The sequence below is a fragment of the Glutamicibacter sp. BW77 genome, from assembly GCF_002332285.1.
GTDB lineage: Bacteria > Actinomycetota > Actinomycetes > Actinomycetales > Micrococcaceae > Glutamicibacter > Glutamicibacter bergerei.
The window spans coordinates 1-44,145 of record NZ_NRGT01000010.1 but is presented as its reverse complement, the minus strand read 5'-3'; the positions used below and the strand labels follow the sequence as shown (position 1 = coordinate 44,145).

Here is a 44,145-nt window from a genome sequence, read left to right as displayed (position 1 = left end):
GGTGTCTTGAGACATCACAGAATTCATTTTTCTTCCGGCATTCCGCCGGTTTTTCCTAATCTTTTCGCATCACCGAATCGATTTCCCGGCCGAATGATTCGATTATGTTTCGGCAGCTTCACTAGGCCGCTGGTCCACGGTGGAGAGAATTGCTCCGGCCGAAACACGGGTGTAATTGCGGCGCAAAACGTACTTTCTACAGTGGACTCATCAGCCTGAAACTCACCGTTTCCCAGCGAAAGTCGAAATAGATCATGGGTACACCACGCACTGCACGCAATGTCCTGGTTATCGGCGGCGGCCCCGCAGCTCACCGTTTCACCGAAGCGCTGGCCAGCCGCGCACCGCAGGACTTGAGCATCACAGTTTTAACCGAAGAAACCCACCTTCCCTACGACCGCGTGGCACTCTCCCAGGCGCTGACCAACCCCGGGGTCGATCTCACCCTCGGCGACCCGAAGCTCTGGGAAGCAGCACATGTCACCTTGGAAACCAATGCCAAGGCCATCGCTATCGACAGCGTGAAGCGCACGGTGTCGACCGCGGATGGACGCACCTTCGACTATGACGACTTGGTGCTTGCCACCGGATCCAATGCAGCCACGTTGCCAATCACCGGCAACGAGCACACCTTCGTGTACCGCACGCTGGAAGATGTCTGGTCCATCGCCGAAAAGGTCAAGGAACTGAAGACCACGTTGGGCCGCACCCCGGTGGTCGCTACCATCGGTGGCGGCCTGCTCGGGTTGGAAGCCGCCGCAGGCGCCCAAGCGCTGGGGGCAGAAGCGGTAGTCATTGACGGCGGCAAATGGTTGATGGGCACCCAGTTGGATGAAGGTGCTGGCCAGGCCATGGGCCGGTTGATCGAGCAGACCGGATTCACGGTGCACAACGGAGTCTTCCCGAAGGAAATCATCACCCTCCAGGAGCTTGGCGGCACGGCTGTCACCGGCGTGCTGATGGCCGATGAACGCCTGATCGATGCCGACATGGTGGTTGTTTCCATCGGCGTGCGTCCGCGCGATGAGCTGATCCGCAACTACAACGCGGCCCTAGATGAGGCCGGCAGTCAGGCGCCGCGCTTCGGCATGGGTCCACGCGGCGGCGTGGTTATCGACTCGCATTGCGCCACCGACATCGAGCACATCTGGGCTATCGGTGAGGTCGCGAACTACGACGGGTTCTGCATCGGCCTGGTCGCTCCGGCCAATGCCATGGCGGAAATCGTCGCCGAGCAGCTGTCCGGCGGAGACGCGCAATTCGCCGGTTTCGACACCGCGACCAAGCTCAAGCTTTCCGGCGTGGATGTAGCCAGCTTCGGCGATGGCTTTGCCCGCGCCGAGGGCGCGCTGGAAGTGGTCTACGCGGATGCCCCGCGCGGTCTGTACCAGAAGCTGGTGGTTTCGGCCGATGCCAAGACGTTGCTGGGAGGCATTTTTGTTGGCGATGCCAGCCCTTACCAGTCGCTGCGTCCGTTGCTCGGCCGGGAACTTCCTGGCGAGCCAGGTGCCTACCTGAGTGCCCCGGGCGGCGAGGCTCCGGAGGGCGAGCTGCCCGATGATGCGGTGCTGTGTTCCTGCAATTCGGTCACCGCCGGCACCATCCGCGATGCCGTCTCCGGTTGCGGTTGCTTCGAGGGCGCGGCTCCCGTGACCACCGTCTCCGGGCTGAAGGGCTGCACGCGGGCCGGAACCCAGTGCGGCTCATGCGTGCCCATGCTCAAAAAGCTCATGGAAGCGCAGATGCTCAAGGACGGCGCGGAAGTTTCCTCCGCGTTGTGCGAGCATATCGCCTTCTCACGCCCGGAGCTCTATGAAGCGATTCGCGTTGGCCGGTTGCAGACCTTCAGCGAGGTGATGGATCGTTTCGGCACCGGCACCGGATGCGATATCTGCAAGCCGGTCATCGCCAATATCCTCTCCTCGCAGACCAGCGTGCACCCGATGGATGCCGGCCTTGCCGGCGCGCAGGACACCAACGACCGGGTGATGGCCAATATGCAGAAGGACGGCACCTATTCGGTGGTGCCGCGCATCCCCGGTGGCGAAATCACCCCGCAGAAACTTGGCGTGATCGCCGCGGTGGCGCAGAAGTACGGCCTGTACACCAAGCTCACCGGCGGCCTGCGCATCGACATGTTCGGTGCCCGCCTGGAGCAGCTGCCCGAGATCTGGCGCGAGCTGGTGGACGCCGGGTTCGAATCCGGCCAGGCGTACGGCAAGTCGCTGCGCAATGTGAAGACCTGCGTGGGTTCGTCCTGGTGCCGCTACGGCATGCTCGATTCCACCGCGTTGGGCATCGAGATGGAGTTGCGCTACCGCGGCCTGCGCGCACCGCACAAGCTGAAGATGGGTGTTTCGGGATGTGCCCGCGAGTGCGCCGAGGCTCGCGCCAAGGATATTGGCGTGATCGCCACAACCGATGGCTGGAACCTGTATGTGGGTGGCAATGGCGGCGCCAACCCGGCTCACGCCCAGCTGCTCGCCAGCGGCCTGGACGAGCAGACACTGTTCAAATACATCGACCGCTACCTGATGTACTACATCCGCACCGCGGACAAGTTGCAGCGCACCGCGCATTGGCTCCAGGATCTGCAAGGCGGCCTGGAACGGGCCAAGCAGGTGGTCATCGACGATTCCCTGGGCCTGGCCGAAGAGCTGGAGGCAGCCATGGAAACGCACGTGGCCAACTACGAGGATGAATGGGCCGCAACCTTGGCCGATCCGGACAAGCTGCGCCGTTTCCGCTCCTTCGTCAATGCGCCGGAGGTGGCGGACACCGAGCTGGAGTATGTGGCCGAGCGTGGCCAGCATCGCCCGGTTGGCCCGGTGCCGTTGGGGACAACCATTCGTGTCGGCGCGCCGCACTAGGAAGTGAAAAAGCCCGTGCGGCCGGCCCTCAGGGACCGGCCGCACGGGCCGTTTAAACGTCGATTACCAGCGTGGGTGGATGGCCGCGCGAAGCTTCGTGTCATAGAGCTCGCGTACCGAGGCGTTAAAGCCGCCGGAAATTCGCAGCGATCCGGCGGCGGCATTGGCTCGCGCCTGATCGGCGGTGCGCGCCCCGGGAATGATCGAGCTAATCCCCTCCTGGGCGGCCAACCAGGCCAAGGCCACCTGGGCGCTGGTTGCCTCGGGCGCCTCAGCGGCGGCCAGCTGGGCGAAGTTTTTGGCCGCGTCTAACCCGGTGGCGTAGTCCACGCCGGAGAAGGTCTCGCCCACGTCGAAAGCCGAACCGTCGCGGTTAAAGTTGCGGTGATCGTTATCCGCGAACGTGGTGTTTAGCGTATAACGGTTGGTCAGCAGGCCACTGGCCAGCGGTACGCGGGCGATAATTCCCACTCCGGCCGCGCGGGCTGCGGGCAAAACTTCTTCCAGCGGCTTGTGCCTAAACGCGTTGATGATGATCTGCACGGTGGCGATATTCGGGCGGGCGATCGCGGCCAACGCCTCGTCCACGGTTTCCACCGAGACACCGTAGTTAGCCATCCGGCCCTCGTCGACCATCGTATCTAGCGCGTCATAAACCGCATCGGTGGAGTACACCGGGGTCGGTGGGCAGTGCAGCTGCACCAAATCTAGGGTGTCCACGCCCAGGTTGGTGCGCGAACGATCGTTCCAGGCGCGGAAGGCGTCCAGGTTGTAGGCCTCGGGAAGCTGCTCCACGCGGCGGCCCATTTTGGTGGCCACGGTGAGATGCGCCTGCGGATTGGCCTTCAACCAGCGGCCGATCAGCGCCTCGCTGCGTCCGTCGCCGTAAACATCGGCGGTGTCAAAAAAGCTGACGCCCGCGCCGTAGGCGGCGTCGAGCACCGAGAAAGCGTCGGCTTCATCCACCTCTCCCCAGTCGGCGCCCAGCTGCCAGGTGCCGAGGCCTATGACGGAAACGGTTTTATTGGTTCGTCCAAGTAGTCGTTGTTGCATAATTTCGAGCATACCGCCTAGCGCCGCGCTGACTTGTAGGTACCCCGGCGATTATGCGCCGAATGGTGCTGGAAATCAGCTGGTTGGCTCGGCTCCACCGCCCTAGTTATTGGCCGCGATGACGTAGAACTCGGCGCCGGTGGGATCGGCGATGACGGCCACCCGGCCAAAGTCTGAATCCATCGGCGCACTGATCTCGGCGCCCCCAGCGGCCACCGCCGTGGCGACCGTCTGGTCTACGTCGGCCACGTTAAAGTAGATCTTCCAACCTGCCAGGCTGGGATCATCAAAGTGCGAGATGTCCATAATTCCGGCCCGCGCCTGCTCACCGGAACCCAGCGTCTGGTAGCGGAACTGATCATTATCGCTGAGCACCTCTAGCTCCCAGCCAAGTGCCTGGCTATAAAACTTCGTCGAGCTTTCAAACTTTCTGGTGTGCAGTTCATGCCAGGCGGGAGTGCCCGGCTCGCCCTGGCTCTGATAGCCGGTGTGCCCGGCGAACTGCCAGAGCCCCACCCCCAGTCCCGAGGGATCTCCGATCATCGCCATCCGCCCCTGCTCGGGGACTTCGACCGGCGGCAGGTAGACCTGACCACCATGAAATTCGGCCTTGTCGGCGAGCGCTCCGATGTCATCGGCGCGCAGGTAGGTGCTCCAAACGTCCGGGTAGTCGTTGTCTGGATCGTTGCTCATGAGGCCCGCGACGGCCAGCCCATCCTTGGTCGCGGTCAGGTATCCACCGTCATTCTCCTCGTCGCCCACCTCGTAGTTCCAGCCGAAGAGCTGGGAGTAGAAGGATTTGGCGGCATCAAGATCTCTGGTGAGTAAATCGATCCAGCACGGTGCGCCGGGCGGAAAATCGGGTATGGACATTTTGTCCCCTTGGTTTGCGAGTTGATTAGTGATGACAGGCTGAGTCTAAGTCTGTCCCGCGGGGTATTCAATGGGCTCTGAGCAGAATAATGATACTCAGTACCTTGATTTGGAACAAAGTGTCAGTACGCTGTTAAGGTGACCTACCTCACGCACTTGCTTGTTTTGCTTTAGGAGCCCCCAGTGATTCGTTCGAACTCAAACCTGACCATGTCCGTGGCCGCGCTATTGGCCGAGAGCGCGGTGCGCCATCGTGAGCTCAAAGCAATCACCGTCAATGGGCAGAGCACCAGCTACGGGCAGCTTTGGGATGAAACGCGCGCCTACGCCGGTGCCTTGCGCGAGGCGGGCATCGAAGCCGAGGATCGGGTGGCGGTACTCATTCCCAACGTCACCGATTTTGCGCGCGTTTACTATGCGATCCTTTCGCTGGGTGCGATTGTGGTCCCGGTGCATGCGTTGCTGAAGAAGCAAGAAATCGCCTATGTGCTTGATGATGCCTCGGCAAAAATGCTCATCTGCGCGGCGCCGCTGCTCGGTGAAGGCGCCGCCGGGGCGGAGCTTGCCGGGGTCCAGCTGCTCAGCGTCTTGGCACCGGAGGAGTTGAAGACCGACCGGCTCGAAGATCGGGCGGCCAAAGCCAGCCCGATCACCACCTACGTTCCGCAGCACCCAGAAAATATCGCCACCATCCTTTACACCTCCGGCACCACCGGAACACCCAAGGGTGCGTTAGGCACACACCTGGCGCTGGTAGAACAAACCAGCACGATGCTGCTGGACACCATCGATATGCGAGTGGGTGACAAGATTTTTGGTGGGCTGCCGCTGTTCCACACCTTCGGGCAAACCGCGGTGCTCAACACCGGGATACGTGCGGGTGCCGAGATCGTGCTGTTGCCAAAATTCACCGCGAAGGGCGCCCTAGATCTGGTGCTCGACGAAAATATCGACATCTTTTTCGGTGTGCCGACGATGTATGTGGCGCTGCTCGAGGCCGGAAAGACGCGGACCGATAATCCCACCAAGCTTCGTTATGCGGTCTCCGGTGGGGCCGCGCTGCCGGTGGCGATACTCACCGCTTTCCAGGACCGCTTTGGTGCGCCAATCCATGAGGGCTACGGGCTGACCGAAACCTCGCCGGTGGCAGCCTTTAATCAGCTCGGACGCGAACCTCGGCCCGGAACCATCGGCACCGCTGTCTGGGGCGTGGACGTGGAGATCGCAGATCCGGGATACCCGCAGGAAATCCGGTTGTTACCCACCGGGGAGCTGGGCGAACTGGTGGTCCGCGGACATAACCTTTTCTCCGGGTATTTGAACCGTCCGGAAGCTACCGCCGAGGCAGTGGTAGACGGCTGGTTCCGCACCGGGGACCTGGGCACCAAAGACGAAGACGGTTACCTGCGCATTATGGACCGCACCAAGGATATGATCCTGCGCAACGGCTACAACGTGTACCCACGCGAGGTCGAAGAGGTGCTGGTCGGGCATCCGGAAATTTCTAACGCCGCCGTGTACGGGATCCCGCACGAGGTGCACGGCCAGGAGATCGCCGCGTCGATCACCTTGGAACCCGGCTCAACGTTGACGGCGGAAAGTATTCGCGCCTGGATCAGCGAGCAGATCGCCGCATACAAGTATCCGCGGCATATTGAGATCGTCAGCGAATTCCCGCTGGGTCCCAGCGGGAAGATCCTCAAGCGTGAGCTGGTGGCTAAGCACGGCGCCTAGTTGGTGCCTTTTAGTTCTCCGGTGAGACCCAGGTAAATTCTGGACGACGTTTCGCAGCGAAGGCGGCACGGCCCTCGGCCAGGTCTTCGCTGCGAGCGTTGTGTTCCCAAAGCTGCGCCCAATAGGAGTCGGACAACGAGTCCGGGGTGCTCGCGGTACTCATGGTGATGGCCTGTTTGGTGTGCACTATGGAGAACGCGGAATTTGCGTCCATTTGGAAGATTAGCGTCGCCAGTTGGCTTTCGAGTTTCTCCTTGGGGACCACCTGCGTAAACAGGCCCCAGGCTGCGGCTTGCTCCATGGAGATTTCCGCGCCGCTAAAGAGTAGGTATTTGGCGCGGCTTGGCCCCACGGTTTGCACCAAACGCTCCACACCCGGACGCGGGAAAACCAACCCAACCTTGGCCGGGGTGATCGCCAGCCGGGTAGTGTCCGCCGCTAACTGGATATCGCAGGCCGAAGCCAGCTGCCAGGCCCCGCCAAAACAGTTTCCCCGCACCACCGCGATGGTCGGCTTCGGACAGCTAGTGATCGCCCGATCCACCAGATCAAAATGGTTGACCAGTTCCCCGTCCACCGGCTCGTCAAAGAGCACCAGATCCATTTGGTCAATGGCGATGCCCGCGCTGAAGTTTGCCCCGGCCCCGGTGATGAGGATCGCGCGCACCTGCGGGTCAACGGATAATCCGGAAAACGCGCCGACCAGTTCAAGACACATGTCCTTGGTCAGTGCGTTGTACTGGGTGGGGTTATTCAGGGTAAGCGTGGCTACGTGGTTAGTGATCTGCACACCGATGGTGCCGTGTTGCTGCTGACTCATCAAACACCTCAAGATTTTGCTCGTGCCCAAAAGTTATTCTTGAGCCCACCGTGCCACACTAAGGGGGTGGATGCACAGATTATTTACACCGTTATTGCCGGATTGCTGCTGATCGTTTCCGCCTTAGGCACGATTATCCCGGTCCTTCCCGGATCGCTGCTGACCATTGTGACCCTCTTGGGGTGGGGTTGGCTGCTTGGTTCGGGAGCTTCCTGGTGGGCGGCGGGGCTCGGCATGCTGATCGCCGCCTTGGGCTGGTCCGCCTCCGCGGTGCTGACCGGGCGCAAGCTCAAACAACATCAGATCCCTAAGGGCTCGATCTTCTGGGGGCTGATCGGTGCAATTGCTGGGGCGTTTATCATCCCAGTAGTGGGGTTGTTTATTGGTTTTGCGCTGGGACTGTTTATCGGCGAGGCCGCCCGGCACCGCAAATTTGACGGGGCGCTGGCCTCCTCCTGGGCGACGCTGAAGGCCATGGGTTTGGGCATCATCGTCGAATTTGGCTGCGTGTTGCTGGCCACCTCGGTGTGGGTCATCGGGCTGATCACCCACTTCGCGACGCGTTAGATCCAGCCCTGGTCAGCGGCGATACGGGCCGCCTCAATGCGGTTGGTTGTATTGGTTTTGCCGATCGCGTTAGACAGGTGATTGCGCACGGTTCCGGCGCTCAGGTGGACCGTGGAGGCGATCTTTGACACCGGGGCACCGGTGGCGGCTAAGCCCAAAATTTCTCTTTCCCGCTCGGTCAGCGGGTTGTTCTGTGTTTCGACGCTGAGCATGGCGCGCTGCGGGTCGACCACCTTGTCCCCAGAGTAGACCCGGCGGATTGCCGCCATCAGCTCGGCAGGCGGCGAATCTTTGACGAGGAATCCGTGGGCTCCCGCTTCAAAGGCTTGGCGGAAATAGCCTGGCCGGTCGAAGGTGGTCAGGATCAGCACTTTAACCTCAGGGTGGCTGGTTTTCAGTTCGGCGGCGGTACGCAATCCGTCCTGGCGCGGCATCTGCACATCGAGTAGCGCAATATCTGCCGGCTGGGTGTCCAAGGCCGGGGCCACTTCATCTCCGTCGGCGCATTCGGCAACCACGGTGATGTCTGCTTCCAGATTTAACAGGGCAGCCAAAGCCCCGCGGACCAGGTGCTGGTCATCGGCGATGAGTACTCGAATCACCGGGCCTCCTTGGCATCAAAGACTACTTGCACGCTGGTTCCGCCCAGCCGTGATGCCCCCACTGTACAGCTGGCACCGAACTGTCGGGCGCGTTCTTGCATTCCCCTGATGCCATGTCCGGGGCTATTTCCTTGGCACCCATCCCCGTCATCGTCGATACTGACTTGGCCCGGTTCGATATGCAGCACCACCGTGCTTGCGTGCGCGTGACGCAGCACGTTGGTCACCGCTTCACGCAGGATCCACGCCACGTGCGAGCGATGCTGCAACGGGATCTGCTCGGCGGTTCCGACTACCGTAAATTCGAGGTTGTTGTCATTGCACGCATGTTGTAGCTCGGCCAATTCAATGTCCAGATCTTGACGGTTAAGTCCTTGGACGGTGGTGCGCACCGAGTCCAAGGCATCGACCGCCAACTCGCTAAGCTGCACCAACTCGCCACGAGCCTGCAGGTACTGCTTTTCATCCATGAGCCGCAAAGCCAATTGCGCTTTCAAATTCAGCGCCGTCAACGAGTGCCCGATGCCGTCGTGAACATCCCTGGCCACGCGTTCTTGCTCGGCCACCACAAGAAAATCGGCCCGGATCCGCTCGGCATCCGAGGAACGGGTGATGGCGGCGACGGTAATGACGTAAACCACCATCAAGACGATGTTCAAGCCAATCAGGAAGATCGCGTCCATGAATTTCCCGAAGAACACCGGTAGCGCAAAGCAGGCCACCAGCACCGTGGCATAGGTGGCAATAGTCCATTTTTTGGTCAGCAGGAATGCGGCATAGGAGGTGATGAACGGGAACAACCCCATGACGGTTAAACCTGTCACGGGGACGCCAATGATGATGATGGCGCACAGCATCAGGAAATACACGTGTGCTCGGCGTTGATCGGTTCCGCCGTGACCGACGAACCACGAATACTTCGCATACGCCCGCAGGTAGATGGCCGCGAACAACACCACCAGGCTCAGCCCAATAACTCTGGTGGCCAGTGAGTAGTCTTCGACGAGCAGGTCAAGTATGGGGAAGACCAGGAAGATGATCCATACTCCGGCCACCATCCAACCCCAGCGGTCCCAGAACTTCTGCTCATCGCCGAAGTCGCAAGCCTCTTCTGGGGCTTGGTTGGTACCTTGTGCGTTTAGCTTCACTGGCGCGCCTTGGCTTTCCTGGTTGCTACTACCGCGAAGAGCGCGAAAATGATTGCCCATGCCACAAGGTTAGCCGTTGGCATCCACAATGGATCCGGCGCCATCTCTACTCCTGACGGCATATCCTTGAGCAGCGGGTAGCGTGCCAACGCGACATAGCCGAACATTGGGGTGAAACGGGCGGCGTCTAACATGCCACCTTCCAAGGGCATGAACACATTTCCGAAGAAGGCGAAGAACACCATCAGCCCGGAGGCCAGACCGAGGGCGGATTCCGATTTGAAGACCATCCCCACCCCGATCCCGTAACAGGCGAAGATCATCGCGCCGAGCAGGACGATCAGGTAGCTGGCACCCCAGATCCACGGTTCGTTCACTTGCGCTCCGGTGGCGGCGCCCAAGGCGAAGACTATGGCCGCGGAAATTCCGGCGACGGTTGCCGCGACGATCATCTTGCTGCCAACGAATACCGCCGGTGGCATTTTGGTCAGCGCGATTTGTCGGCCCCAGCCCTGCATCGTCTCGGTCGCGACGGTGCCGGCGATCGCCACGGTGCTGACTGCTGCGCCGTAGGCGGCCATGGAAATCATCAGGTAGAACTTCACGTTGCCGGCGCCCAGGTCGAAGGCGGTGTAGCTGGGAATGTTGCCGAACAGAATGTACATGGCTGCCGGGAGCAACAACGCGAAGATGAGGTTGTACCCGTCGCGGAAGTGCCGGGCGAACTCTACCCGGATATATGTGGTCATCATGAGGCGTCCTTGGTCAGCTGGATGAAGGCGTCTTCCAGGCTCGGGGAGGAAATTTCTAGATCGTAGGCTTGGTATTCGCCCAGCAGCGCAGCGGCAAAGCGGTCCGAGTTTTGGCATTGGAAGGCGAAACGTGAGCCGTTGCGTTCGGTAATCTGCACCGACTGATCAAATGTTGCCGCCTGCTCCCCCTGATCTTCTGAGGTGAACGACGCACTGAGCGTGCGGCCAGATATGAGCTGACGTAATTCGGCGGTGGCACCGTCGGCGACGATTTTTCCTTGGCTCATCAAGATGGTTCGTTCGGCGAAGTTTTGCGCCTCTTCTAAGTAGTGCGTGGCAAAAATGACGGTGCGCCCTTGGGTGGCTTCGGATCGCATCGTGGACCAGAATTCGCGGCGTGCCATCACGTCCATGCCGGCCGTCGGCTCGTCGAGGATCAGCACGTCCGGATCCGGAAGTAAGGCCAGCGCGAATTTGATGCGTTGCTGTTCACCACCGGAGCACTTGCCCACACGCCGTTTAGCGATGCGGGTCAGGCCCGTTCGTTCCATGACCTCGTTGATGCGATCGGACTTGCCGTGCATCGAGGCAATGACCGTCACGGTTTCCTTCACCGTCATATCTCTCAGTAGCCCTCCGGTTTGGAGGACGGCCGAGACGCGTCCGGAGGAAACCGCCTGGGGCGGGTCAAGACCGAGGATTTTCGCGGCACCTGCGGTCGGTTTGGTCAGCCCAAGGATCATGTCAATGGTGGTCGTTTTCCCGGCACCATTGGGCCCCAAAAAAGCCACTATTTGCCCGGTGGGGATTTGCAGGTCGATTCCTTTGACCGCCTGGACCTTGGTGCGCGAGGTGGAGAAGGTCTTGGTCAACCCGGTCAGCGAAACTGCTTCGGTTTTAATCAGCGTTTGCATACTTATAGTCTTCGCGCGATGCCTCACGCTGAGAAGAGCAGAAAGTCATGTCATGACCATGACCGTTGTCATGCCGGTGCTGCCCTGCAGGTGCGTAGCGGTGAGAATTCGAGAACCAGATGACTTAAAACCGCGCATAGGCTGTGACCTTGGCAACTTGTGATGCATCGTCAGCGATTTGCCTCCGATCCGCTCCGTGCACACATTGCTAAGATCTGTGCCGGTCAATGGCCTAAATACCGTTATTCTGCATGGAATTAGTGTCTGCGGGCGCAGGAGCAATATGGCCAGCTCTCTGGGAAACTCACAGTGATTTACCGTAGGCTTTGAGCGTGCTAGATCAAACTTCTTTCCTCTCGCTCATGACGCAGTTCGGGACGCCAACCCTCGGAGCAGCGTTCCTGCCCGACTGGCTGAATCCTGTTGTCTTCCTTAACGACCCGGCCCTAGGCCCATGGGTTGTCCTGTTAGTCTGCGGCATCGTTTTCGCCGAGACCGGGCTGCTTGTCGGGTTCTTCCTGCCAGGCGATTCCATGCTCTTTACCGTGGGCATGCTCATCGCGGCCGGAACGATTCACGTCCCACTGTGGCTATTTGCCCTGTCAATCTTTGTCTGCGCCTTTGCCGGTGATCAGACCGGCTACATGATTGGCAAGAAGACGGGTCCGGCGATCTTCAAGAAGCCAGATTCCCGGTTCTTCTCGCAGGCGAATGTGGAACGAGCACACGGATTCTTTGAGAAGTTCGGTGGCCGCGCGGTCATCCTTGCACGCTTCGTCCCAGTGGTGCGCACCTTCGTGCCGGTGATCGCTGGCGTGGCCAAGATGAACCACAAGACCTTTGTTGCCTACAACCTCATCGGCGCGTTGCTGTGGGGCGTCGGCGTGACCTTGTTGGGCTTCTGGCTGGGTCAGTTCACCTGGATCAAAGACAACATCGACATCATCTTCATCCTGATCGTCTTCATCTCGATCATTCCGATCCTGATCGAATTGCTCAAGGCCAGCATGGCGAGCAAGAAAAAGAAGGCCAACCAGTCCCACGTGATCGAGGACTAAGAGTTTTAAGCACCCCGGCTGCGGAATTGTCCGCCGGCCCATTGCACGCCGCGGCGTATCATCCACTGTTCGCAGGGTTGAATACAGCCGCGGCGTACTCCTTTGCAGATCAAATCCTCCCCGCGATCTATCGCCCTGATCGCCTCGGTGCCCGCAGGACGCAGCGCGTTCATGAGAACCTCGCAGTCGCAGTAACCACCCAGCAGGCGGATCTTGCGTTCTAATGCGGTGGCACGCGGTGCGCTGTGATCGCGGTATTCCTTGAGCACGCGCAATGATCCGTCGCACGGCGACTGTCCGGCGACGCGGTACATATAGCAGGCGAGACATTCGTGGTCGATGGGAAGCGGAAAGTCGCTCATCGTAGGGCTCCTAGCTGGCAGACGATCGGTGATTCATCTCAGCTTCAAGCACTGGGCGGGTAAGCGACTAGCTGCGCCTTCGAACTGTGCATAAGTTGCCGGTGCTACATATTCCTTTTCAGGAATTCTTCGACCCGGTCCAGTGCTTCGGCTACGCGATGATAACCGGCGGCGAAGGATAACCGGATAAACAGGTTTCCCTCGAACGGGTCAAAGTCGCCGCCCGGGGTGAGTGCCACCTGCGCTTCGTCGAGGACCGCGGCACAAAAAGCGGATGCCGAGCCGAACTTATCAAGCACCTGGGGCGAGAGTTTTCCGTAGAGATAAAACGCGCCGTCGGCCGGGGCGGCCTGAATAATTCCGAGCTTGTCGAGACTGCCCAGTACCAGCTCGCGGGTGCGCGCAAACTCGTGCACGCGTCCCTCGGCTTCTTGAAGACTGCTCGGTTCGAATGCTGCTAGAACCGCACGTTGTGCTGGCGCCGGGGCACACAGTGCAAGGTTCGAAGCCAATCCGTCGACAACCGCCAGCATGTCATCGGGAACGATCATCCAGCCCAGACGCCAGCCGGTCATCCCCCAATATTTGGAGAACGAGGACACCACAATGCTGGAACGCGAGTACTCCCAGGAGGTGTGGCCCTTGCGTTCGGGGACAAACTCGATGCCGTGGTAAATTTCATCGCTAATCAGCCGCACACCGTTGGCCTGACACCAGGTAGCCAAGGTTTCGAGTTCTTCGGCGCTGAGCATGGTGCCGGTGGGATTGTTCGGGGAGGCGATCACCAGTCCGTCGAGACGACCATGCTTCTTTTTGGCCGCTTCCAGCAGCTGCACGGTCGGCTGAAAACGTTGCGCCGGACCGGTAGGCAAATCCACGACGTTCAGTCCCAGGGCGCGCAAAATATTGGCGTAGGCCGGGTATCCGGGGCGGGCCAGCGCGACCACGTCGCCTTGATCAAACGCCGCGAGAAAGGCCAGTTGGAATGCGCCGGAGGATCCTGCGGTCATCACGAAGTTTTTCGCCGGGATCTGGATCCCGTAGGTCACCCGGTAGTGATCGGACAGGGCCTGACGCGTGGGTTCTAAACCGATGGTTGAGGTGTAGCCAAAGTCTGCCTGCTCGGCATGGAGTTTTGAGGCGAGCTCGTTGACGGCAGCCGGAGCTCCCCCGCCAGGTTCCCCGACGCACAAGGAGATCACGTCGTGGCCGGCGGCACGCATGGTGGCTACCGTATCGACGATTTGCATGACCTCAAAGGGCGGTACCTGGCCACGGTTTGAGACTTTCATTTAGCCGTTCCTTGACCTAGTTCTTTTTCCTTCACCGGGTGGCGCGAAAGGATGGAGATGCGATTAAACGCGTTCATTGCCACCGCGATCCATTGGATCGCTGCAACCTGTTCATCGGGCAGCAGCAGCCGCGCCGAGGCAACCGCGGCGATGCGTTCCTCGGGGCTGGGTAGGTCGGTGGTGGCCTCGGCGATCGCTAGGGCCGCGCATTCAAATTCGTCGAAGTGCCCGCCGCATTCATCCCACGTGCTGAGCAAGACGATGCGTTGCATTGTTTCGCCGGTAGCCAGTGCCTTACGGGTGTGCAGGTCTAAGCAGTAGGCGCAGCCGTTGATCTGTGAGACGCGCAGGTTGATCAGTTCGGCGGTGCGATCGCTGATGCCTGCAGCGCGGTAGGATTTGGCAACTTGAGCGGAGAACTTCCCAATGGAGTTCCACAGCTCGGGGTTGGTCTTGTCGAGAAAAAGCGGGTCTGAAACGGCCATATCTGAACCATACCCGTCAGGCACGTTTAGCCGCCACACATGGCAAGAGCCCTGCCTCACGCTTTCACGTGTGGCAGGGCTCTTGGGTAACTGAAGATTAGTCTTCGTCGGCTGCGAGCTGTCCGCAGGCGCCGTCGATTTCCTTACCACGAGTATCGCGCAGCGTGGTTGGCACGCCGAGGCTGTCCAACCGGCGCACGAACTTGCTGGTGATGTCCTTCTCGCTTCGTGTCCAGACCGAGCCCGGTACCGGGTTCAGCGGGATCGGGTTCACGTGGACCCATCCGCGGCCACGGGCGTTGAGCTTCTTCGCGAGCATTTCTGCACGCCACTCGTGGTCGTTCATGTCCTTGATCAGCGCGTACTCGATGGAGACGCGGCGTCCGGTCTTCACGTAGTAGTCAAACGCGGCGTCTAGCGCCTCGTCGACCTTCCACTTTGAGTTGACCGGGATCAGTTCATCGCGCAGCTCGTCATCCGGTGCATGCAGCGACAGAGCGAAGGTCACCGGGACGTTTTCTTCGGCCAGTTTGCGGATGGCAGGAACCAGACCCACGGTGGAGATGGTGATGCCACGCGCGCTCATGCCCAAGCCTTCAGGGGCGTCGGCGACCATACGGTGCACGGCGTTCATCACGCGCTTGTAGTTGGCCAGTGGCTCACCCATGCCCATGAAAACGATGTTGCCCACGCGCTCATCTGGGTGCTTCTGTCCGCCCAGACCGCCCTCGGCGATCACGCGGTTAGCCTGGACGATCTGATCCAGAATTTCGGCGGTGGACATGTTGCGGGTCAACCCGGCCTGGCCGGTGGCGCAGAATGGGCAGTTCATACCGCAACCGCACTGCGAAGAGATGCACAGGGTGATGCGGCCCGGGTAGCGCATGAGCACGGATTCGATCAGCGAACCGTCGAAGAGGCGCCAGAGGAACTTGATGGTCTTGCCATCGTCGGTTTCCAGGCGCTTCACCTCGGTGAGCAGCTTCGGGAACATCGCCTCGGCTAGTTCCGCGCGGCGCTCCTTGGGAAGATCGCTCATCTTCTCCGGGTCGGTGGTGTAGTGCGTGAAGTAGTGCGTCGACAGCTGCTTGGCGCGGAAGGCCGGCAGGCCCAGTTCCTTCAGCTTGGCCTGGCGCTCGGCCAGGGAAAGGTCAGCCAAGTGCGTTGGCGGCTGGGAGACGCGGCGTTTGGTGGCAAATTGTAGTTCGGGGCGGCCATCGGCGCCCATCTCCTGCTTCCAGCCTTCGGCCGTCGGAACGACCTGAGCGCGGCCTTCGGCCTGGGCTCGGGACTTGGAAATACGGAGTTGCTGGGCACGCTGCGCGGCGGCCTGCTCGGTGCGCAGGGCCTTACGCTCAACGGCGGAAAGTGTGGTGGAGTCGCTGGAAGTCATTGCTACCTATTGTTTCACGTATCTACTGGATGTTGGCGGTGAGTTTGGGCACGCATCAACGAGTCGGTCATGGTGAAAATTCTTGCTACCGAATCATGCAGTTCCCGGTTCGCTAAAACCCGCGAGAGCACCGCGTCACGCGGGCCACTGAGCCATGGCGGAATCGGCCGGCCGAGCATCATATTCAGGTGTGCCCGGCGGGCGGCAAGCCGTGCTGCGGATAGTCGAGTGCGTTCAAAGGCCGCTAAATTTTGCCTGATGGTCCCGGCACTGAGCACCTCGGCGAGCGCTCCCGCGTCCAGGAGCCCTAATGCAAGGCCCTGGCCACCAATGGGGCTAATTTGGTGGGCGGAGTCGCCGATGAGGATGGTTTGGCCGTGGACCATATTTGGCACCGCAAATTGTGCTGTCGTGAAGTCGCTGTGCATGGTGCGTGAGTGTTGCGCTAGCCGGTGGCCGGTGCGTTGGTGGACGAGTTCTTCCAACGACATGCTTTGGTTTTTAGGACGGTGCGCCACCCAGCGGCGTTGCTCGCCGGGCAGCGGAAAGGATTCGATAATTCCGTGTGGATGCAGGTAGAGTACCGCGGCGTCGCCCAAACCGCTGGCATCGGGATAATCTCCCATACGGTAGGCATCGGGCAGTGTTTTGCCGCGCCACGGCACCGCTAAGGCACGGCGTACTGCCGAATCCACCCCGTCGGCGCCAATCAGCCACCGGGCACCATGGACCTGGAGTTTTGCATTGCTGTGCTGCACGGTGAAGTGCACGCTATCGCTGCCCTGCCCCAGCACGCGTTGGAAGCGGCAACCTTGCTGAAGAGCCTGTGGTGCCAGCTCTTCCAGCGCCTCTCGCAAGAGCAACTGGGTTTGGCGTTGTGGCAATGTCAGCACATATGGGTAGTTACCGGGGATGCGCGCAAAATCGAGAGCCGCGCTGTGACCTGACGCGAAGACTCCCATTCCCTTGCGGATCTGCAGGCCTTGGCGCGTGAGCTGTTCAGCAATTCCGGCTTCCTGCAATATTTCCAGGGCCGGTGGATGCAACCCGATTGCTCGCGAATGCTCGCCCATCTCCTGACGTTTTTCGAAGACTTGCACGCGATGGCCGCGTTTAGTTAGCAAGATGGCGAGGGTTAATCCCACCGGTCCGGCGCCGATGATGGCGATGTCAGAGCGCATGGGCCGGTTCCCAGAGCACCAGGTTTCGAAAGGGGCGGCGTTCTTCTACCCGCCACCCGGCGGGTACACGCCGGGCCAGTTCGACGGGGGTGAAACTTCGTCTAATGGAAAGCAGACCGTCGCGCCGGATGAAGGAGCTCGTTGCCAGTGGCAGCGTCGCCGCGCCGAAGAGCACTGCGGCTATCCGTGAGCGGCGAATATCCGCGTGCACTACTCGTCCGGTGGCCAGACGTTGTGAATCCGCCAGCAACCCGGAGAATTGTTGCCCATCGAGATGATGGAGCAGGTGGTTGGAGATGACCACATCAAATTGGGCCTTCTGCGCTACCAGTTGACTGCTGTCGCTCTGGCGGAATTCGAGACGGCTTGCGGGTAATCCCGATTTTTGTCCGGCACCGCGCGCATAGTCAAAGGCTCGTTCGTCGGGGTCGATTCCCAAAACTTTGAGGTTGATTCCGTCGGCTAACGCTCGTTTGGCCAGCATGATAGTGATATCCCCACCACCGCAGCCGATATCCAACAAGGTGGCGGGCCGGTTCGTGGGCAACTGATCCACGATGAGCTCTGCGTATAGCCTGCCCCACCCGGCCACTGCCCTGTTGACCAGTGGAAATTGTGCGTAGGTTCGGCGCAGAAGTATTGGGTCGCAGTCGGGTCTGTCCATTTCTTCGACGGCGTCCTCGGCGCGGGCGAGCTCAAACATTAGGCGTCCGAGCGCAGGGTGAACAGCCCCGTTTCCACCGTGAGTCCCGGACCGAAAGCCATGGCGCAGACTCGTTCGCCGGCCTTAGCCGCTGGATTCTCCATAATTTCTTTGAGCACAAATAACACCGTGGCACTGGACATGTTGCCGTAGTCGGCGAGGATTTTGCGAGCAGGCTCTAGCTGGACCTCGCTGAGTTCCAGCCGGTTTTGCACCCGATCCAGGATCGCTCGGCCACCGGGGTGAATCCCCCAGTGCTTGATCTGTGAAACCTGCAGTGCTGGCGTTACGTCTTTGGCAAACAGTGGTTCCAGTGCGCCACTGATGTGGTCATCGATAATATGCGGGACGTAGGTGCCAAGCACCATCTCGAAGCCTTCATCGCCGATGTTCCAGGCCATGGCTTCCTCGCCCACCGGGGTCAGCACGGTTTCAAAGGCGTCCATATCCAGTCCCCCGTTGCCACGCTGAGAAACGAGGGCCGCAGCGGCACCATCGGCAAAGAGCGCAGAACCCATGATGGTGTCCGGATTGTTGGAGCTACGCACGTGCAGGGTGCATAACTCGGCGCACACCACCAATACCGTTGCTTGCGGATCGGCCAGGCAGAAATCCCGGGCGGCTCGTAGCGCGGGAAACGCTGCGTAGCAGCCCATGAATCCTAGGTGGTGGCGCACAGTGTTGGGACGTAAACCCAGTGCCCGCACAATTTGGTAGTCCGGACCGGGGTTGTAAAAGCCCGTGCAGGACACCGTAATCACATGGGTGATTTCATCGGCCGCTATATCGGGACAGGCCTCTAGCGCTTTGCGTGCCGCGGCAATAAATAGTCCCGGTGCGTGTGCAACATATTCGTTGTTTCTCGTCGCGGTGCTCGGCGAATGAAGCTGTTGGGTGCGCGCATCGTAGAACAGCGGATTGGCCGGTGGGTTGAGCGTATCGAAGTCCTCAACACAGCTATAGCGGGTATTAATCGCTGAAGAATCAAAGGAGGTGGCGATCAGGCGTTGGCCCAGACGGGTTAGTCCAGGTTGCACTGCGAAGACATCGCGGACCTCAGCTTGTTTGAGGATCGTATTGGGCACGGCGGTCTGGATAGTACGCAGCATCACTGACATGTCCTGAGCCTAAGCGCGCAGGAGGTCTGCGTAAAGGGTCGGCTCAAACTGTCAGTTATTTACAAGTTTGCCCAGTCGCTCAATACTCTGAGTACGCAGGCATAATATGATTATTTTAATTGCCATTCACAATGGGTTCGGCAAATATTGAGGAGGCCAGCATGGCAAAAGCATCAACGCATTCGCTAGAGGGAATTCGCCGGACCATTTTGGACGGGTTTTGGTCCCCTGGGGATCGCTTGCAGCCCACCACTTTGGCCGAACAATTCAGCACCAGCACCACGGTGATCCGTGAGTCCTTAACCCGCCTTGCCGGTGAAAACTTGGTCACCATTCGGCCCAACCGCGGATTTTTTGTCCCGGATCTGAATCTGGGCGAGCTAGCCGATATCACCGAATTGCGGTGTGTCACCGAAGCTCTGGCCGCGAAGCTTGCCACTGAACGAGGAACCGTCAGCTGGGAATCCTCGCTGATCGCGATACACCATAAGTTATCGCGCACCCCTCGGCGTCTGCCCGAGGAACCAGATCGTGTGAACCCGCAGTGGTCGCAGGCGCACCGCGAATTTCACCACCAGCTCTTAGCCCCGTGCGAATGCCAGCCAATGCTTAAGCTCTCCGGAGATCTGGCCAACTTCACCGAGCTCTACCGGCGCTGGGCCGCGCCATCACAGGCAGCAGTTGCCCGCGACGTCGAACAAGAACACGCAGACATTCTTGAAGCTGCGTTGGCTCGTGACGCCGAGAAGCTGGGCCAATTATTGCGCAACCACTACCAAGCAACCGTCGACGTAGTGATGCATGCTGGACTGGTTGAGCAGCCTGCCTAAGCCGCGGTGTCTTAGCTAGCGCCGGGCAGGATGGTGTTCGTAGTGACCGCCTCGTTCATAGTTGCGACCGCTCTGCGCACCGCGTCACCGGCGCGAGTATCCGTGGCAACTTCCTTAATTCGCGCTTGAGCCTGCGTTGTACCAATGGGCTCAATTTCTTCGGCCAGCACCCGCTGCAACACACCCATGCCATGAATGATGGAAAGCAGCGTCGCCTCGTGGGTTACGGCCTCACGCTGTCCCTGAAGTACCAAGCTCAACCCACTACGGAATTGGCGTTCCAGCTGCCCATTAAGCACGCGGACCGGCGCCTTGCCTAAGCCCAATAAACCTCGCTCGCCATATTCGACAAGCCCCTGCTTAGCTAGAGAGTCAGTAACAAGACGAATATTGCATAGCCCGTTAATGGCTACGGCCGAATCAAGATTTATCCCGTCTTTCCCTTCGAGCTTTTCCAGCGAGTGCTCCAAGACAGGGTCGGCGATTGGTCCAGCGCCAACGATGGTGATTCGTGGATTCGGATCATCGGTGAGCCCGATTCGTCCTGCCAAGATTAGGTCGGCAATGATGGCCGAGTTCATCCCGTATTTATAGGAGCTCATCACCGTTTCCGGTTGTCCGTCGTCCTTGGTTAGCAGTAGATACAGCATCTCGGAGATCAACATATTTCTAGGCTACCGAGTTTGGAAACCTACGTCCTCCCCATTACGACGGATTTCTTGATGTCCAAAATATGGTTCGGAAGATGCACCGCCCGCTTCCGCGCCTGTTGTAATTTGCTCGCGTTGTTCACGTCGACGCGCACGTTTTTCCTTGCGCAGCTGTCGCTTCTTGTCGTGAATCAGCGCCGACGTGGTGCGGATAAACACCGAGATCCAGGTGAAAATAATTGCCACGACGGCAAGTTCGAACCCGGTGAGGTTGTAATAGCCCCATTCCTGCCACAGCAAGAATGAAAGCCACAGTGCACCGAGCGCGGTCAGCGACATCAGATGGAAGATCACCGGGTATCCAGGAAGCAGCACCGCCGTGCTGAGCAAAAGCAACACCATGCCGATAGCTGCTAGTTGCACAAAAGCGCCATGTACCTCGGGGGCAACGTTCACCGGGACAATACCGATCAGGATGACACCCAGGGCTACTGCGAGCAGGCACCAGCGGACAATACCGGGGCGTGGGCGAAGGTATTTTGAAAAACGATATTTCTCTAAGCTCGGGCGGCACCGGTAGGTACGCGCGAGTCTGGCTAGGTCTCGGGTCATGAATTCGGTAAAGGCAGCCAAGACAAGCCCCGAGATCACCAACGTGGTGTTGAACGTCCAGAAGGAACCGATACCCGCGTCATAGGTGCCTAGGGAAGAGAACATCGATTGCCACCAGCCCCGATCTTCTGCCAAGAGCATGCTGATGACCACGCCCGAGGCCATGAAGATCCCCAGGATGACCGATAGTGTTTCAGAATTTGTACGAGCGGTGGACACGAGGCATAGGTAGGCGCTGACACCAGTGGCTCCACTGACAAGCAGGGAACCTGCAACAACATCCACGCGGAGCCCAAAGAACGCCTGTTGCATCAGATGGAAAGCCACCAACAAAATCATGATGGCACTGGCTGTATGCACCAGAATGAGCCCTGACATCGTCACGATCTGACGCCATCTAGGGACGCGTCTCAGCCAGGGTTCGCGGGAAAGTAAAAGCCGTCGGAAAGCTATAACGCTGACTAACGCCGCACAGATCCCTCCGGTGCTAGCCGCTACGGCACCTACGGACAGCCCGCCAGCCAATGCTGGCCGATTACCAACAAAGAGGATAAAGCCGACAACTAATCCGAGGATTGAACAGAAAAATCCGGCCCACAAGGCCTGCCGCTCAATGTCGAGTTCCGTGGCCGGTTTACCTTGGGTTGCAATGTCGTCGTTCCGCACACTACCAATTGTCTCATTAGTAGATTTTTATTCATCCTCGGCCTAAGTCAGGGCCTGAGTAAGTCCGTTAACCATCAATGTGATGGCACCGGCAAAGGCAACGATAATGACAAACGCCCGGCTGAATTTTTCCGGAATTTTGGGCGCAAGATAGTTGCCCAACAAAATGCCCAAAGCCATTGCAACGAGACAGCCGACCCACTGCGTCCAGTGCAGTACGGGCATCCCGCCCTTAGCCAGCAGCGAAGCGATGGCCAGCACGAAGAAATACAGCTGAACGGAAATTGCGAACTTAGCCTGTGGCCAGCGGCTAGCCACCGCGTAGCCGGCGATGGCTGGTCCCGAAACACCGGCGGTCACGGACATGAATCCTGAGATAGCGCCGGCACCTATGGCCAGCCCCTTGCTCTGTGCGGCGCGCAGATTGCGCACCATGAAGCTTGAGAGCAACGCAAGAATAACCATCACCGCGATACCGACGGAGAGCCACGGTCCACCAAGTTTGGAAGCGGCCCACGCTCCGGGGATCGTCATGATGACCGCTGGTATTAGCATCAGCAGAATCTTCTTATACTCAACGGCTCGGAAGACTTGAATAAGGATCAGGAAACTGCTGCAGGCGCCAAGAAAATTGACCACCATGACCCCATGGAAAGGGCCCAAGACCATCACAAGAAAGGGGGAAGACACCAGAGCGAATCCCATACCGGAGATTCTCTGGGTGGAAGCACCAACGAAAACAGCTGCGCTAAGTCCTAGTAAGGATGCGAGTTGAACACTCTCGACCACGTAGTCTCCATTTCGCAAGGTTTTCCTACTAGTACGTTAGTCGAAAGTCGACCCGCACATGAATGTGGCACGTGGATATATTGTCCCAAATCTGGCTCATTTTGCTCGTTGCTATCGAGTAAGTCAACATTGCAGCTGCGCTTCCTGATCAGCGAGCTTATGTTCGTTCCCCGTGCTTAAGTAAGGAAAATTTCGTGTTCAGGAATTCGAGCAAGCTGGAGATATCTTCAGGGAGACTGCCTTTGTAGATATGGCTAACGAATCTCGTGCCAAGTTTTTTAGGCATGCCGCCTGTTAGCAGTCCATATTTCTGAAGTGCGTCGGTACCAGCATTTTTGCTGGTGGGAAGCTATACCTACTTGAACAAAACGTTGAACCAAACTTTTCTAACTACAAGTAAAATCACGTGCGAGGAGCAGACCGGGGTGATACACAATATTCCTGCCCGGTGAGGAAGCGACCACCGAGCTCCACCCGATGTTAGCGCCGTTTTCGGCGACTACCTTTCCATCGTTTGTATACACAACCAAGAGCTTAAGCGGTGTTGCCCTGCTCGATCCGGACGTGATTAGTCCCAGTAGGCTGAGCCCTGGCCCGTAGGATGCCGTTGTGGCAGTGCGATCAATATTTGTGTAGACGAATGTTTGGGTCCCAGTTTGAAGACGCAAGACTAGTCGCGCGCCTGTAGGGAGTTGCTGTTCTGGCCAAGAAATATTTGCAGTTGTTAACAGTAGCCCGGACTCGGTACACCCTAATGTTCCCGCTGGAGACGACACGAATACACTCTTTATTGGGGCCGTAGCGTTAGCTGATCCTACGAATGCTGCCTCTGTCGTCAGAATTTGCGGAGTAACAAGCGACGCTACTGCAATTAAACCGGTGAGTGCGAAAATCAGTCGGTTTCGACTTGCAAATTTGGCAGGATCAGCCCTGAGCGATCTCCGCTTCGGACTTAATGAATCTTCCTTGGAGACAGCATCATTTCCGGAATCATGGTTTCCGTCGGTTGTACCAGGCAATTTCGTTCCTCGCACACCAAACGCGAGATACAGCAAATATGCGCAGAGCAATCCGCCGACGAAAAATGCCCACGGCTGGTTAAACCAGCTAATTACATAGCCGAGAAGAGGCACGGAGAATAGCAACTGATCAGCTGTCTCTACCACGTACGGTTGCAGATCCTCCACAGGATTCGCATCACCTTTGAGGATCAACCCCGATGGCCCGTTCTCCACGACTCGATGGGTTACTCGCGTTCCTTCGGAGTTAAGTACTGAAACAATTTCACCGGGTACTATTTCCGACATCGCCGCAGGCACGGCAAGGCCAAGAGATCCCGTGGGAATTTCTGGTCCCATGGATCCCGAAGCAAAAATCAACGGTTTTAGCCCAAAGGCAAACATGCAAAAGGCCATCAGCAAGCACAGCGTCCCGAGTACCGCGCCAATATTGAGGGCCCATCGTTGCCAAGCGCGTAGCTGTCCAGCGCTCTCGCTGCTCCCTTTTTGTTTTCGCATCTCAGTTACCCACCGTGGCTGTGAATTTCAGTTTCACGCTTGTCGTGTTTCCCTGCAAAGAATTCGCGGCGGTCAGGGGTAAGGAATATTCCACACATATTGTCTCTGCAGCGCCCGGGCTTAGATTTGCCCGCTGAACTCCTGCAGGAAAAGCCGATCCTGCAACCTTGGTGAAAATAGCTGCGCTTCCGGAACAAGTTGCATTTGGCGCAGTCCCGACTACTGAGGATCCGGTCTTAACTACAACTTTCAGTGCATTACCCAATGCGCCGGAACCAGTTTCGACCACTTCACCTTCTATTTTGTAGGGAACTGAAATCGTGCTCGTGTTCTTTACCGCAACCATGGCTGCATGGCTTGAACCGGGATACCAATTCGTAGCGCTTACGGGCACCACATATTCGGAGGTCGTTGCTTCCGCCGCGCTCTTTCCGGTTGCAAGCGAGACCGTGGCAGTCCCGAGATTAGCGGTGGCTGTCGCGCTGCCGGTCCACGCAGCAAGAGTGGAAACAGAACCAAAACCCACTAGTATTCCCATGGCCAAGAGTGCTTTAACCTGCATTGCCCTTCTGATCATGGAAGCTCTCCTTCGGTGTTGTTTGTTCGCTGAGCTCGTCGTTTGGAAGTCAAATAAAGTAGGCCTCCGGCCAGCGCCATTCCCAGGGCCAAAGGAACGATGTACGCGTTGAACCCGGTGTCTCCCAAGCCATCTGGTTCGTGCTCCTCTGGTTGCTCACTCGGAGGAGAGTCTGGTGATTTCGGTGGATCGGCCTCCTCCGGTCTGAGGATTTCACTAGCGTTTACAACCACCCCTAGATCTAGCTCCACTAAGTCTTGAGTATGTTTGGACGCTTCAATCGGTAGCCAGAGTTGCACTTCTATTTGGATTGCTTCTCCGGCATTCAGCTTTGTTTTCTTTGTGTGTACAGGCCCGATTTTCACGGCTGAATTGGCAACGGTCTCTCGTGGTTCCACAAGAATACTGACAGGGTGGGCGCGGTTGTTTTTCACCCAAAAACTCTGGTTAAACACGTCGCCCGGAACTAAGACTGCGATGTCAGCAAAAAGAACTGGCGGCTTGAGCGAATAGTTGCGTCCATCGCTGCTGTAGCTTAACGAGTCACCGCTATTCTGTGGTGCCGCGGCATGACCCATGCCCGGAAGCACCGCGAAAGTCATGAATAGGATCGTTGATAGTGAGAGCCAGATACGTAGTTTCATGGCCCTTCTTTCGCTTTTTTGTCGCGCCATGCTCCGAGCAACATAACCAGCGCATAAGCCAGCAGTCCGCCCACCGCCACCCTCGTCAGCCAGATGCGTTGTTCGCCCGAAAGCGCCGAATTCACGTAGCCCAAATACGGTACCGAGTACCAGAGACTGCCACGGATTTGTTGCGCAATGACGGGCTCATCATCGGTGTTGTTAGCATCACCACGAAGCGTGAAACGTTGTTCGCCGTCGGTAGTAGCGCCAATGCCAACCACCCTGTGCGTGACCACCTCAGACTCTCCCGATTCCAATTGGTAGGTCATCACGTCGCCAATTCGGATGTCTTCGGGTTCAAGCGACTTCACCACGATAAGGGTTCCAGGCGGGAGGCTCGGTCGCATCGAGCCGGTCAGCACCGTATACGCCGTGCTACCGGTGAGCCGGGGAACAACGATCATGACTGCTATGAGGGCGAGCACCAAAAAAAAGCAAGCCACGAGGCAATTTGACCGAGCCACCACAGAGTACCGGTCTTGTTCTCTGCGGCGCGACGCTCCGCGCGCGTTAAGACGTTCATTTCTGTTGCCCCACGAAGTTCAAAACAAGTTTGATACGTCCGCCCGATGCGGTTTGCGGGGCGTCTCCTGGCACTGCCAGCCGTATGCACAGCGCCTCGGAGCGAAGCTCACTCTCCGCAATATCCAATGACCGCAGGGCGTTAAATTTCGCGGTTTGAGTGGCCGGGCCTTGATACAGCATTTCACCGCTTAGACTCTGCTGGCTGGCACAGTTTGTCGTACTCATCCCCGCATAAATGCTCAGTACTGCCGCTGAAGAAAGAGCTTTATCAGCTGTAGTAGGAGCATCGGGCAGGCTAGAGACCCCGGACAAGTCGTAATCCAATGCGACATCTCCGGCAACGCTCAGCGTTAATGGTGCCTGAGCGAAACTGCCAGGAACAAGATTGTTCGAGTTCATTTCCTTGAAGTCGTACGCCTTCGAGACGACCGTGCCATCGCCGGCCAGTAGATCCATTCGACCGGTGGTAATCGGCGTTGGATCGACGGTTCCTTCAGCGCGCCAACTAGCAACCGTGCCTTGGGCGCTGAGAAACAGCACCAAAAGCACGGCTGCTAGAATTGCAGCTTTCAGTTGCTTAGGCATGAAGGAACCTTCGAGACCTACCTCGTTTAGCGCACCTGGTTCAGAGTCAGAGACAGCGCGGTCAGATCAACAGGCACATCCATGGTGGTGTCGGGGGTGCTTGCCTCGGTGCCTTCAGCGAAAGCAACTGTGATTTTCACCGGCAAATTGTAAGTACCCTCGCCTTCGAAGCTGAGCACGTCACCAACTTCGGTGAGCCCTGCGGCTGCTTCATCGACGTCGAGCACAATCGTCACGTCATCAGCCAGCTCTGCCGGCACTGCGCCTGCCGCGCCCACGCTTAGTTCGCCCTTGATATTCTTGCCTTCGGCGCTGATCGCAACGACCTGGTCGAAAGACAAGGTGTCACCAGGAACAATCTCATCGTTTGCAGGGTCAAAAGGGACGCCTGGCTCACCGGCTGAAATATCAGTCCAAACCCCTGGCGTTGTCGTCGCATCGAGCGTCAGGTGACCAGTTGCCACAGTTCCCGCGTCTACGTTTTCGGTAGCCTGCCACCGTGCCACGGTTCCTGCCCCGCCAAGTAGCAATGCACCGGCCGCGACTGCCGCAATGGTCGCCTTCGTTGTTTTCTTCATTTTTGTCCTCACCTTTGCCGAGCCCACTGCAGGTCTCCCTACCAGTAAACCGGAAAGGGTAATATTTTCAACACGCGGATAGATAAATATGAAGTATCTCAGTCTTCCGAGATTCTTAAACGCCGACCGGCTATGTGTAAACCAAATAAATCGAGGTTATTGTCCGCTGTGACCTGCTATTTCAGAGATACTCGAAGAAAAGATCGATTGGACTGATACCACGCCGAAGCAAGTGGTCAGAAAAATTTGTCTGGTTGGGTCAGGAAAATAGACGGTTAGTCATCTTGGAAAAAGGCCGTGCTCATGTGAGCACGACCAAGTCGCTAGTATGAATAATCCCCGTTGAGGGGCCCGCCGCAGAGAGTGTTAGCCCCTGCCTGCTTTAGCCAGCAGGCTCTTCTCCGGAGCCGAAGCAAATAGGTTCAGGCCCATGGCGCGCGACAAATGCCCGATCGCCAACTGCGCTTTCACCGAGTTGCCTGCTATATCCAGGGGTGGCGAGAACGCGCCAATAGCGCCCTTACCCGGTGCTATGGCGACGATGCCACCGGAGACACCTGACTTAGCTGGGATCCCGATCTCGAACAGCCAATCCCCCGAGTGTTCGTAGAGACCACTGGTGGCCACGGCGGCAAGGGTGTCACGGCAAACGTCCGCATCCACTACACGCTGACCGGTGACCGGATTGACCCCACCATCGGCGAGGGTTGCGCCCATGACCGCGAGATCATAAGCGGTGACGTTCAATGAGCATTGCCGGGTGTAGACATCCACTGCGGCCAGTGGGTCACCTTCGATGCGACGGTAGCTTTTGAGTAGTCGACCTACGGCTTTATTTCGTTCATTAGATTCGGATTCAGAGGCATACACGTCATCGTCCAGCGTCAGTTGGCGTCCGGCGAAGGCAGAGAGGCCGGCGCGGACATTTTCCCATTTTTTGGCCGAGGTGCGGCCCGGGATCATCTCGGTGGTGGCGATCGCACCGGCATTGACCATCGGGTTCATCGGGTGGCCGTTATTCAGCTCGACTGCCATCACAGAGTTAAAGGGCATGCCGGTGTTGTTCACGCCGATGCGTTCACGGACAACTTCTCGGCCGTGTTCTTGAACCACGAGCGCGTAAACGAACATTTTGGCGATCGACTGAATAGAAAATTCGTGCTGGCAGTCTCCGACCTCGTGCACCGAGCCACCCACGTGGGACATGGCGATGGCGAATAGATCGGGGTCGGCGTGACCAAGGATAGGGATGTAGTGGGCCAACAATCCGTCATCCACATCCGAATAACGCTCATGTGCCTCGTGTAGAAGCTCGTCAATTTTCTGGTGTGCCAGCGAACCGGTGGATACCTGCTGGACAACATCATCGAAATCGGTAGGGATGGTTTCGTTCCCGTCCGAAGGATAGTTCATGTTCACCCACTTTCTACTTATGTTTTTACGTTTTTCTCTGCTCTACGTTGAGACTACCAATAGCGCTCCTACTTGGCATCAAGTAGTGCATCATTACACAGTAAGAGCGTCTCTCAGCGATCATTTATGACCCAAACTAATTGTGTTTTCGCTGACATTGTGCAGAGCCTTACAGCGCCCAGAGCCGATCTGACCTAGCATTTTAGATATGGCTAACGGAATCACTTTTCACACACGCAAATGGGTTCGCCCCGAAGATCTCAACGCGAACGGCACGCTGTTCGGCGGAAGCCTGCTGCGTTGGATCGACGAAGAGGCGGCCATCTACTCGATCATCCAGCTTGGCAACAAGCATGTGGTCACCAAGTTCATGTCTGAAATCAACTTCATCGCCTCCGCTAAGGAAGGCGACCTGATTGAAATGGGCCTGACCGCCATCGACTTTGGTCGCACCTCGGTCACCCTGCGCGCCGAAGTTCGCAACATCTTCACCCAGGAATCGATCCTGACCATCGAGAAGATCGTATTCGTCAACATCGGCGAAGACGGCAAGCCGCAACCGCACGGTTATGACCACATCACCTACACTCGCGACCGTATCCCGCTGGAAATCACCAAGGCGCTGATCTAGTTTTCGGACCGATCCCCTCAGCCAACGTTGAGTTGACGGTGTGGTGCCCCAGTCCTCGTTGTGAGGGCTGGGGCATTCGCGTTTTCAGGTCCAGCGTAACCGCCAATATTTTGGTGTGAAAACCTCTTGTCGACGGGACCGTGTTGGGGCAGAGTTTGTCGCGGGCGCAGTTCGCGCCCTGCCCCACCAGTTACCGAGGTATGAGCATGAGCAAGATGATCTTTGTAAACCTACCGACCGCTGATCTGGCCAAGTCCGACGCCTTCTACTCCTCTATGGGTTACGAGAAGAACATCACCTTCTCGGACGAGAATGCAACCTCTTGGATCGTTGCCGAAAACATCTTGATCATGGTGCTCCGCGAAGAGTTCTTTGCCAGTTTCCTTGTTGATGGAGATGTTCCCGCGCTGGGTTCAAAGCACAGGGAGGCCCTAAATGCACTGTCCGCGGAGACTCGGGACGGGGTCGATGATTTTGCCGCACGCGCAGTTGCTGGTGGCGGCAGCATCTACCGGCCGGCCGACGAACCATTTCCCGGCATGTATCAGGTGGCCGTCAAAGACCCCGACGGGCACGTCTGGGAAATCGCGTGGATGAGCCCCGAAGCGATGGAAAATCCCACAGCTTAGCCCAGCTTTCCTCTCCTCCGCCGCTGGCCTCAGGGTGCCGGCGGCGCGGTGAGGTTCGCAATTTTATGTCGGCTTCGTTTGCGGTGCAGTTTTTTCATGCCCTGAGCAGGATAAATGGGCTGCGGCCACCTCGGCGCCAACTCATCTCCCAGGGTGACCCCGCGGAGCCGGCGACCAAACATCGGAAGCACCCATTGGCGTAGCCATTCCACGTCTCGGCGGGTGGCTTGAATGAAACCTATTCGCCGGGCGTCGGCGAAGGGTTCAAAGACCAGCTGATGGTTTGCGCCTAAGAGTTCCAGAATCCGAATGGCCATATAACGATGTCCCGCACGGTTCATGTGCAGCTTGTCGACATCCCACATGCGCCGATCCGCGTAAACATCCCACTGCCAGTAGTCCACCAGCGTCACGGTGTCGCCATACTGCGCGGCAAGTTCGCGCACACAGTCATTAAACTTCCAGTTGCGCCGTTTGAAGGGTGCGAGCATCGGATGCACGGGAATATCAAAACCGGTGAACAGCAAGATTTGTGCCCCCGAGGCGGCGAGCCTGTCCACCGCTGCGCGGTAGTCGGCCAGCACCTTGTCCAGGTCTTTACGGAATTCGAGAATATCGTTGCCGCCGGCGTAGAAGCTGATCACATCCGGGTTCATCGCCAACGCCGGTTCGATTTGTTCTTCGATAATCCGGTCCAACCGTCGACTTCGAATACCCAGATTGGCGTAACGCCATTGCGGGTCTTCCTTTGAAAGTTGCTTGGCCACTCGGTCCGCCCAGCCGCGCACCCCGTTGGGTAACCGTGGCTCCCAATCCCCCACACCCTCGGTGAAGGAATCTCCGATTGCCACAAAAAGCCGACTCATGACTGGTTACGCTACGCGTTGCTGGTGGCTGGTGAGTTGCGCTCAGGCAAACGCACGGACACCGCTAGGTGACAGTTTTGAGCGGCTCAAGCATCCCAAAGGGAGAAAATCTCTTGACTGTGCGCTGCATCACTGATTAGCTGTGGACAGTTACTGGTCAGACCAGTAGTTATCTCGCTGACGACAACTCGAAAGCAGGAACGGTGCCAGTTCACGTAAAAACTTACCCGGACGGTCTGCCCATTGGTGAGCAGTGGGTGCCCTGCGAGCACAGTGATCCGATTATTTTTCCCTTTGATTCCTCGGTGATCGCCCAGGCCCCGGTAGGTACGGTAGCCCACGCGAGCCAAGCCTTGGACGCAGCTGCGGCCGTGCGCCACGAGATGGCAAAACTCAGCGCAGGCACCCGACGCTCAATCCTGTTGGCGGTCCAGCAGAAAATTGCCGCCGTGGCAGAAGAGCTAGAAAACCTGTTGGTGCTGGAAACCGGTAAACCGTTGATCGATTGCCGGGTAGAGGTGGCCCGCAGCCTCACCACCTGGGCGGCCGCCACCGAAGAAGTCGCGCACATGCATGGGGAAACCGTCCCGCTGGATCTGCAACCCTCCGGTGAGGGCATGATCGGTTACTGGACGCGCGAGCCCGCCGGAATTATCGTCGGCATCGCCGGATTTAATTATCCCCTGCTCTTAGCAAGCCATAAGTTGGCGCCGGCCCTCGCCGCCGGTTGCCCGATCATCTTAAAACCGGCACCGAACACTCCATTGACGAGCCTGTGGATTGTACACCTGATTCGCCAAGCACTCACCGAACACCAGGTCAGCGCGTGCGCGGTACAGCTGGTGACCGGCGGGATCGAGGTGGGCGAAAAACTGGTGGCAGACCCACGGGCCGCGGTAGTTTCCTTCACCGGTTCCGCGGCCGTCGGCCACCAGATCGCCAAGAATGCCGCCCCACGCAAGGCGGTACTTGAGCTCGGTTCAAATACCGGGTTCATCGTGGCCGCCGATGCGCGCATCGAAGAGGCGGTGGACGCGGTAATTCGTGGCGGGTTTTACGCCAACGGGCAAGCGTGCATTTCGGTGCAGCGGGTGTTGTTAGATGCCACGATCGCCGAAAAGTTCCAGCGCCAACTGCTGGCTCGGCTGGGCGAAGTGGTCGTTGGTGACCCGCGCAGTGCCAAGACCCGGGTGGCTCCGCTGATCAATGAGGCCTCCAGTAAACGCATTATGCAGTGGATCGACCATGCGGTAGCTGCTGGGGCACAGGTCCTTGCTGGCGGCAAGATCGACGGCGGCAGTATCCTGCCCACGGTGATGAGCCAGGTGCCTACCGAGGCGAAACTGTGGAGCGAGGAGATCTTTGGACCGGTGATCTGTTTGCATCAATTTGAGGATCTGGACAGCGCCTTTGAGCTGGTCAATGCCTCGCGGTATGGCCTGCAGGCGGCGATTTACAGTAGCAACCTGAAGACCGCGTTCCGCGCCATCGAAGAGCTCGAAGTCGGTGGGGTGGTGGTCAATGAGATTCCCGGGTTCCGTTCCGACATCATGCCCTACGGTGGGGTCAAGGATTCCGGGATTGGCCGTGAAGGGCCACGTTTTGCGATGGAAGAGTTCACCGTCACCCGCATGGCCATCATCCGGCCCTAGGCATAACATTTTGAAGGTAGGTAAGCACCGATGGATTACACCCAGCTTTTTGAATTTTCCGGCCGGCGCGTGTTGGTGATCGGCGCGGGCAGCGGGATCGGGCGCGAGGCGGCACTTGCCTTGGGAGCACATGGCGCCCAGGTGATCTGCGCGGACCGCAATGTGTTCGCGGCCCAAGAGACCGCCCAGCTGCTGGGAACAGCACCGACCGTGCTCGAATTAGACGTGCTTGATTATGAGGCGGTGCAAGCCACCGCCGCAGAGTTTAAGGACATCACCGCGTTGGTGTTTACCGCGGCGATGAATGTGCGTAAGCGGATCGCGGATTACACGATGGACGAATTTGATCAGGTGGTGAACCTGAACCTGCGTGCTTCCTTCGCACTCATTCAGGCTTTTGCCCCGCGGCTGGCAGAAAATGGTGGTGGGTCAATCATCGGGATCGCCTCCATTCGCGCGTCCGTGGTGGAACCTGGGCAGAGCGTTTATGCGGCGACCAAGGCGGCGTTGGTGCAGCTGGCGCGGACCGCCGCGGCCGAGTTTGGGCCCCAAGGTGTGCGGGTGAATGTGGTTGCCCCGGGTGTGGTGGAAACCCCGTTGACCGCTCAAATCAGTGCAGACAAAGAGTGGTACAACGCGTATGCGTCCAAGAGCGCGTTGGGTCGCTGGGCGAAACCCGAGGAGATGGCCGGTGCCATCGTGTACCTGGCCTCGCAGGCCTCCAGCTTTGTGACCGGTTCGGTGCTGACCGTTGATGGTGGGTGGACCGCCATCGACGGCCGCTACAACCCACCAGAATAGGCGCTCACAATGTCGCAGCCAGCACGAAACCCGGCCAAACCACGGGCCTTTGAAGCGATCGTGAGCCACGTTGAAACTCGGGTGCTTTCCGGTGAGCTGAGGATTGGTGATCGGTTGCCCGGCGAGCGCGAACTGGTGACCCAATTCCAGGTGGGCCGCTCGAGCGTACGTGAGGCCATGCGGGTGCTTGAATCCAACGGTCTCATTGCCTCGCGCCCGGGAGATCCCCGCGGTGCCCTAGTGCTCAGTCCGAGTCCGGCCCCGCTGGGCAAGATGATCACCCGATTAACTCACAGCTCGGCTTCCAGCCTGGTGGATCTGTTAATTTACCGGATGACCTTGGAATCCTCGGCGAACTCTTTGGCGGCCATTCGACGCAGCGATGCAGACCTAGAACAGCTCGAACAGGCGATAGCACTCATGCGTGCGGCACGGGCTCAAGGCCAGGCAGCGTTCAGCGAGGCTGACTTTGATTTTCATGCGGTGGTGGCGAAGGCCAGTGGGCACACGCTGCTGCAGATCACTGCCGCGGCGGTCCGGCAATCTATCGAGCAGCTCATCGCGAAAAGCATCGAAGAAAGCAGTGACGATGAGGCGCTGTTGGCACGCACTATCGAGCACCATCAGAAGGTGTTCGCCGCGATTCAAACTCAGGACGCGCATCTTGCCGAGCATCTGGCGCGCAGCAGCCTCTTTGAGTACTACGGTCATCTGGTGCCGGCCGAACAGCGCGAAGCACTGGCGGCACTCGCCTCCTTTGGCAGCCCGGAGAGCGTTTAGTCCAGTGTGTCCCATAACGGGTTGGCGCTGGCCGGACGGTGAGTTTCATACCAGCGTGCCGCATGCAGAACCGCCGCATCGGCGCCCACCGGGCCGGAAAGCTGCACACCGATCGGTTTACCCTCACTGGTGAACCCGCAGTTCACCGTGGCCGCCGGCTGACCGGACATGTTGTAGGGCACGGTGAAAGCAATGTGGCTCATGGTTGCCAGTGGGTCTACCACCGGCATCGGCTGTTCAGCGGGGAAAGCCGCCATGGGGGAGACCGGGGAGATCACCAGATCAAAACCGGAAGTCGCCGCGATAGTCGCCTGCTGCATTTGGTCAATGGCGCCAAAGTTCCTGATGGTATCTGCCCCATCAAAGCTAGAACCCACGGTGCACCAGGCAACAATGTAGTCCAACACCTTTGTCTGGTTTTCTGTCGACAGTTCGCGGTAGTCCGCCCACGAACGGGTGCGCCAAAACCTGTCTAAGCGGTCGAGCATATCTTGAGTGATAAACGGGTCCAGGGTTTGTACGGTTGCCCCTGCCTGGGCAAAGAGTGAAGCGACCTCCTGCACCGCGGCCAATACTTCCGGCTGAACCGCAGATCCGGCATTAGCCTCGGTATGTAGCGCCACGTTGAGCCCTGCGACACCCGAGAGGCTGCCAGCCCAGTCTTGTGCCGGGTAAGGCCTCGCGGTGTAGTCGCGCACGTCTGGTTGGCCAAGGATCGACATGAATAACGCGATGTCATCCACGCAGCGCCCCAAGGGTCCGGCGGCCCGACCTAGATACGGGACATCCAACGGGATCAACCCAGCACTGGGTTTAAGCGTGGCAAGGCCCTGCCAGCCACCGGGCAGTCGGATAGAACCGCCAATATCTGTTCCTACATGAAGCGGACCGTAGCCCGCAGCAGCGGCGGATCCTGCCCCGGCACTTGATCCCCCGGTGGTCCACGCCGGATTCCAGGCACTGCGTGAAATCCCGTGCAGACTCGAAACGCCGGAGGACAGCATGCCCCAGTCGGGCATCGTGGTGGAACCCAAGATGATGGCGCCGGCTTCTAAAATCCGGTCGGTGATTGGCGCATTACGCGTAGGCACCTTGGGGTTAGACAGTGCGGTGCCCGAGGGCATCGGGATTCCTGCACGGGCCACGTTTTCCTTCACCGTGGCCGGAACCCCATCGAGCACCCCTCGTGCGGTCCCGTTGGCCCAGCGTTTCTCGCTGTGCCGTGCTTGGTCGAGAATATCTTCCGGGTCAAAGCGGTACATCGCGTTCAGCACCGGTTCGCGCTCTTGGATGCGTTGGATCACCGCACCGGCAACCTCAACCGGGGACAGTTCGTTGGCAGCGTACGCGGTGCCCAGCTCTCGGGCGCTCAGTTGGTGCAGGGCGGTGCTGTGGTCGGAGAGCTGAGACATGGGGACCTTTCACGATAAGCGAGAAGTGCTAGCGCAGGGATAATTCGTTGCGTAGCGACATCGAGGAGTTAACCAGGGTGCGGGTGTAGTCATGTTGCGGATTCTCGTAAATTTGCTCGGTACTCCCGCTTTCCACGATTTGTCCGTTGGTCATCACCACCACGTTGTCGCACAGATGTCGCACCACCCCCAGGTCGTGGGAGACAAATACTAGGGTCAATTGGTAGTCATCCACCAGATCCGAGAGCAGATTGAGCACCTGGGCACGCACCGAAACATCTAAGGCACTCACCGGTTCATCGGCCACCAACACCCGGGGTTCACGAATCAACGCACGGGCAATCGAGATGCGTTGGCGTTGACCGCCGGAGAACTGGTGCGGAAAACGTTCGGCCGCGTCCTGTGGCAACCCGACGACTCCCAACATCTGGGCCACCAGTTTGCGTTGCCGTGCACTATCCACCTTTTGTCCCGGCGCAAGCAGCGGTTCAGTGATGATGTCACGGACCCGCATGCGCGGGTCTAGAGATCCCATGGGGTCTTGGAAGACGATTTGCAACTGTTGACGCAGTTGCACCAGGTCGCGTTCTTTCGCCCCGTTAATCTGATTTCCGGCAACTTTCACGCTGCCCGACGTTGGCTGGTCTAGACCTGCCAAGATGCGCAGCAGCGTCGACTTGCCGGATCCTGATTCACCCACCACACCAAAGCGTTGTCCGGCTGCCACATCAAAAGATACGCCACGAAGCGCGTGGACCTCGGAGGGTTTTCCAAAGAGTGTGGAGCGGGCTACCGGGTAGCTGCGGTGCAAATCTTTGACGCTGATCACCGGTTCAGCCTCGCTGGAGTTTGTGGGCGCAGCTTCGGTTTCGGTGCGCTCTTCGAGCACTACTACGGGTTCTTCGGGAACTACCGGCAGATCTTCGCTGACGTTCGGCGGAACGTAGGCGGCAGCCGAGGCCACGGTGAATAGCCGGCCCTGCTCATCGGTGGCGTTCAGATCTGAGGCGGCGAGAAGTCCCCGAGTATAAGGATGCTGCGGGTTGGTGAAGACCTGTTCGGTACTGCCCTCCTCCACCACCTGCCCGTTATTCATCACCAGGACCCGGTCACAGACGTTGGCAACCACCGAAAGATCATGGGTGATAAAGAGCAGCCCGGTTCCCCTTTCGGTCACCGACTCTAAGATCAGGTCAAGGACTTGGCGTTGCACGGTGACATCCAGCGCGGTGGTCGGCTCGTCGCAGAGCAACAGCCCTGGGTTGTTCGCCAACGCCATGGCCAGCATGGCGCGTTGGCGTTGCCCACCGGAGAGCTGATGCGGGTAGGCGCGTGCGGCGCGTTGCGGGTCCGGAAGTTTCACCGATTCAAGCATTTGAACGGCACGCTCGCGCGCTGCGGAACGGGAGGCAACTGTTTTGTGGCTGGTCATGATTTCAGCAACCTGCGGGCCCACCTTCATCAGCGGGTTCAGCGCCGTCAGCGGTTCTTGGAAGACCATGGTCATCTCTTTGCCACGGATCTTTTGCCACTGCCTGTCGCTGGCATCAACGAGGTTGCCTTCATGTCCTGCGAAACTGATGGAGCCTTGGGCACTGACACCCTCAGGCAATAATCCCATGAGCGCCGAAGCAGTCATCGACTTACCCGACCCGGATTCGCCGATTAGTCCCACCCGGTCTCCGGGTTGCATACTCAGGTTAAAGTTGCTGACCAAGGTTCGGGTAGTGGTGCTGACGGTGAGATTTTTGACCTCAATAAGACCAGCGGCCTTCTGCTGTATGTCCACGCTCAGCGTTCTCCGTTCAGTTTCGGGTCAAACCGGTCGCGCAGTCCGTCACCGAGCAGCGTAAAGCCAAGCACCGCAATCGCGATGGCGGATCCCGGCCAGACGGCAAGCATCGGGAAGGTGCCAAGGAACTGCTGGGATTCTTGAAGCATGCGCCCCCACGAAGGTACCGGCGGAGGGGTGCCCAACCCAAGGAACGACAGCGCCGCTTCTGCCAGTACCGCGATGGCGAAGGACACCGAACATTGGACCACCACCATGCCGATAATATTTGGCATCACATGGCGTCGAGCAATACGCCAAGAACTCTGGCTGGAGGCTCTGGCCGCCATAATGTATTCGGTGCTCATCACCTGCAAGGTTCCGCTGCGTGCCACTCGGGCAAAACCGGGGATGGAACCAATACCGATAGCGAGCATCGCAGTCAGCGTGCTCGCTCCAAAGACCGCACCAAACATGATGGCCACCAGCAGGGCGGGAAAAGCTAGCAGAATATCGGCACCGCGCATAGTGACTTCTTCGGTGATGCCCCGACGCATTCCTGCCAAGATTCCTAGCGGAGTGCCGATCAGCAGGGCAATACCCACCGCCACCAACCCCACCATCAAGGTGATGCGAGCGCCGTATAGAATTCCGGAGAAGACGTCGCGCCCGTAGCGGTCGGTACCCATCAAGTGAGCTGCGCTTGAACCTTGCAGCCGGTCGGCGGGAAATGCTTGCACCGGGTTATACGGAGTCCAGATAAAGGAGACCAAAGCGGCAATGACCACTATCGCCACCAGGATCGCACCAACGATGAGGGTGGGTGAGAATTTACGGCGAGTTTTTGTCGCTAGAACGTGTTCCTCGGCCATTACGCACCCTTTCGAATTCGTGGATCCAGTACGGTGTAGAGCACGTCCACCACCAGGTTGATGATCAAGGTGATCGCGACCAAAACCATCACCACGGACTGCACGGTCAGCAGATCACGGTTGCCTACCGCGTCCAACAACATGGATCCCAGCCCGGGAATCACGAAGACCCGTTCAATGACCACTGCACCAATGATTAGCGCAGCTAATTGCACGCTGGTCACCGTCAGCACCGGGATCGAGGCATTACGTAAACCGTGTTTAATCAAGGACTCCATTTTGCCAAGTCCCTTAGACCTGGCGGTACGCAGGTAATCTTCGCTCATCACTTCCATCACCGCCGAGCGAACATAGCGGGTCAAAATGGCCCCTTGCACCGACGCCAGAGCTAGTACCGGCAGCACCACGCGGGAAGCAAAATCTGAGAAGTCTTTCCCCGGCGGCGTCCACCCGTTGGCTGGCAGCCAGCCTAACCCCACGGCAAAAACCACCACCAGCAAGATCCCGGCCAAGAAGTTTGGGATGGCTACCCCTAACTGGCTGATCCCGCTGACGATAATTCCGCTGGGATTACGGTGCTTCACCGCCGCGTAGGTGCCAAAGGGAATGGCAATCGCCAGGGCAACAATCATGGCCAGGATGACAAGGATCAGGCTGACCTGAACCCTGTCGATAATCAGTGGGCTGATGTCCTGCCTGGTGACATAGGAGGTTCCAAAATCGCCGAAAGGTAAACCCAGAGCCCAGTCGAAGTACTGCACAATTAGTGGACGGTCCGTACCGAATTCGGCTCGTGTTTTTGCCAGTAGCTCCGGGGTGGCGTTCACACCCAACGCAATTTGTGCCGGGTCTCCCGGAATAGCGCGCATGAATAAGAACACCGCCACCGTAGCAATCACGTAGGTGACAACAAATCTCACGAGGTTGATCAGTAAACGGATACCCAAAAGAGTCTCTTCCGGTCGGTCTGCTAGTGGACTACTTCCAACCGAGGTTTGTCAGATCCAATGCTTCGGTGACTGAGTTCGCCGGGATGCCGGTGACATTCGCGTCGGCAACCACAATGTTGGGGAAGATGAACAGCGTATCGGCGGCTGCGTCATCCACGATGGTACGCACGACTTCCTTCATCCCCGAGACGTAACCGGCCTCATCTGCTGCGTCGGCTTGGGCGGCGATGTCCTTGATCTTTGAATTGTCATAACCCAGGTAGTAGTCCGGGTTGTTGAACATGGCCAAGACGTCGCGGCTTTCCACGGCGAGCACCACCGACATTTGGTAGTCCTTCTTAGTGAAGACCTCATCGAGCCAGACAGCTGGGAATTCGGCGGATTCGATTTTTGCGTTGATGCCCACGTCTGCGAGCTGTGAAACCACGATTTCCGACACTGCGGTGGCATATGGACGGGTGGGAACGGTGAAGGTGATGTTCAGGTTTTCCACTCCGGCATCCTTGAGCAATGCTTTCGCCTTGACAGGATCATGCGGGTACACGTCGTTGAGGTCTTCGTAGTATGGGTCCGTGGTCGGTACCGGTCCGCCAACCTTTGTACCGTAGCCATTCCATGCGGTGTCGATCACCGCTTGGCGATCAATCGCGTACATCACTGCCTGGCGTACGCGTTTGTCATCAAACGGCGCTTTTTTGTTGTTCATTGACAAGATGATTTCACCGTTGGAGGTTCCATCAAGCACCTGGTATTTAGGATCCGATTCAAAGCTGGAGAGTAACTCCGGTGACTGCATATTGTACACGACATCCACATCCCCGGACTGCAGGGCGTTGGTGGTGGCCACCGCGTCCGCAAAGTAGCGCAGTGTTGCGGTTTCGACCGCTGGCTTTTCACCCCAGTAGTCATCACGGGTGACAAAATCTATGGATTGACCGCGGTTCCACGCGTCGATGGCGTAGGGACCGGTGCCGATGGCCTTATTAGCGAGGTCTTCCACACCGCTGGGATCAAATATCGCGCCAACCAAAGTTCCCATGTCAAAGAGCCAAGCGTTACTCGGCTTCTTCAGCGTGATGGCTACTTCGGTATCACTGTTGACCTTGACGGAATCGACGATGTCCATCTTCTTTTTCAGGCTGGAAACCCAGGCGTCGGATTTCACGCGTTCAATACTGAACTTCACGTCATCCGCGGTGAAGGCTTCACCGTTGGAAAAGGTTGCTCCCTCGCGGAGTTTAAAGGTGTAGGTCTTGTTGCCGTTGCTTAGTTCCCACGATTCGGCCAGCAGTGGCTGGATTTCGCCATCTTGGTCAATCTCTACGAGGCCCTCATAAACGTTGGACATCAGCGCTTGGGGAATAGCTGCGCCCGCTGTGGTGGTGAAATCAAGGTTGACCGGTTCTCCGGTCAGCGCGAGAGTCACTCCGGTTTTGGCTTCAGTTCCGTCAGCGCTTCCACCTCCGGAACCAGCCGAACAGGCGGTGAGGGCTAGCGAGCCAGCCATAACTACCGCGGCCAGGCGGACGTAGTTCTTTTTCGCGCTCATGAGATCTCCATCGGGTCATCAGGTATGCCAGTGATATGACCCACACAACACTATTTATGTTGATATTTCTACTAGGTTCTCCGGTCTTACCAGTGATCGTAATATTAGTGCCCAAGGACAGGACCGCGCGAACTGTGCGGTCGTGTGGGCAGCTCGCCACCACAAAATTCTACGGATCGCTGGCGACGCAGTAGCCGGAACCTTAGGAAAAGGCCATCGCATTAGACCCGGCATTCTTTGAAGCAATCGACGCTGAGAGCAGCCGAGGCTTTCGGGTTCTGCGAGAACGTCCCTGCAGCGCAGACGTGCCGTCCTAGAAAGTCTTGCGCATTACTAGTCGCGGCATTCTGCTGGCCACCGCATCAGTGACACCAATGACCTCGAAGCCCACCGACTCAAACATCTTGCGGGTGCCGACAAAAGCCATGGTCAGATCCATGCGCCCCTCAGGATCCACGGGGTAGGCTTCGACGGCCGGTGCGCCTAGTTCCTTCGCATAGTTCACCGCCCCTTCAAGCATAAAAGTGGTGACTCCTTGGCGGCGATAACCGCTTCGCACCACCACACAGATAATGCTCCACACCGGTACGTCATCCACCGCACGAATGAGCTTTGAACGTTCCAGCAAGGGAATCTGCTTCCGGGGACTAATGCTGCACCAACCGACCGGCACACCGTCTTTATAGGCCACAACACCAGGTGCGATGGGTTCGGCACTCAAAGAACGCATCGCGTCGACGCGGTTTCCTGCACCTAAGTTCTCGATATCCTTGACGCCTAAACGGTGAGATAAACACCAGCAATGCTTTTCGCGTCCCGTGGGATTGAGTACCGTCGAGAAGTCTTCGAATCGTTCCGGCGTCATCGGCAAAACTTCCCACCTCACGTCCTCCCCAGCGGGCCTCTGAATGATAGATTCCATGGCACTATCCTGCGCTTCCTTCACCTTATGCGATAGTCCCAGCAAAATCTTCGGGTTTTCCCTACCTTTCTTCTACGGATCCCTCGGTGTTTTCAGCAGACCGGTCAGAATACTGTTGAGTTATGACTTCGACACCAAAGGTTTTACCGGTGAGCAACGCTCCCCGTCCCCCACTGAGGCTAGGCTCCACCTTGCTGCATATGGCATTGCTAGGCAGCTTCGGCTTGGTTCTCATTTCGCTGTTGCTCGGGTGGCTAGGCTTAGGCATCGGCCTGACACTGGTGCTGGGCTTGGGCCTGATCTTCTTAGCCGGTTTGTTGTACGCCATCTTCGGAATTTCCCGCTTGGAGGTCCTGCGCATCAGCGGACTTTACGACATCGAGGTAGCTCCGCTTATTTGGCGGGCTCGTCGCCGAGACGGGTTTGGCGAATACGTCCGTTCGCTGGGACGCAACGTCGCCAACGGACGCATGTGGGCCGCGATGGGAAGCTTCGTTTTCTCCTGCCTCGCCGGCGGTTTTATGCTCAGCGCCTTGCAGTGGACGGTTCATTCCCTCATTGTCGCTTTCGCTCCACTGACCGGAGTGGACACCGTTACCGGACCGTTCTCTATCGTTACCAAAGCTTCCCAAGCTCCCTGGCTTTTGCTCCTTGCCGTCGCTGGCGCCGCAGTTGTTGTCGGACTGGCTTTCCTGCACCGGATTGTCACCATGGGAATTATTGGTTCGTTGTCCAGAGAAACGGAACTCACCGAGCGAGTGCGCACCACCGCGGCACAGCGTGAAGGCGCCGTACGAGCGGCCGAAGTTGAACGCACCCGGATCGAACGTGACCTGCATGATGGGGTCCAACCACGCCTGGTATCGGTGGCGATGACCTTGGGGTTGGCGCACCAGCAGATCGATAACAATCCACAGCAAGCCAAGGAATTGGTGGCCGAAGCACATGCCTCGACCAAGTCCGCCATTACCGAGTTGCGTCAGCTCACCCGAGGAATCTATGCCTCGGTACTTGATGACCGCGGACTGGATGCTGCGCTCTCAGCGGTGGCCGGCCGCAGTCATATCCCGGTGGAACTCGATGTCCAGCTGAACGGTCGTTACCCTCGGGTGACCGAAGCAGCCATGTACTTCTCCATTGCCGAGGCGTTGACCAACGCCGCCAAGCATTCCCGGGCCCAGCGTTGCCTAGTGACAGTGCGATTGCGTGAAACCAACGGACAGCACAGCTTGTGGGCTCGCATCGAGGATAACGGCGTGGGCGGCGCACGCATCACCCCTGGTGGCGGGCTTGATGGGATCACCAATCGCGTCGTAGCGGCCGGTGGGACAATTAGTTTAGACAGCCCACAGGGTGGTCCAACTGCTCTGGAGGTGAACGTGCCATGCGCGTACTAATTTGTGAAGATTCGGTACTACTACGCGAGGGTCTGGTGCGTCTGCTGGTGCATTCTGGCCACGAAGTGGTCATAGACCTCCCGGAGGCCAGCGGTCTGATGGACTTCCTCAACTCGGCATCCGAAGAGCAATTCCCGCAGATCTGCATCTTAGATGTCCGGCTCCCACCGACCTACACGGACGAGGGAATCCGCGCGGCATTGCAACTACGCAAGAAATATCCGGATCTGCCGGTACTGGTGCTCTCCCAATATGTGGAAGAACGTTACGCTTCGGAACTGATTTCAACCCAATCCGGAGCCATTGGTTATCTGCTCAAGGACCGCGTCGCCGATGTCAGCGAGTTCATTGCCTCGCTGGAACAGATCGCAGCCGGCGGAACGATCCTCGATCAGGAAGTGGTGGCACAGCTGTTGACCCGTCGCAATCACGATGACCGTATGCAACGCCTCACCGACCGGGAGCGCACCGTCTTGGGCGCCTTGGCCGAAGGAAAATCTAATCAAGCGATCGCCGCGCTGCTGTTCCTCTCGGAAGCCAGCGTTGAAAAATACATCACTTCAATCTTCCAGAAACTCGGCTTAGAAGCCGATGGGACGGGTAACCGGCGTGTGCTGGCAGCCCTAGCCCATATTGAAACTCTGGGCACCACTCGCACAGACAGGACAGGATCATGACCACCACTGACACCAGCACGCTGCCACCGATGCCTCCAACTAACAGGGGCAAGGGCAAGCCCGTGAACACCGTCCTGATGATCTTGGGAGCATTGGTAGTGCTCACCTTGCTGATCACTACCGCACGAACTGCCATCACCTCGTTGAATCGTGAACAGAGCACCCAGTCCCTTGATACCGCAGGCGTGACCAGCTTAGAGATCTCGGCGAACTCCGGAAGCCTTGACCTGGTTTATGCAGATGCCACCGAAGCTACCTTGGAAGTTGATAGCGCGAACGGTTCGGATTGGACGCTCTCGCGTCAGGGCGACAAACTCGTAATTGACTCCCCTAATTCCTGGGACGACTGGTGCATCTTCGATTGCGGATTAGATAACAATGAAGCGACATTAATCCTCCCGAAATCTTTGAATGACGGCAAACTCGACGCCAAATTCAATTTAGCAGCCGGAGACTTCACGGCGGTGGGTGCTTACAAGAATCTGGTCGCCGAGGTCGGTGCCGGTGAACTGGACTTGTCAGGTACTGCGCAGTCGGCGGACATCCGTCTCGGAGCGGGCAAAGCCGAAGTATCACTCGCAGACGTGCAACACGCAGTCTTCGATATCTCTGCAGGTCATATGGCCGGCAACCTGACCGGTACCGTGCCGCAGAGTATCAACGCAGAAGTCAGCGCAGGTTCGATGGATCTAGAACTGCCAGATGGATCCTACGATGTGCGGCAGACCGTGGACGCGGGCAATCTTACGAATCTGTTGGTGACAGATCCGCAATCGCCCAACAAGATCTCGATTGCCCTCTCGGCTGGCAATGCCAAACTGAGTTCAGGCTCTGTGATAAGTAAGTAATCAGCAGGACAAGTCATAAGAACCGGCCTCGGCGA

General features: G+C 58.2%; 43 protein-coding genes. 13 read left to right on the top strand and 30 right to left on the bottom strand.

The features are described from left to right. Positions 1 to 254 precede the first annotated feature (254 nt). A complete protein-coding gene (nirB, locus tag CIK74_RS01340) occupies positions 255 to 2,870 on the top strand; it encodes a nitrite reductase large subunit NirB (RefSeq protein ID WP_096253909.1) in 2,616 nt (871 codons plus the stop codon). A 63-nt stretch (positions 2,871 to 2,933) separates the two neighbouring features. Here nirB and CIK74_RS01335 read toward each other — a convergent pair whose 3' ends face one another. Continuing rightward, positions 2,934 to 3,923 carry an aldo/keto reductase gene (locus CIK74_RS01335; protein WP_096253912.1) on the bottom strand — a complete coding sequence of 330 codons (990 nt, stop codon included), beginning with the start codon at positions 3,921 to 3,923 and terminating at the stop codon, positions 2,934 to 2,936. A 102-nt stretch (positions 3,924 to 4,025) separates the two neighbouring features. After that, positions 4,026 to 4,796: a VOC family protein gene (locus tag CIK74_RS01330; RefSeq protein ID WP_096253908.1), complete on the bottom strand. Its 771-nt coding sequence runs from the start codon at positions 4,794 to 4,796 to the stop codon at positions 4,026 to 4,028. Between the two features lie 210 nt (positions 4,797 to 5,006). On the opposite strand from CIK74_RS01330, the gene CIK74_RS01325 reads away from it, so the two are divergent. Then, the gene (locus tag CIK74_RS01325; protein WP_096253911.1) at positions 5,007 to 6,530 is read left to right on the top strand and encodes a long-chain fatty acid--CoA ligase; all 1,524 of its coding nucleotides are present in this window, start codon (positions 5,007 to 5,009) and stop codon (positions 6,528 to 6,530) included. A 10-nt stretch (positions 6,531 to 6,540) separates the two neighbouring features. Here CIK74_RS01325 and CIK74_RS01320 read toward each other — a convergent pair whose 3' ends face one another. Then, entirely contained in the window at positions 6,541 to 7,350 is an 810-nt protein-coding gene (locus CIK74_RS01320; protein WP_096253907.1) for an enoyl-CoA hydratase/isomerase family protein, read from the bottom strand. A gap of 66 nt (positions 7,351 to 7,416) precedes the next feature. On the opposite strand from CIK74_RS01320, the gene CIK74_RS01315 reads away from it, so the two are divergent. Then, on the top strand, positions 7,417 to 7,917 hold the full coding sequence (locus CIK74_RS01315) for a DUF456 domain-containing protein (protein ID WP_096253906.1): 501 nt from the start codon (positions 7,417 to 7,419) through the stop codon (positions 7,915 to 7,917). Here the strand turns inward: CIK74_RS01315 and CIK74_RS01310 are convergent. From CIK74_RS01310 to CIK74_RS01295, 4 genes are read right to left on the bottom strand one after another with little or no spacing between them, the layout of a single operon-like run. Then, positions 7,914 to 8,519: a response regulator transcription factor gene (locus CIK74_RS01310; RefSeq protein ID WP_096253905.1), complete on the bottom strand. Its 606-nt coding sequence runs from the start codon at positions 8,517 to 8,519 to the stop codon at positions 7,914 to 7,916. The genes CIK74_RS01315 and CIK74_RS01310 overlap by 4 nt on opposite strands. Next, complete coding sequence (locus tag CIK74_RS01305; protein ID WP_170947689.1) at positions 8,516 to 9,667, bottom strand: histidine kinase; 1,152 nt, start codon at positions 9,665 to 9,667, stop codon at positions 8,516 to 8,518. The genes CIK74_RS01310 and CIK74_RS01305 overlap by 4 nt, the downstream gene beginning before the upstream one ends. Then, the gene (locus tag CIK74_RS01300) at positions 9,664 to 10,419 is read right to left on the bottom strand and encodes an ABC transporter permease (RefSeq protein WP_096253903.1); all 756 of its coding nucleotides are present in this window, start codon (positions 10,417 to 10,419) and stop codon (positions 9,664 to 9,666) included. The genes CIK74_RS01305 and CIK74_RS01300 overlap by 4 nt, the downstream gene beginning before the upstream one ends. Continuing rightward, a complete protein-coding gene (locus CIK74_RS01295; protein ID WP_096253902.1) occupies positions 10,416 to 11,333 on the bottom strand; it encodes an ABC transporter ATP-binding protein in 918 nt (305 codons plus the stop codon). Before CIK74_RS01295 ends, CIK74_RS01300 begins: the two co-directional genes overlap by 4 nt. A 362-nt stretch (positions 11,334 to 11,695) precedes the next feature. Between CIK74_RS01295 and CIK74_RS01290 the strand changes: the two genes are divergently transcribed. Beyond that, on the top strand, positions 11,696 to 12,391 hold the full coding sequence (locus CIK74_RS01290) for a VTT domain-containing protein (RefSeq protein WP_096253901.1): 696 nt from the start codon (positions 11,696 to 11,698) through the stop codon (positions 12,389 to 12,391). Positions 12,392 to 12,396: 5 nt separating this feature from the next. Here the strand turns inward: CIK74_RS01290 and CIK74_RS01285 are convergent, their stop codons facing one another. From CIK74_RS01285 to CIK74_RS01255, 7 genes are all read right to left on the bottom strand, one after another. Further along, complete coding sequence (locus CIK74_RS01285) at positions 12,397 to 12,753, bottom strand: DUF2695 domain-containing protein (protein ID WP_096253900.1); 357 nt, start codon at positions 12,751 to 12,753, stop codon at positions 12,397 to 12,399. A 104-nt stretch (positions 12,754 to 12,857) separates the two neighbouring features. Next, entirely contained in the window at positions 12,858 to 14,045 is a 1,188-nt protein-coding gene (locus CIK74_RS01280; protein ID WP_096253899.1) for an aminotransferase class I/II-fold pyridoxal phosphate-dependent enzyme, read from the bottom strand. Continuing rightward, positions 14,042 to 14,530 (bottom strand): carboxymuconolactone decarboxylase family protein, encoded by a 489-nt coding sequence (locus CIK74_RS01275; RefSeq protein ID WP_096253898.1) that lies wholly within the window; start codon positions 14,528 to 14,530, stop codon positions 14,042 to 14,044. Before CIK74_RS01275 ends, CIK74_RS01280 begins: the two co-directional genes overlap by 4 nt. 97 nt (positions 14,531 to 14,627) lie before the next feature. After that, positions 14,628 to 15,923: a 23S rRNA (adenine(2503)-C(2))-methyltransferase RlmN gene (rlmN, locus tag CIK74_RS01270; protein WP_240520423.1), complete on the bottom strand. Its 1,296-nt coding sequence runs from the start codon at positions 15,921 to 15,923 to the stop codon at positions 14,628 to 14,630. A gap of 14 nt (positions 15,924 to 15,937) precedes the next feature. Next, positions 15,938 to 17,104, bottom strand: a complete 1,167-nt coding sequence (locus tag CIK74_RS01265; protein WP_096253897.1) for an NAD(P)/FAD-dependent oxidoreductase — start codon at positions 17,102 to 17,104, stop codon at positions 15,938 to 15,940. Then, complete coding sequence (locus CIK74_RS01260; protein ID WP_096253896.1) at positions 17,094 to 17,807, bottom strand: methyltransferase domain-containing protein; 714 nt, start codon at positions 17,805 to 17,807, stop codon at positions 17,094 to 17,096. Before CIK74_RS01260 ends, CIK74_RS01265 begins: the two co-directional genes overlap by 11 nt. Further along, positions 17,807 to 18,925, bottom strand: coding sequence for a type III polyketide synthase (locus CIK74_RS01255; protein ID WP_096253895.1), 1,119 nt, complete (start codon positions 18,923 to 18,925; stop codon positions 17,807 to 17,809). The genes CIK74_RS01260 and CIK74_RS01255 overlap by 1 nt, the downstream gene beginning before the upstream one ends. Before the next feature lie 161 nt (positions 18,926 to 19,086). Here CIK74_RS01255 and CIK74_RS01250 point away from each other — a divergent pair, with 161 nt between their 5' ends. Beyond that, a complete protein-coding gene (locus CIK74_RS01250; RefSeq protein ID WP_170947688.1) occupies positions 19,087 to 19,755 on the top strand; it encodes a GntR family transcriptional regulator in 669 nt (222 codons plus the stop codon). A gap of 11 nt (positions 19,756 to 19,766) precedes the next feature. Here CIK74_RS01250 and CIK74_RS01245 read toward each other — a convergent pair whose 3' ends face one another. The 9 genes from CIK74_RS01245 to glsA all read right to left on the bottom strand — a co-directional run bounded on the left by CIK74_RS01245 (position 19,767) and on the right by glsA (position 28,353). Further along, on the bottom strand, positions 19,767 to 20,420 hold the full coding sequence (locus tag CIK74_RS01245) for a GPP34 family phosphoprotein (RefSeq protein ID WP_096253893.1): 654 nt from the start codon (positions 20,418 to 20,420) through the stop codon (positions 19,767 to 19,769). A 9-nt stretch (positions 20,421 to 20,429) separates the two neighbouring features. Continuing rightward, positions 20,430 to 21,683 carry a hypothetical protein gene (locus CIK74_RS01240; protein WP_096253892.1) on the bottom strand — a complete coding sequence of 418 codons (1,254 nt, stop codon included), beginning with the start codon at positions 21,681 to 21,683 and terminating at the stop codon, positions 20,430 to 20,432. Between the two features lie 42 nt (positions 21,684 to 21,725). After that, on the bottom strand, positions 21,726 to 22,472 hold the full coding sequence (locus tag CIK74_RS01235) for a sulfite exporter TauE/SafE family protein (protein WP_096253891.1): 747 nt from the start codon (positions 22,470 to 22,472) through the stop codon (positions 21,726 to 21,728). Positions 22,473 to 23,990: 1,518 nt separating this feature from the next. Then, positions 23,991 to 24,566, bottom strand: a complete 576-nt coding sequence (locus CIK74_RS01225) for a hypothetical protein (protein WP_141392827.1) — start codon at positions 24,564 to 24,566, stop codon at positions 23,991 to 23,993. Further along, on the bottom strand, positions 24,563 to 25,168 hold the full coding sequence (locus CIK74_RS01220; RefSeq protein WP_141392826.1) for a hypothetical protein: 606 nt from the start codon (positions 25,166 to 25,168) through the stop codon (positions 24,563 to 24,565). The genes CIK74_RS01225 and CIK74_RS01220 overlap by 4 nt, the downstream gene beginning before the upstream one ends. A gap of 38 nt (positions 25,169 to 25,206) precedes the next feature. Further along, positions 25,207 to 25,695, bottom strand: a complete 489-nt coding sequence (locus CIK74_RS01215) for a signal peptidase I (protein ID WP_170947686.1) — start codon at positions 25,693 to 25,695, stop codon at positions 25,207 to 25,209. 76 nt (positions 25,696 to 25,771) lie between these two features. Beyond that, positions 25,772 to 26,362 carry a hypothetical protein gene (locus CIK74_RS01210; RefSeq protein WP_096253886.1) on the bottom strand — a complete coding sequence of 197 codons (591 nt, stop codon included), beginning with the start codon at positions 26,360 to 26,362 and terminating at the stop codon, positions 25,772 to 25,774. A 26-nt stretch (positions 26,363 to 26,388) separates the two neighbouring features. Beyond that, on the bottom strand, positions 26,389 to 26,940 hold the full coding sequence (locus CIK74_RS01205; RefSeq protein WP_096253885.1) for an alternate-type signal peptide domain-containing protein: 552 nt from the start codon (positions 26,938 to 26,940) through the stop codon (positions 26,389 to 26,391). Positions 26,941 to 27,306: 366 nt separating this feature from the next. After that, positions 27,307 to 28,353 (bottom strand): glutaminase A, encoded by a 1,047-nt coding sequence (glsA, locus tag CIK74_RS01200; RefSeq protein ID WP_096253884.1) that lies wholly within the window; start codon positions 28,351 to 28,353, stop codon positions 27,307 to 27,309. Between the two features lie 208 nt (positions 28,354 to 28,561). Between glsA and CIK74_RS01195 the strand changes: the two genes are divergently transcribed. Then, positions 28,562 to 28,984, top strand: a complete 423-nt coding sequence (locus CIK74_RS01195; protein ID WP_096253883.1) for a hotdog domain-containing protein — start codon at positions 28,562 to 28,564, stop codon at positions 28,982 to 28,984. A 206-nt stretch (positions 28,985 to 29,190) separates the two neighbouring features. Beyond that, positions 29,191 to 29,613 (top strand): VOC family protein, encoded by a 423-nt coding sequence (locus CIK74_RS01190; protein ID WP_096253882.1) that lies wholly within the window; start codon positions 29,191 to 29,193, stop codon positions 29,611 to 29,613. Between the two features lie 29 nt (positions 29,614 to 29,642). On the opposite strand, the gene CIK74_RS01185 is transcribed toward CIK74_RS01190, so the two are convergent. Beyond that, positions 29,643 to 30,479: an SGNH/GDSL hydrolase family protein gene (locus CIK74_RS01185; protein ID WP_096253881.1), complete on the bottom strand. Its 837-nt coding sequence runs from the start codon at positions 30,477 to 30,479 to the stop codon at positions 29,643 to 29,645. A 203-nt stretch (positions 30,480 to 30,682) separates the two neighbouring features. On the opposite strand from CIK74_RS01185, the gene CIK74_RS01180 reads away from it, so the two are divergent. The 3 genes from CIK74_RS01180 to CIK74_RS01170 are packed head-to-tail and all read left to right on the top strand — an operon-like array spanning position 30,683 to position 33,712. Next, positions 30,683 to 32,131, top strand: coding sequence for an aldehyde dehydrogenase family protein (locus CIK74_RS01180; RefSeq protein WP_096253880.1), 1,449 nt, complete (start codon positions 30,683 to 30,685; stop codon positions 32,129 to 32,131). A gap of 30 nt (positions 32,132 to 32,161) precedes the next feature. After that, positions 32,162 to 32,932 carry an SDR family oxidoreductase gene (locus tag CIK74_RS01175; protein ID WP_096253879.1) on the top strand — a complete coding sequence of 257 codons (771 nt, stop codon included), beginning with the start codon at positions 32,162 to 32,164 and terminating at the stop codon, positions 32,930 to 32,932. Positions 32,933 to 32,941: 9 nt separating this feature from the next. Continuing rightward, positions 32,942 to 33,712, top strand: a complete 771-nt coding sequence (locus CIK74_RS01170; RefSeq protein WP_096253878.1) for an FCD domain-containing protein — start codon at positions 32,942 to 32,944, stop codon at positions 33,710 to 33,712. Here the strand turns inward: CIK74_RS01170 and CIK74_RS01165 are convergent. The 6 genes from CIK74_RS01165 to CIK74_RS01140 form a co-directional block, all read right to left on the bottom strand. After that, positions 33,709 to 35,124, bottom strand: a complete 1,416-nt coding sequence (locus tag CIK74_RS01165; protein ID WP_096253877.1) for an amidase — start codon at positions 35,122 to 35,124, stop codon at positions 33,709 to 33,711. The two genes, CIK74_RS01170 and CIK74_RS01165, sit on opposite strands and share 4 nt — an antisense overlap. Before the next feature lie 28 nt (positions 35,125 to 35,152). Next, positions 35,153 to 36,913 carry an ABC transporter ATP-binding protein gene (locus CIK74_RS01160; RefSeq protein ID WP_240520421.1) on the bottom strand — a complete coding sequence of 587 codons (1,761 nt, stop codon included), beginning with the start codon at positions 36,911 to 36,913 and terminating at the stop codon, positions 35,153 to 35,155. A 2-nt stretch (positions 36,914 to 36,915) separates the two neighbouring features. Continuing rightward, on the bottom strand, positions 36,916 to 37,767 hold the full coding sequence (locus tag CIK74_RS01155; protein ID WP_096253876.1) for an ABC transporter permease: 852 nt from the start codon (positions 37,765 to 37,767) through the stop codon (positions 36,916 to 36,918). After that, positions 37,767 to 38,714, bottom strand: coding sequence for an ABC transporter permease (locus CIK74_RS01150; RefSeq protein ID WP_096253875.1), 948 nt, complete (start codon positions 38,712 to 38,714; stop codon positions 37,767 to 37,769). The genes CIK74_RS01155 and CIK74_RS01150 overlap by 1 nt, the downstream gene beginning before the upstream one ends. Before the next feature lie 31 nt (positions 38,715 to 38,745). Further along, a complete protein-coding gene (locus tag CIK74_RS01145; protein WP_096253874.1) occupies positions 38,746 to 40,266 on the bottom strand; it encodes an ABC transporter substrate-binding protein in 1,521 nt (506 codons plus the stop codon). Between the two features lie 313 nt (positions 40,267 to 40,579). After that, positions 40,580 to 41,188: a GNAT family N-acetyltransferase gene (locus CIK74_RS01140; RefSeq protein ID WP_096253873.1), complete on the bottom strand. Its 609-nt coding sequence runs from the start codon at positions 41,186 to 41,188 to the stop codon at positions 40,580 to 40,582. Between the two features lie 149 nt (positions 41,189 to 41,337). Between CIK74_RS01140 and CIK74_RS01135 the strand changes: the two genes are divergently transcribed. The 3 genes from CIK74_RS01135 to CIK74_RS01125 are packed head-to-tail and all read left to right on the top strand — an operon-like array spanning position 41,338 to position 44,110. Continuing rightward, on the top strand, positions 41,338 to 42,585 hold the full coding sequence (locus CIK74_RS01135) for a histidine kinase (RefSeq protein ID WP_343251914.1): 1,248 nt from the start codon (positions 41,338 to 41,340) through the stop codon (positions 42,583 to 42,585). After that, positions 42,573 to 43,262 carry a response regulator transcription factor gene (locus CIK74_RS01130; RefSeq protein WP_096253871.1) on the top strand — a complete coding sequence of 230 codons (690 nt, stop codon included), beginning with the start codon at positions 42,573 to 42,575 and terminating at the stop codon, positions 43,260 to 43,262. The genes CIK74_RS01135 and CIK74_RS01130 overlap by 13 nt, the downstream gene beginning before the upstream one ends. Further along, on the top strand, positions 43,259 to 44,110 hold the full coding sequence (locus CIK74_RS01125; protein ID WP_096253870.1) for a hypothetical protein: 852 nt from the start codon (positions 43,259 to 43,261) through the stop codon (positions 44,108 to 44,110). Before CIK74_RS01130 ends, CIK74_RS01125 begins: the two co-directional genes overlap by 4 nt. Positions 44,111 to 44,145: the final 35 nt, after the last annotated feature.

What these genes read in the sequence shown, in the direction of transcription:
- CIK74_RS01260 (WP_096253896.1), bottom strand. Translation starts at nt 17,807, where the DNA reads ATGTTTGAGCTCGCCCGCGCCGAGGACGCCGTCGAAGAAATGGACAGA.
- CIK74_RS01280 (WP_096253899.1), bottom strand. Translation starts at nt 14,045, where the DNA reads ATGAAAGTCTCAAACCGTGGCCAGGTACCGCCCTTTGAGGTCATGCAA.
- CIK74_RS01320 (WP_096253907.1), bottom strand. Translation starts at nt 7,350, where the DNA reads ATGAGTCAGCAGCAACACGGCACCATCGGTGTGCAGATCACTAACCAC.
- CIK74_RS01325 (WP_096253911.1), top strand. Translation starts at nt 5,007, where the DNA reads ATGTCCGTGGCCGCGCTATTGGCCGAGAGCGCGGTGCGCCATCGTGAG.
- CIK74_RS01185 (WP_096253881.1), bottom strand. Translation starts at nt 30,479, where the DNA reads ATGAGTCGGCTTTTTGTGGCAATCGGAGATTCCTTCACCGAGGGTGTG.
- CIK74_RS01140 (WP_096253873.1), bottom strand. Translation starts at nt 41,188, where the DNA reads ATGGAATCTATCATTCAGAGGCCCGCTGGGGAGGACGTGAGGTGGGAA.
- CIK74_RS01300 (WP_096253903.1), bottom strand. Translation starts at nt 10,419, where the DNA reads ATGATGACCACATATATCCGGGTAGAGTTCGCCCGGCACTTCCGCGAC.
- CIK74_RS01295 (WP_096253902.1), bottom strand. Translation starts at nt 11,333, where the DNA reads ATGCAAACGCTGATTAAAACCGAAGCAGTTTCGCTGACCGGGTTGACC.
- CIK74_RS01265 (WP_096253897.1), bottom strand. Translation starts at nt 17,104, where the DNA reads ATGCGCTCTGACATCGCCATCATCGGCGCCGGACCGGTGGGATTAACC.
- CIK74_RS01220 (WP_141392826.1), bottom strand. Translation starts at nt 25,168, where the DNA reads ATGACTTTCGCGGTGCTTCCGGGCATGGGTCATGCCGCGGCACCACAG.
- CIK74_RS01165 (WP_096253877.1), bottom strand. Translation starts at nt 35,124, where the DNA reads ATGTCTCAGCTCTCCGACCACAGCACCGCCCTGCACCAACTGAGCGCC.
- CIK74_RS01245 (WP_096253893.1), bottom strand. Translation starts at nt 20,420, where the DNA reads ATGTTGATCTCCGAGATGCTGTATCTACTGCTAACCAAGGACGACGGA.
- CIK74_RS01130 (WP_096253871.1), top strand. Translation starts at nt 42,573, where the DNA reads ATGCGCGTACTAATTTGTGAAGATTCGGTACTACTACGCGAGGGTCTG.
- CIK74_RS01330 (WP_096253908.1), bottom strand. Translation starts at nt 4,796, where the DNA reads ATGTCCATACCCGATTTTCCGCCCGGCGCACCGTGCTGGATCGATTTA.
- CIK74_RS01175 (WP_096253879.1), top strand. Translation starts at nt 32,162, where the DNA reads ATGGATTACACCCAGCTTTTTGAATTTTCCGGCCGGCGCGTGTTGGTG.
- CIK74_RS01225 (WP_141392827.1), bottom strand. Translation starts at nt 24,566, where the DNA reads ATGATCAGAAGGGCAATGCAGGTTAAAGCACTCTTGGCCATGGGAATA.
- CIK74_RS01145 (WP_096253874.1), bottom strand. Translation starts at nt 40,266, where the DNA reads ATGAGCGCGAAAAAGAACTACGTCCGCCTGGCCGCGGTAGTTATGGCT.
- CIK74_RS01170 (WP_096253878.1), top strand. Translation starts at nt 32,942, where the DNA reads ATGTCGCAGCCAGCACGAAACCCGGCCAAACCACGGGCCTTTGAAGCG.
- CIK74_RS01290 (WP_096253901.1), top strand. Translation starts at nt 11,696, where the DNA reads ATGACGCAGTTCGGGACGCCAACCCTCGGAGCAGCGTTCCTGCCCGAC.
- CIK74_RS01250 (WP_170947688.1), top strand. Translation starts at nt 19,087, where the DNA reads ATGGCAAAAGCATCAACGCATTCGCTAGAGGGAATTCGCCGGACCATT.
- CIK74_RS01125 (WP_096253870.1), top strand. Translation starts at nt 43,259, where the DNA reads ATGACCACCACTGACACCAGCACGCTGCCACCGATGCCTCCAACTAAC.
- CIK74_RS01195 (WP_096253883.1), top strand. Translation starts at nt 28,562, where the DNA reads ATGGCTAACGGAATCACTTTTCACACACGCAAATGGGTTCGCCCCGAA.
- CIK74_RS01155 (WP_096253876.1), bottom strand. Translation starts at nt 37,767, where the DNA reads ATGGCCGAGGAACACGTTCTAGCGACAAAAACTCGCCGTAAATTCTCA.
- CIK74_RS01285 (WP_096253900.1), bottom strand. Translation starts at nt 12,753, where the DNA reads ATGAGCGACTTTCCGCTTCCCATCGACCACGAATGTCTCGCCTGCTAT.
- CIK74_RS01205 (WP_096253885.1), bottom strand. Translation starts at nt 26,940, where the DNA reads ATGAAGAAAACAACGAAGGCGACCATTGCGGCAGTCGCGGCCGGTGCA.
- rlmN (WP_240520423.1), bottom strand. Translation starts at nt 15,923, where the DNA reads ATGACTTCCAGCGACTCCACCACACTTTCCGCCGTTGAGCGTAAGGCC.
- glsA (WP_096253884.1), bottom strand. Translation starts at nt 28,353, where the DNA reads ATGAACTATCCTTCGGACGGGAACGAAACCATCCCTACCGATTTCGAT.
- nirB (WP_096253909.1), top strand. Translation starts at nt 255, where the DNA reads ATGGGTACACCACGCACTGCACGCAATGTCCTGGTTATCGGCGGCGGC.
- CIK74_RS01190 (WP_096253882.1), top strand. Translation starts at nt 29,191, where the DNA reads ATGAGCAAGATGATCTTTGTAAACCTACCGACCGCTGATCTGGCCAAG.
- CIK74_RS01210 (WP_096253886.1), bottom strand. Translation starts at nt 26,362, where the DNA reads ATGCCTAAGCAACTGAAAGCTGCAATTCTAGCAGCCGTGCTTTTGGTG.
- CIK74_RS01275 (WP_096253898.1), bottom strand. Translation starts at nt 14,530, where the DNA reads ATGGCCGTTTCAGACCCGCTTTTTCTCGACAAGACCAACCCCGAGCTG.
- CIK74_RS01335 (WP_096253912.1), bottom strand. Translation starts at nt 3,923, where the DNA reads ATGCAACAACGACTACTTGGACGAACCAATAAAACCGTTTCCGTCATA.
- CIK74_RS01255 (WP_096253895.1), bottom strand. Translation starts at nt 18,925, where the DNA reads ATGTCAGTGATGCTGCGTACTATCCAGACCGCCGTGCCCAATACGATC.